This window comes from Methanocalculus alkaliphilus, from assembly GCF_024170505.1.
GTDB classification, from domain to species: domain Archaea; phylum Halobacteriota; class Methanomicrobia; order Methanomicrobiales; family Methanocorpusculaceae; genus Methanocalculus; species Methanocalculus alkaliphilus.
Map to the genome: position 1 here is coordinate 165,869 of NZ_JALJYG010000001.1, position 56,667 is coordinate 222,535.

A 56,667-nucleotide genomic window follows, 5' to 3' on the forward strand; every position below is an offset into this window, starting at 1 on the left:
ATGGATATATTGCAGATACAGCAGTCTCCATCGATCTTGGAGACCATGGGAATCTTATCGAGGCATCGCGCGCCGCCCTCGATACCGCAATCTCCCTTGCCCGGCCAGGGACATCTGCCGGGGAGATAGGAGCGGCCGTCCAGGAGACGATCACCATGCGGGGATACCGCCCGGTCGCCAACCTGACCGGCCATGGTCTTGCCCGGTTCTCCCTCCATGCCGCCCCGTCAATTCCAAATATCGGATCATCCGGGGGACCTCTCCTCAAGGAAGGAATGGTCATCGCAATCGAGCCGTTTGCATCCACCGGCTCAGGGCGGGTGAGTGAGGGGAACAGGTGCGAGATCTTTTCGCAGATAGCGGTAAAGCCGGTCCGCCCTCCGGCTGCACGGCGCATCCTTGAAGAGATCAGGGATCGCCGCGGTCTGCCGTTTGCCAGGCGATGGCTGACAACCAGCCGGGCTGATCTCGCCCTCACCACCCTTATCCGGCAGGGCATCATCAGGCCATACCCTGTTCTCCAGGATATTCCCGGCTCCCTTGTATCCCAGGCTGAACATACGATCATCGTGACCGAAGACGGGTGTATCGTCACTACCCGGTGAGATACCCTTATTCGACAGCAGAGAGAATATGTAAGGTTAATATATGGAGATGGCAGACCACACCACCCTCCGGCTCATGGAGCTTCTCCTCACTGCGGAGATTGTCAACCATGAGATATCACTTGGCATCCCTGATCTCACCCCTCAGCACCGGGAGGCATTCGGAGTTGGTAAAAATGGTTCTGAACTGAACCGGCCCTTTATCATCAGTAACAGTACCGCCAGGCGGGTTCTGGGAGTCGAAGATGCAGATCAGCTCGTGCGTACAAATCCATTCGTCGGATTCGACGACTTTGGAAAGCGCCTCTCGATCACCACTCTCGACGGTGCGGCCCGGTGGTTCCTTGACAAGGGTGGAAGACCCATGGCAGAAGTCAATCCGGCCCTCGCCTATTATTACGAGAAGGCAGGTATCAGCGGTATCACCTATGATGCTGCACGGGAGAAGAACCCGCTGTATGAGGACAGCCGGGCTTTCCTTGAGAAGAGAATCGAGCCCATCGCTGCGGAATCTGAAGAGATGAAAGAGGCGCTTGGGCTGGTGACATTCCGCGCGCCCGAGGAGATTGAGGAGTCGCTTGAGGTATTTGTCGCAACATCCGAACAGCTTGAAGTGATCGAAAAGATCAAGGTTGCTCTCAAAAACAGGGAGTACCTCAGAAAACATCAGATCTACCAGATCGGGCGGCTTCTCTTCCTTGGACCACCAGGTACCGGGAAGACCTCGTTTGCCCTCTCGCTTGCCAAAGTTCTCCACATGCCGATCCTGGAGGTCAGGCTCTCCATGATCACCTCACAGTACCTGGGAGAGACCTCAAAGAATATCGACCGCATCTTTGAGATCGCAAGGAAGCTCTCCCCCTGTATCCTCTTCATTGACGAGTTCGATTACGTGGCACGAACCAGGGACTCGGATGATCATGGGGCGATGAAGCGTGCAGTCAATACCCTTCTGATGAGTATCGATCATGTCAGCCTTATCCGATCAGGAGTGCTTTTTATCGGAGCAACAAACCATCCGGGAATTCTTGATGAGGCGGTATGGAGACGATTTGACGAGGTGCTCCCATTCTCCCTCCCGGATGCGGGAATGAGAGAGAAGATTCTTGGGGCGATCACACGGGATATTGATATCTCCATGGATCTCACAACCCTGGCACTCAGAACGGAGGGATTTTCTGGTGCGGATCTCAGGCTGATGGTAAAAGAAGCCGTAATGGTCGGTCTGATCGATGGAAGGGAGGAGATCACCGGGGTGGATATCGAGCAGGGGATGCTCCTTGTTGACCGGAGAAATGCATTGCGGAAAGGCGGACTGGTCGTTTCATGAAGATCACCCTCCTTGGAACAGGGGATGCAATCGGGACTCCGAAGATTGGGTGTTCCTGCGAAAACTGCAGTACAGCATGGAGTGAGGGGAGAGAGCGGCTCAGGACATCCGTCCTCATCGAAAATGAGGGGAAACACCTGATCATCGATACGTCGCCGGATATGCGGGTGCAGCTCCTCAGAACCGGATCACCCCATATCGATGCAGGCATCTGGACGCATGGACACTATGATCACTTCATGGGATTTGGAGACTTCTACCGGATCCAGCACCCTCCTCCGATGTATGCTGCCCCGGAAGTCCTTGAGTATTGCGGCGGTATCTTCTCTTTCCTCCCCTCTCCCCGACATCCGGTTATGCCATACACCCCGTTCTCCCTCTTTGGCCTTGCAATAACGCTCTTCCCGGTCTCCCACCCCGGTGCTCCGACCTATGGAGTCAGGGTAGAGTCAGAGGGCGGGATCTTTGTTCATTCATCTGATACGAACAGGGATATCCCTGCAGAGAGCCTCGCCTGCATGGAGGGGGCCGACCTGCTCCTTCTTGACGCACTCGCCCCGCCGGGCATCAGTATCGGGAAACATATGAATTTTGACGATGCCATAGAGCTCGCAGAAGAGCTAAAGCCAAAAACGTTCCGATGTGTCCATATGAGCCATATGATCTCCTGGGATATGCCACACAGCGGATCGGATATGGAGACCTTCACCTTTTGAGCCCACCAATATCTAATATAGTTTCCATGCCAAATGATCTATACCATGCACCTGAAAATCCTGGAGCTTGAAAAAAATAAAGTCAGAATGGTGCTCGTCAGAGAGAATCACACCTTCATGAACCTTCTTGCCGATGAGATCCTCAGGGATCCGGCAGTCAATGTTGCCAAATATGTAATTGAGTATCAGTTCTCTGACCCCGAGCTTCTGGTGACCACCGATGGAAGCAAGGATCCAATCACTGCCATCAGAGAGGCATGCGATCGGATCAGCAGATCATGTAATGAGCTGATCACCCAGGTAGGATCTGCCTGATATCAGACATTATGGCCCAGTCTTTTTTTTCCTCCCCTGTTACATTCTTTTGTCAAGACACGGACAATGATTATTTCTGAATCATTCCCAACTCTACAATGAATATCATTACACATATCAATATAATAAAATAAATATTTTTTAACAATTGGAAAATTTTATAAGGATATATGGAAAAGGAAGGGTTATGCCATTAGAAGGGAAAAAGAAGAACTTTCTGTATGCAGCCATTGCAATCATCCTGATCATGACCTTCCTGATCGGATCAACAGGATTTGTTCTTGGAATTGTTATAGCTGCTATTGGCTATATCTTTGTAATGAAGGGATCCGGATCCTCCGGAGCTGGAGAGATTCAGGATGATCGGTTCTGGGAGAATACCGGGCCTGTCTATGCCGAACAGGATAATAGTCCACAAGAGACTGTTGAAATGGAAAGTGATGAAAGAGAAGACGACTGACCTTCTCCATGCACCGCGTGGAGAACACAAAAAATCAGGTTATCCAGAACATCGGATACCATGACGCTCTTTTTTCCTGCTGAAACATATATAAACACCATGATATTCCATTATATCTGAAGATGGGCGATCGTGAAAGATTCTAAAAAAAGAGATGTTTCAGAGCCGCTGGGTGAATGCGACCTGCCCTGATATCTTGGTTATCTTGACCTTCAGCTTCTGTCCTGGTTTTCCACCGGTCACATAGAGGATATATTTTCCATGTTTGGCAACTCCGTCTCCACGGCGGCTGACCGACTCGATATCCACATCAAGCTCCATCCCCTCTTCAAGGCTCGTCCCCTTCACCTCGGTCCGTGCCCTGCGCTTCCTCACCGGACGATGGCTTCCGCAGGCATCACACCTGAGCATCATGATCCGATCATCCTTGACGAGCCGGGTGTCCGGCCTGCCGCATTCTGTACAGATGACGAAGTCATCGATGTAGTTCTTCACGATTGCAGTGAGTACATCGGTCTCAAATTTTCCATTGAAGATTGCCCGGCTGCCATCGATCTTCCCGGCAGTCCCGAGTTCACCGAGCATGAACTTCATCAGATGATCGGGATCCCTGCTGAGTGTCCCAACTATCTCTGAAAAGTTCTCAAGAACAGTTGTTTTCCCCTCAAGGTACGACTTCACCTGCGGCACGACGAAACGCTCCCCCGTCTCCGTCGGTTCGGTGATGTCGGTGTACGCCCTCTTTAATAATTCCTCGTACGAATCGACCATGCTCACTATATGGGAGGCAGGCTGTAAAAAGGATGGTATCGGATCGGGTGTGAGATGCTTTTTCTCCTTCCGGGTTGACCTCTCTTGGTAATGCTATCCTCCGAAGACCACATGGCCATCTGCTCACAACTCGGCAGGGATATAACACCTCTTGAGGCTGCTGCCTTTGAGAATCTCTGGAGTGAACACTGCAGCTACCGATCCACAAAAGCCCTCCTCAGAACCCTCCCGACCGATGGGAAGAATGTCATCATCGGACCGGGAGATGATGCGGCGATCGTCTCCTTCTCAGAGAAGGTCGCGCTTGCAATCGGGATGGAGAGCCATAATCATCCAAGCTACGTCGATCCATACGATGGTGCTGCCACCGGTGTCGGCGGGATCGTCCGCGATATCATCTCAATGGGCGCAAAGCCGATCGCCCTGATGGATCCCCTATGTTTTGGCACCCTCGATTCAGAGAAGACGAAGAGTCTTTTTGAGCATGTTGTATCCGGCATCGGAGATTACGGCAACTGTATCGGTGTTCCGGTTGTCAGGGGAGATCTCATCTTTGACGAGAGTTACCGGGGCAATCCCCTCGTCAACGTCGTCGCCGTGGGAATGCTTGATCCAGAGAACGTGATAACCGGCCGCGTCAAGACCCCGGGGAACCGTCTGATCCTCTATGGAGCCAGAACAGGCAGAGACGGGCTTGGCGGCGCATCCTTTGCATCCCGTGATCTCTCAGAGGATGCCGAGGCGGAAGACCGCCCCAGCGTCCAGGTCGGCGACCCCTATATCGAGAAACTCCTCATCGATGCGACCATGGCGATGTGCAGCACCGGAAAGATCCGTGCATGCAGGGATCTTGGGGCTGCCGGATTCGCCGGTGCATCAAGTGAGATGTCCAGCACCCTGGGTGCACGAATTATTGCTGACAATGTTCCACTTCGGGAATCCGGGATGAACGAGGTGGAGATCATGCTCGCAGAATCACAGGAGCGGATGCTTGCAGAGGTCGCCCCCGAGGATGTCGAACTGATCGGTTCGATCGCTGAAAAGTACGATCTCGCCTGGGCGGATGTCGGAGAGGTGATAGCCGAGCCCAGATATATCGTCGAGTTCAAGGGTGCGGTCGTCTGCGATCTCCCGATCGATCTCCTCGTCGGGGGTGCTCCGGCATGCGACCGCGGGATGCAGCCATATTCACTCGAGAAGCCATTCACCCGTCCGGATGAGGATATCAGAACCCTCTGCCTGAAGGTACTCGCTCACCCCGAGTGTGCTGCAAAGGACTGGGTATTCTCCCAGTATGATCATGATGTCCAGCTCAGAACCGTCTCTCTCGGCCCGGATGCAGCATGTATCCGGCTTGATGGAGACGGGCTCTACCTCACCTGCGGATGCAATCCACGCCATATCCACCTCCGTCCCCGTGACGGAACAGCAAATGCGGTGCTTGAGAATGTCTCTAACCTTGCCTGTTATGGGGCAGAGCCGATCTGCACCGTTGACTGCCTCAATTTCGCAAGCCCTGTCCACCCTGAGATTAACTGGCAGATTGCAGAGTCGATTGCGGGAATGGGGGAGATGTGCCGGCTTCTTGATGCTCCGATCGTCGGGGGCAATGTCTCATTGTATAATGAGAGTGATGAGTTTGACACCCAGATCAAGCCAACCCCGATGCTTGGGATGATCGGAAAAGGTGAGGTGATCAGACGAACACCTCCAAAAGATGGAACGATCCTTGCCCTCATCGGGACGACAAAGCCGGAGTTTGGCGGCTCGATCCTCGACTGCATCACCGGATGCGGCGGCGATGCCCCGGAGGCCGGCGATCCCGCAATCGTCGTCTCAATCCGGAATATGGTCCGGTCGGGCGGGTTTGCGGCAGTGACCGATCTCTCCAGGGGCGGCCTCCTCACCGCACTGGCAAAGATCGCACCGCGTTGCAGCGTTGAGATCAGGGGAGATCCGATCGGGGCCCTCTTCTCCGAATCCTATGCACGTTTCCTTGTCGCCGTCAATGACAGAACAATCCTCAGGGATCTCCCCCATACCATCCTTGGAACGGTTGGTGGAGACGCCCTCACAATCCTCGCAGGGGATGAAACGATACGGCTGACAGATGAGGATCTGGCCAGGTCCGCCTCGACGATTGGGGATCTGATGAGGATCGATTAGGATCGTGCAATATCCCAGAGGAGTTCTTTGAGGGCGTTCTGCTCCTCATCATCCCTCCCCCCCTGCATTGAGTGGGCGATATGGAACCTCCCGAGAACCTCCATGCCAAGAGACCGGGCACGCTCATCCATTATCTTCAGGGTATAACCGGGAGAGCCGCCGGATGTACAGACAAGAACCACTTTTTTGCCGGATGCATGCTTTAGCGAAGAGAATATCGCATTGACCACCGGAGTCGGCCGGGATGCCCAGACGGGTGACCCGATGATGACAAGATCATATCCATCCAGATCGAACGACGAGGGCTCAATCCTGGCATGAGCACCGAGAAGTGCACGCGGAGCGCCGAGAAGAAACATCGTCGCTTTAGAATACCCTGCCAGATCCCGGACCCTGAGAGATTCGGAAGCGATGGACCGGACAACCTCGTTCATCACCGCATGCGTAGTACCCGTCTCGCTGTGATAGATACAAATGGAGCGCATAGCGCCGTATATCTCTCTTATTGGCAATAAGGTTTTTTAAAAAGTGTGAAGAATTATTTATAAATTCTTAAATTGTGGCATATCTTTCCGGAGTTCGGCACCAACAGCCTCAATCTCGTGCTCTTCGTCGGCACGGGTGAGCGCGTTAAAGACGGGGCGGTTGACCATGTTCTCGAGGATCCACTCCTTGGCAAAGGTTCCATTCTGGATCTCGCAGAGGATCTCCTCCATCGCCATCCTGCTCTCAGGACCGATGACACGGGGGCCACGGGTCAGGTCGCCATACTGGGCGGTGTTGCTGATATACCGGCGCATCTTCGTGAAGCCGCCTTCGTAGATGAGGTCAACGATGAGTTTTGTTTCATGGAGCACCTCAAGATATGCCATCTCAGGGCTGTAGCCTGCATCAACGAGGGTTTCATACCCTTCCCTGATGAGCGAGGTGATACCGCCGCAGAGAACGGCCTGCTCTCCGAAGAGGTCGGTCTCGGTCTCTTCGCGGAAGGTCGTCTCAAGTATCATCGCGCGGGCTGATCCGATCCCCTTTGCATATGCCAGGGCAAGATTCCGGGCATTGCCTGAGACATCCTGATAGACAGCGATGAGGGCCGGAACACCATTGCCCTCGGTATAGGTTCGTCTGACCATGAAACCGGGCCCTTTTGGAGCGACCATGAAGACGTCCACACCCTCGGGCGGAACAATCTGGCCGTAGTGGATGTTGAACCCATGGGAAAAGACAAGGGATGCACCATCACGGAGGAACGGACCGATCTCCGAGCGGAAGACGGGACCCTGCGCCTCATCAGGGAGGAGAATCTGGACAAGGTCGGCGATCTTCACGGCATCTGAAACCGAAAATACCTCGAAATTATCCTTTTTTGCTTCATCCCAGCTCTTTCCGGGGCGGAGCCCGATGATGACATCAAGCCCGCTGTCGCGGAGGTTCAATGCCTGGCCCCGGCCCTGTGAGCCGTAGCCGATGACGGCGATCTTCTTCCCTTTGAGGTACGAGAGATCGGCGTCTGCGTCATAGTACTTCTGAACCATAGGTATTCCAGAGTATATGCGGCTTGAGCCTACATAAATATATTATACTCCGGCTCATACCTGACTGTACTTTTATCATCTGAGTCTTCTCTCAAGAAGATACGACATAGAGGTCTTTTCGCATGGAACTGTCAGATATTCAGTCCACTATCCCCGATATCCGGATCAATCTGAGCCGGGTGGGCGTACGTAATGTAAGAAAACTGATTGAAGTTGCACGGGCTGGAAAGCGGCCGGCAATCTTTATATCAAATTTTGATATCTTCGTCGATCTCCCGGGCTCCCTTAAAGGTGCAAACCTTTCGAGGAACTTCGAGGTCATCGATGATGTCATGGATAAGGCAATCGGTGGAGAAGTTAAGGAGATCGAGGAGGTCTGCAGCACTGTTGCACGGAAACTCCTCGACCGGCATGAGTATGCCGAGCGAACCGAGGTCCGGATGAAGAGCGAGTTCATGGTGAAGAGGGAGACTCCGGTTACCGGAACCCAGTGCCATGAAGTCGTGACGGTCCATGCCAGGGCTATCGCCCAGCGGACGAGCAGGGAGCCGATCATCAGAAAGAGCATCGGTGCAGAGGTAACCGGTATGACTGCCTGCCCATGTGCCCAGAATATCATGAAGGATCATGCCATGATCGTCCTTGAGAGCCTGGGTGTTGATGCAGAGAAGATGGGCAGATTCTTCGATGAAGTACCCATGGCAACCCATAACCAGCGTGGAAAAGGGTTCCTCTGCATCGAGACAGACGATGATCAGCACGTCCCTCTGGAGGATGTCATTAACGTCCTCAAGGAGTCGATGAGTGGGAAGATTTATGAGCTCCTCAAGCGGGGTGACGAGAGTTACGTTGTAATGGAAGCACATAAAAACCCACGATTCGTCGAGGACTGTGTCAGGGAGATGGCAAAGAAGGTCGTATCAACATTCGGCCACCTCCCTGGGGATGCCTACGTGACGATTAAACAGACGAATGAAGAGAGTATTCATCAGCATGATGCCTATGCAGAACGTCATGCCACCCTTGCCGAGCTCTATTCAGAGCTGAATGGCGAGTAAAGAACCACATCATCCCTCCGGAGTGCTGCTCACGGCAACACTCTTTTTTTGGGGCTGATGCTCCTTTTCCAGATCCGGAGGAAACAAACTCGAATAATATTTTAATTTTTTTATAATTTAAAATTGTCGTAAAAGAGAGCGCACACCCCTTTTTTCATCCAATACGAGAAAATATATGGATAAATTGCAAAATAAGCGTGTTTTTGAACAACCCGTATTTTTTGTAATACCAAGTATTACTTTTTTATATATAATGTCGATCAGGCCCTGTCTGACATCAAAAACTATAATTAACGATATCGATCCAATTCTTTTCAGCGTACCTTGGTACGTGTCATAACCGCACAGGAATATATAATGTACAGCAAATCGATCACCACATTTTGGATGAGGCGATAACATTGTCGAAAGTAGTAGAAGTTTCCCCAACCACAAGGCATGAAGGCCACTCCAAGCTCGTGTTGAAAGTCAATGATGACGGCATCATCGAGCGCGGAGACTGGATCTCCATTACCCCTGTCAGGGGTGTTGAAAAGCTTGCCATCGGCAAGACGATGGAGCAGGTCCCAAAGATCGCATCCCGTGTCTGTGGTATCTGTCCGATTGCCCACACCCTCGCTGCAATAGAGTCGATGGAGGCATCAATCGGATGTGAGATCCCAGAGGATGCATATCTTCTCAGGCTGATTCTCCAGTGTGCAAACAGGCTCCACAGCCATGCACTGCATGAAATCCTGGCATTACCTGATATGTATCTTCCAGGAACAGACACAAAGATCAACCCCTTCTCCCCAGAGGAGCCGGTCAGAAGCGTTGCAAAGCGTATCCAGACCCTCCGAATGGTCGGCCAGACGGTCGGTGAGATCGTCGGAGGCGAAGCGGTTCACCCATCAAACCCCCGTGTCGGCGGTATGTACACTAACATCACCCCACGGGCAAGGGCAAAGATCAATGATCTTGCAAAGATGGCGCTACCGCTTGCACGCGAGCAGATGGAGTTCATGATTGCAATCTACCGGAACTTCCAGAAGCGCGACTGGACAGAGGTCGGTGGAAAAGAGATCCCGATACCAAAGGATCTTGGATACCACAACCAGGGATACATGGCAGTAGACCCTGTCTACGGTAGCAGCTCACTTGATGAGAACCCGACCTGGTTCCCTGAGCGCTGGACTGAAGTCCGGCCATGGGACTGGTACATGGGTGAGCAAGAGATCACCCTCGAAGACCCATCATACCCGGTCGGCGGCACCACAAAGGCAGGTACAAAGGCCTGGCCGCAGATGGAGGCCTGCACCGGTGTTCCACTCTATGACGGCCAGCCCGTCGAGGTCGGTCCCCGTGCACGTCTGGTTCAGTACAAGAACTATGACGAGAAGGGAACAATAGGCCAGCATATTGCACGTGAGATGGAACTCATGGATGCTGTCTACAAGATGATTGAGGCAGCAGACGCACTGAACTGCTCAGGTGCGGTCGTTCCGGACGTAATCCCACAGGGTGACGGATCAATCGGATGGGCTGCAAACGAAGCCCCACGAGGCTGTGACACGCACCTGGCAAAGGTCAGGAACGGCAAGGTTGAATGGTTCTCGATGCTCGTTCCGACGACCTGGAACTTCCCGACCTGCAGCCGGGCTCTTGAAGGAGCACCCTGGCAGCTAGGCGAGATGATCGTCCGTGGCTACGACCCCTGTGTCTCCTGTGCGACCCATATGATCGTCATAGATGAGGACAATAGGCTCGTAGCAGAGAAGCTCCTCGAGTGAGTGCGTTCATGGATGAGCTGTACCCCGAGATAGTCATCGCCGGCTGTGGCAACATGCTCTTTGGCGATGACGGCTTCGGTCCTGAGGTTGTGGAGCGGTTGAAGGCATATGAACTGCCCGACAATGTAAAAGCAGTCGATGTCGGCCTTGGCGGCCCTCACTTCTGCTTTACGATGCTCGACAACGGAGTCACAAAGAAGCTGATAATCATCGATATCGTCGACTTCGGCGCAGAACCCGGAACGCTCACAAAGCTCCGGGCTGAGGACCTGCCACCCGGCAGTTACCGTGATGCCCATTCATGGGATCTCACTGAACCACTCACACGCCTGAAGGATACCATTGATATCATGGTCATCGGGTGCCAGCCAAAGAATGTACCTTCAGCCGACTTTGAACTCAGTATTTCAAAGGAGGTCGAGGAAGCTATACCCCGGACGATTCAGGTTGTATTGAAGGAGATAGGGGTGGAAAATGGGAATTCTTGAATCCCTCAAGGCCCTGTTATTCGGTAAACACGACGTCAGTGAGGGGAAGAAGGATGAAAAGCCTGAACCTGCTGTCCAGAAGGCAGAGCCTGTTAAGACAGAGTCTGTGCCTGCGACAGAGAAGCCGGCTGACGTAATTGTCGAAAAAAAGGCGTCAATTATACAAGAACCTAAGGAGGAGAAGCCAGTGGCTGAGAAGATTACTGTAGGACACGTACACATGAGTGGATGCACCGGGTGTCTGGTGTCCTTTGCAGATAACTATGAAGGATTGTTAACAATTCTTGACAAATATGCGGACCTCGTCTATTGTCTCACATTAGCAGATGTCCGGCATATCCCTGAGATGGATGTCGCCCTTGTGGAGGGGTCGGTCTGTATTAATGACCACCTTTCAGTCGAGGAGATCATCGAGACAAGAAAGAATTCAAAGATCGTCGTAGCACTCGGCGGATGCGCCTGCTATGGCAACATCACACGATTCTGCCGTGGCGGTCAGATGAACCAGCCCCAGCATGAGGGCTTCCTGCCGATCGGCGATCTCATCGATGTCGATGTCTACATCCCCGGATGTGCACCGACACCGCAGCAGATCAGAAACGTCTGTGTCATGGCGTACCTGCTGCTGAAAGGAAACGACGAGCAGAAAGCACTTGCAGGAGCATACCTGACACCGTTCATGAACCTTGCAAAAGCAGGCACCGAAGCCTGTGGATGCGACATCATGACCCAGGTCATCAACCAGGGTCTCTGCATGGGCTGTGGCTCATGTGCAGCAGCCTGCCCGGTTCGTGCAATCAGCATGGAATACGGCAAGCCCCAGATCGAGCGCGACCTCTGCATCAAGTGCGGTGCATGCTATGCCCAGTGCCCGCGGAGCTTCTTCAGCTTCGACGTGGTCAACCAGTATGAGGCGATCATGGACGCAATAGACGCTGCTATGCAGCCCTGAGGAGGGAGAAGAAATGGTACTTGGTAACTACAAACAGGTCGTTGCAGCACGCAGCACAGACCCCGAGATCCTTCGTGGAGCACAGGACGGCGGTATTGTCACCCAGCTCTTTGCATACGCGCTTGATGCGGGTATCATCGACGGCGCAATCGTTGCAGGTCCAAGCGACGAACCGTTCAAGCCCGAGCCGATGGTCGCAACCACCCGTGAGGAGCTTATGGCATCCCGCGGTACCCGCTACTCGATCTCGCCGAACATGTCCCTTATCAAAGAGGTAACCCGGAGCTACGGACTCGACAAGGTCGGTGTCGTCGGAACTCCCTGCCAGATGCAGGCACTCCGGAAGGGCCAGCTCTACCCGGTCGGTCTTCGTGATGTCCCTGACAAGATCGCACTCGCAGTTGGTATCTTCTGCATGGAGAACTTCCCCTACCAGGGAATCATCCAGCTCGTCGAAGACCATGGTGCAACCAAGCTCGACAATGTCAGGAAGCTCGACATCGGAAAGGGCAAGTTCTGGATCTACACCGAGCGCGGCGCAACCGTCGATCTCCCGCTGAAGGTCACCCACAAATACGAGCAGCCAGGCTGCCACGTCTGCCTCGACTATGTCGCTAACCTTGCCGACATCTCGACGGGATCGGTCGGAGCGCCTGACGGATGGTCAACCATCTTCGTTCGATCCGCAAAGGGTGACGACATCTGGGCAAAAGCGATCGCAGCTGGTGCATTTGAGACAAAGCCGATCGAGTCCGTCAAACCCGGAATCGACCTTGTCACAAAGCTTGCAACCGACAAGATCACAAAGAACCAGAAGTACCTTGAATCCCGTGCAACCGAGTACGGTGTTGGAAAGGCACTTCGGAACCCATACATCTAATCTTTTTTTTCTGCATCTTTTGAGAACCCCGTCAGGCCTGATCGCGGGAACAGACGAAAAGGGGTATAAACTTACTCCATCCACATATCAAGGATGGCAGATGATATAATCGAAGAAGAGCCTCTTCTCACCGGGGAGCCCCATATCGATATCCCGCCGGCGCCTGAGGCAGGCGAAGATACTGATACAGATGATTCTGTCGGGAACGAGGAGGCATCCGAAGAGAGCAGACAGCCGACGGTGCCCGATGCCTTCGTCCGCGATCTCAAGGCATTCGGAGAGACGATACGAAAGAATCCGGCAATTTTTGACCAGATTCGCGATGTCCTTGAGTATCATCTCGTCGATCAGACTGATCGCCGGATGTTCTCACGGATCGTCAATGCCATGACGATGGTGCTTGGCCACAGCTCGACGATGGTCGTTGCAACGGCCTGCCACATTAATGCCGCACCATTCTTTGAGGATATCCTCAAGCATACCGGAGACGATGAGGATAAGCGGGCAGCCGTCTCAGTCCTTCAACACCTGACCGCCCTCTATGGAAACCGGGTACAGGAGGCATATGCCCTCTCTGTCGGCACCCTTGATGAGGACTGGTTTACCGCAGATATCAATACCTACCGGCGGGAGGGAGAGCAGTACTGGATGATCGATCTCTTTCTCAGCCAGTACAACGGAAAAACAGCACATCTCAAGATGACCCCGGAGTCACTCTTTCAGCTGACGATGATCCTGGTGAGTGAAGCAAGAAAGCTCCCGGCAGATGCGCTCGACCCTAACCTCATCGCACGGTACGCCGATGAAGTGGCCGCCTTTGAAAACCGCTTTTCTATGAAAAGAGATGATGGCGCCCCACCCGGATATGCGTAAAGAGGGGGAAGCCCCCTTCACCATTTCCGGCAGATTTCTATACATTTTTTGTAATTGTTACTGGATTAATGGTGGCATCGATGAGAAGCTCAAAGGTAACCTGATCGAGCCATCCTGACTTCTCAAACATGCTCATGAAGCAGACACCGGCAGCAGGCACACCATGCCGGGATATAACGGCTGCCGCCTCTTCTGCAGTCACCGGAACACCGGGCATGGCAAGGCCCCCCATCATGACGATGATAGCGGGATCGACCTCTATCTTCTCTCCAACCTGCATCCCAATGCCGGATACCGCGTGAAGACTGTGAGCTTCTGCCTCATCGAGGAGCGGAACAAAGACATTTTTCATCCCGAGATCCCGCGTGGCATATGAGAGAAGTTCAATAAACGGCGTGCATGTCCCAGAACACCCATAATAGACAATCTGAGAGCCTTCCGGTAGCTTTTTTCCTGTAAGATACTCCTTAAAGGGACGGAGCATCCCCGGAACTCCGGTCAATGTGGAAACTGTACTCATGGTAATCTCCAGATGATACTCTGGAGACACAGATTTATAAATGACACTCTCCAATTTAGAGGAAAGGAGATACCGGAGGGGTCAAAATAACAACAGATACGGGAAGACCATCACGAGCAGGACAGGCCCTGACATTTGTAATACTGATGATCTTCTGGCTCATCCTGTCAGGATACCTGGATCTCTTCCATATCACGGCAGGAATCATCTGCTGTGGAATCGTAACGCTCATCTCAGGAGATCTCCTCTTCAGATCCGACGTCAAAATGGCTGCATCTGCCAGGAAGTTTCTCCGATTTATCCTCTATATTCCCCGGCTGATGGTCGCAATCCTCTATGCCAATATCGATGTCGCATACCGGATCCTCCACCCCGCGATGCCGATCGATCCGGGGTTCATCACCGTGGAGACACCATTTACAGGTGACGTAACCAGAACCACATTCGCCAATTCACTGACCCTCACACCCGGAACCGTCACCATAGATGTCACGGGAGGAACATTTCTGGTACATGCCATCGTTAGGGATGTATCAGAGAAGGAGCTGCTCGAAGAGCGCGATATCCAGAAGAATCTGGCGAGGATATTTGGTGAGGGCTCATGATTGACATCTTTCATGCAAGTGCGATCATCCTCATCCTGACGATCTTTCTCTGCCTCTACCGTGTCATTGCAGGGCCAGGGGTGGAGAACCGGCTGATAGCAGTCAATACCGTCGGAACCAAGACGATCATCCTCCTTGTGATCATCGGTTTCATCTATGGACGCCCATTATTCATTGATATCTCAATCATCTACGCAATGATCAACTTCATCGCAGCACTTGCCATTGCAAAGTACCTCAGGAGAGGATGCCTGTGTTGAATACGATAGCCCTTATCTTCATCTTCATCGGCCTCTTCTTCATGGTCGTTGGTGCCGTGGGCCTGATCAGGCTCCCTGACTTCTATACCCGCGCCCATGCGAGCGGTAAATGTGATACACTCGGAGAAGGGATGATGCTGATCGGGTTCATCCTATACGAAGGGATGACGCTGATCGCGGTGAAGCTCCTGCTTCTCGCAATCTTCATCTTCATATCCTCACCAACAGCGGTGCATGCACTTGTCAATGCCGCACATGCACGCGGGATCAGACCATGGGTGAAGGGGGAGGAGCGGCGATGATCTGGGAACTTGACTTTGCCCTCCTCCTCTTTATGATCTGCTGCGCCATTGCGGCGATCACCGTCCGGGATCTCCTCCATGCAGCGATCATCCTCGCGGCATACTCACTGATCATGACCGCACTCTGGGCGGAGATGAATGCGGTCGATGTTGCATTCACCGAAGCAGCAGTTGGGGCAGGAATAACGACTGTCCTCTTCATCGCGGCAATATCACGGACCAGAAGGAGGTCATCAGATTGAAGATAAAAGCTCTTGTCGCAGTCATCTTCATCGGCATCATCCTCTTCTGGGCGGTCGAGGATATGCCGGCATTTGGAGATCCCACCTCCCCGGCAACCAGCTATACCGGGGAGATGTACATCCAGGAGACGCAGAAAGATACCGGCATTGCCAATATCGTCACTGCGATTCTTGTCAGCTATCGTGGGTTTGATACCCTTGGAGAAGTGGTGGTCATCTTCACAGCCGGCATCTCTGTCGCCCTCCTCCTCCGTCGTGGAGGGAGATTATGAGGGAGAATGTCGTCATCAGGACGGTGAGCCGGCTTGCCGTCCCGTTCATCCAGCTCTTCGGCCTCTATGTCATCGCCCATGGTGCATCAGGACCGGGCGGCGGGTTTCAGGGCGGAGTCGCCTTTGCCGCAGCCTTCATCCTGATGATCATCGCATTCGGTGCTGCCGATGTGAGAAAGAGGATCAATAACAGGGGAATCATGATCTTCTCGATCTTTGGAATTGCACTCTATGCTGCCGTGGGGCTTCTCTCCATCCTCTATGCAGGCAACTTCCTCCAGCTGAATGTGATCGAGGCGGCACTTGGGATACCCCACCTGCATGGAATCCTGATCGATATTGCAGAGGCAGGAATCGGAATCACCGTCATGGCGATCATGATCTCGATCATTTATGATATGGCAGATACAGGAGGTGGTTCGGCGTGATCGAAGTCGCCTATGACCTCTTCACCTCACGGTACAACTACTGGATGGCAATTATCCTGATGCTCATCGGGCTCTATGCGCTGATAGCAAAGCAGAACCTGGTCAAGAAGATCATCGGGCTGAATATCTTTCAGACGGCAATATTCCTCTTCTACATCTCTTTTGCAGAGGTGACCGGAGGAACTGCGCCGATCTATCTGCCTGAGGGGCCGGACGCACTCTATGTCAACCCGCTCCCCCATGTCCTTATCCTGACCGCCATCGTCGTCGGAGTGAGCATCACCGCCGTTGCCCTCTCCCTGATTGTACGAATTTATGAAGAGTATGGTGTCATCGATGAGGATGAGCTGATGAAGGCGGTGAGGGAGCGATGAGTATCATCCACCATCTCCCGATCCTTCTGATCATCGGCCCGATTCTTGCATCACTCCTCATCCTTGCAGCAGGATGGTATGACCGGAAGCTCTGCTATCCGATCATGCTCCTCTCGATCACCGGCCAGTTCGTTGCCTCGCTTGTCATGCTCCGACAGGTGATAGAGGACGGAACCATCCGCTATTATCTCGGGGGCTGGGCTCCGCCGCTTGGTATTGAGCTTGTCATCGACAGCTTCAGCGGATTTGTCCTCTCCACCATTATGCTGCTTGCACTCCTCGCGATCGTCTATGCACGAAGGAGTGTCGAGGCAGAGATCCCGGCAGATAAAACGGTATCATTCTATGTGCTGCTCCAGCTCCTCCTCATCGGTCTCGTCGGAATGACGATCACCGGGGATGTCTTTAACCTCTATGTCTTCCTTGAGATCTCCTCGATTGCGGCATATACCCTGATCGCAGGGACACGCAGCAGCCGGTCATATGTCGCAGGCTTCAACTACCTCGTCATGGGATCGATCGCGGCAGGGTTCATCCTCCTCGGCATCGGCTATCTCTATGTCGCCACCGGGACGCTGAACATGGGAGAGATTGCGATGCTCCTCCCGGCAGTCTATGAGCTCTCAACGGTCCATGCGGCATTTCTCTTCCTGATGATAGGATTCTCCATCAAGGCAGCCTTCTTCCCGCTCCACCTCTGGCTCCCTGATGCATATACCGAGTCACCATCCGCAGTGACGGTGATCATCTCAACCGTGATGGCGAAGGTGAGTGTCTATGCGATGATCAGGATCCTCTTTACGATCTTTACAACAGCCTATATCATCGAGAGCTTCCCGGTGACGGGGTTCATCCTCCTGATTGCAACAATTGCAATCGTCGCCGGGGCCATCCTTGCAATTGCACAGAATGATCTCAAACGGATGCTCGCATACTCAAGCATCAGCCAGATCGGGTATATTATGTTCGCCGTCGGTGTCGCCAACCAGATCGCGCTCGAGGGGGGTCTCCTCCATATTCTCGGCCATGCTATGATGAAGGGATGCCTCTTCATGGTCGCCGGGCTGATCATCTACCGGATGGGGACATCGAATATGCTCGAATTGCGAGGGGTTGCCCAGACGATGCCGATCTCCTGTGCGGCGTTTGCCCTTGCAGGTGCCTCGATGATCGGGATTCCCCCAACGATTGGGTTCATGAGTAAATACTACCTTGTCCTTGGTGCTTTTGAGGCAGGCCACTGGCTCTATGCTGCAGTCCTGTTGATCGGGAGCCTCCTTGCTGTCGGGTATATCTGGCGGTTCATCGAGATAGCCTACTTTGGAGACCATCATCATCACAAAGGAGAAGAGACGGCAGGATCTGAAGGACCTGCTTCGATGATAGCCCCGATGGTCTGTCTTGCCCTCCTATGCCTCCTCCTCGGCATCTTTGTCGAGATACCAATGGAGATCATCGGCCCTGCCGCTGCGATCCTCCTTGGAGGTGCCTGAGATGGAGGATATCACCAGCATCCTGCCGGCGGTGGCGATCTTAATTCCGCTGCTCGCCTCGATTCTGATCCTGATAACCGGACGGTACGAGAATCTCAGGGAGAGCGTCACGATCGTGGCCGCTGTCGCTATGCTCGGATCGGTCCTTGCGATGCTCCCCACCGTCCTTCAGGGGAACCGGATCACCCTCCTGATCATACCGATGGTTCCGGGCGGGGACTTCGCCCTGAAAGTTGATGCCTTCGGAATGGTCTTTGCCCTTGTTGCGGCAGTCCTCTGGCTCATAAATTCGTTGTATGCCATCGGGTATATGAGAGGGCTGAAAGAGCATGCACAGACGAGATTCTTCTTCTGCATGGCAGTTGCAATCGCTGCCGCCATCGGGATTGCATTCTCCGCAAACCTCCTGACCCTCTTCATATTCTATGAGATCCTGACGATCATCACCTATCCGCTCGTCGTCCATATCGAGACACCCGAGGCGATGAAGGCAGGCAGAAAATACCTTGCATATCTCCTTGTCGGAGGGATATTCCTCCTTGCAGCAGTCGTTCTGACGTATATGCTCACCGGAGCAACGGCATTTGTCCCTGGTGGATTCCTCGAGGGGACCGGATCTCCACTCGTCCTTCAGGTTCTCTTCCTCCTCTTCATGGTCGGGTTTGTAAAGGCAGCATGGATGCCACTCCATGCATGGCTCCCGGCGGCGATGATCGCCCCGACGCCTGTTTCAGCATTTCTCCATGCCGTCGCGGTCGTGACGGCGGGTGTCTTTGGGATTGTCAGAATCGCCGGCTGGGTCTATGGGATGGATCTGATGGCGGCACTCGGGCTTGGGACACTGCTTGCCGTGATCGCCTCCTTTACCATCATCGTCGCATCGCTCTTTGCCCTCACCGAGGATAACCTCAAACGGAGGCTTGCCTACTCGACGGTGAGCCAGCTCTCCTACATCCTCCTCGGTGTATCGATGCTCTCCATCGCCGGGATGACCGGAGCGATGGCGCATATCCCGATCCATGCGTTCCTGAAGATCACCCTCTTCTTTGTCGCAGGTGCGATCATCGTCTCTGCCGGGAGAGAGTCGATATCGGATATGAAGGGGCTTTACCAGAAGATGCCGGTGACGGTGGTTATGTTTTCTGCTGCCGCCATCGGGATCTGCGGCCTCCCCCCGCTCGCCGGGATCATCAGTAAGATCTACCTCGCCATCGGGGCGGTCGAAGGCGGAGTGCCGATCCTGCTCATCGTGATCATCGCCAGTGCGGTCTTAAATGCCGCCTACTTCCTGCCGATCATCTACACAATGATCATGGAGAAGCCGGAGAGGGAGGATGCACTCAACGGTGTATCAGAACCTCCACTGACGATGCTCGTTCCAATAGTTCTCACCGCGACGATATCCCTGCTCATCTTCTTCTTCCCGACGATGCCGTTCCTTGATCTTATCGAGATCGCCATCGGTGAGATCAGCGGGGGAATGGTGCCATGATCGAGATTCCCCCTGCACTCATCTATCTTGGGGGGCTCCTTCTCATCCCGTTCCTGAAGGGGAGGGCCGGGAGCCTCTGGGCTCTCACCATCGGATCTCTTGGCCTTCTGGCTGCTCTTCTTCTTCCGGAGAGTTCGGGGGGGATCACCCTCCAGATCCTGCCGGGAATTGAGACGGTCATCCTGACGGTCGATCCGGCCCGCCATCTTGCCGGAGTTATATTCTCGCTGGCAGGGCTGATGGCGATCATCTACGCCTCATACCGGGAACCCGGCGGGATTCAGATGGCAGGAATCCTTGCATCCATTGCAGCAGCAACCGGGATCGTCTATGCCGGCGACTTCATTACTATCTTCATCTTCTGGGAACTCCTCGCCCTTGCCTCGCTCTGCATCATCTGGGCTTCGGATGATATCCGTTCCGGAGGTGCAGGGTACCGCTACCTCCTCTTCCATATCTTCGGGGGGGCATGCCTCCTCGGCGGCATTGTCCATACGATCATCACCACAGGAACCGCTGCCATCGGCCCGGTCGGTGATGGGGCGGGACTTATCCTGATGCTGATCGGGATTGGTGTCAACGCCGCCGCCATCCCGGTTCATACCTGGCTTCCTGATGCATATCCGGCGGCATCGATCGAGGGGTCCGTTGCTCTCTGTATCTTTACGACAAAGGCGGCGGTCTTCCTCCTCGCAATGATCGGTGGATGGGGGGTTACGGTTGCATACATTGGAGCTGCGATGGCACTCTATGGTGCCATCTTCGCACTTCTTCAGGATGATATCAGGCGTCTCCTCTCGTATTCGGTCATCAGCCAGGGCGGCTATATGATTGCAGCCATCGGAGCGGGGACGGTTGCGGGACTGGATGCAGGTATCGCCCATATGGCAGGTGATATCATCTTTAAATCGCTCCTCTTCATGGCTGCAGGAGCGGTTATCTATCGCACAGGACGGGGTCGTCTCTCTGAGCTTGGCGGGATGGCAAAGGCGATGCCACTGACCGCACTCTTTGCCATCATCGGAGGGCTTGGCCTGGCAGGTGTGCCGGGATTCTCCGGAGGGGCGACAAAAGGGATGATCCTCGAAGCCGCTACAGCAGTACCGTTCCTCACCCCTCTCCTCCTTGTAACGGCTGTGATAACAGCCATCTACGTCTTCCGGTTCCTCTATCTTATCTTCTTCCGGGCTGCACCCAAAGAGAGTCCATCCGGTGATGCACCAGTGCCGATGCTTTGTGCTATGGGGGGTGCGGCCCTTCTCACCGTCGTCATCGGAGTCTTCCCGACAATTCTGACGGATCACCTCCCCGGTGGAACCATGGCCCACCCGTTTGCTCTTTCGCACCTTGGTGCCTCACTCGGCATCCTCGCAACAGCCGGCCTCCTCATCCTCCTTATCCGGCCACTCCGGATGCCGGGGCAGGGATGGGAAGGAGACATCGACCGTCTCTATATGGCAATGGGACGGGGGATAACATGGCTATCTGCTGAGCCGCTCACCCATGGGGCAGAAGGGATCGGGAGGGGAGCCGGATCGCTGATCACGGTGGTACAAAAAGCATCTGCCAATCCGCCTGTTGCATGCCGGATAGCATGGAAGACCTCAGCCCTCCCATATGTCAGGGCATTCTCAGATCCTCAGGCAATACAGCAATATGAAGAATCATTGAAAGAATTGCGGAGGAACTACCAGGATGAACAGACGATCATCCAGGGCGGCGGATATGGTATCATCCTCATCGCCATCGTCGCGTTCCTGTACTTCCTCTTCGATCTCATCAGATAAAATAATCACCGGGAGATGATCTTCTGAACCAGGGAAAGAACACCGGGTTTCACTTTCTTCTTTCGGAACCGGGAACTCCGTCCTGACATTGGGTTCTCCTCGTACATCTCCCTGTTCAGCCGATCATTGATCTCATCAAAGATCCGGGTATATGCCGGGCAATGGGGATCAACCCCTTCAATCCTTCCACCAGTCTGTGCAATTGCATTGTAGGGGCAGCCTCCCCGGCAGTAGCTGATATGGGAGCAGTCACCACACGCGGTATCGACATAGGATCGGTACTCCTCCATCAGTCTCCATCCCTTCGATTCTGCAAGCTCTTCCATGGTCGGGGTATCACTGACATATCCCATCACGAACTTTGGCATCCCCACAAACCGGTAACATGGATAGATCCCTCCGTCAGGCCCGATTGCATAGGTGCTTCCCATGCAATCGACATAGGTGCAGACGGTTCCATGCCGGGTGAAGACACACCGGACGAGATCGTTGATATTCATGACCTCCGACCGATCAAGGTTCTCAAGGTACCGGTCAAGGAGATAGACGAGGAGCTCACCATACTCTTCCGGAGGGAGGGCCCATTCTTCGGGGCTGTCATCCCGGAGTGATGGAAGGGCCGGATGAAGCTTCATCGGGAATCCCTGTTCCATAAAGTAGTCGAAGATCTCTTCCCGGTGCTGTACAGACCTGTTTGTAAAGGTGCAGATGAAACGGACCGTAAGACCATGGGAACGGGCGATCTCATACCCTCTCATCGTCTTCTCATAGTATCCGGTCCCACGCTGGGGATCATTCACCTCCCTGGGACCGTCGATACTGCTTCCAATCGGAACATGATACGGAGCCAGCGCTTCAGCAATATCATCGGTCATCTTCCAGAGATTGGACTGGAGGGCAAATTCCGGCGTGAGATGGGCAAGCCCCTCCGAGAGGAGGGGGAGGGCCTGCCGATAGAAGTCAGCACCGGCGAGAAGAGGTTCTCCCCCATGAAACGTGATGGTGACGGGATCGTTTTGGTACTCCTTCAGCCAGGCGACCGTATCATGAACGGTCTGTATGCTCATGATGGGGGAATCCTCTTCCGAACTCCAGCAGTATGCACAGTCTGAACAGCAGCCAAGCGTCGGGATGATCATGATATGGAAGGGATTCTTCATGTTACAACAAATCTTCCATACATCTCCTTAATTCTATTCTTCTGCGCCACAGGAAGATCCTTCTTGGAAAGCTTCCGTACACATCTCAGAGGAGAAGAGTTCTTCCACAAAACCATGGTTTTAACGAGAGCCGGTGCATAAAAACGAGCGAAGAAATGAGGGCTGACGAAAAAACAGAACCTCCATCTCCCAGGTGATGCATTCTCGTAGGAGCACCAAAATTTGCTTGAGCATCTTCGTTATTTTGCCAATAACGCTTATATTCTCAGAGGGATATGTAGTAGTATGATTCTCATACTGGCAGATTATAGCGCCGGAAGAGACCGATATCTCTCATCATACCACCCTCTGTTTTCAGATAGATAGTGCCGGGTGTCTCAGGGCGGCACCACGGCAGAGATCCATACCCATCCTTTTCCCAATAGACTGAAGAGAAGGTGATTTGGGAAGAGATCTGATCGATAACCACGAATAGGGCAGTCCACAGGCTCAAAACGGTGAGAAGCCAGCTTCGGCCAGGAGAATACCCATACAACGAGACCCGATTCATGATAGCATTCCCACCATTCCTCATTTATATTATCGGGGCATTGATCCTTCCCCTCCTGCCGGCAAGGGTCAGGCATGAGTGGATGCTCTTCCTCTCAATCATCGGACTGGCAAGCATCTCACTCCTTGACCAGGAGATAAATGGCTGGATTCTCCCGTTCATCCCCGGAACGGAACTCGTCCTCCTCTCCGTCGATCACCTCTCCCAGGTCGTCGGATACATCTTTGCAGGAATCAGCGTGCTTGCGATCATCTATGCAAGCTATGAGGAACGGCCCGGCCATCAGATGGCGATACTCTTCCAGATCGGAGCGGGCATCGGAATAGTCTTTGCAGGCGACTTCATCACCCTCTTCATATTCTGGGAGCTGCTGGCACTCTCATCACTTGCCCTCATCTGGTATGGCGGCGCTGAGGCACGCGGGCCCGGATACCGGTACGCACTGATGCATATCCTTGGCGGTGTCTTCCTCCTTGCAGCAATCTCAATGCAGTATGCAGAGACGGGATCCCTCCTCGTCGATCTGGCTGCACCAGGCATCACAACGATCCTCTTCATCATCGGGGTCGGGTTTAACGCAGGGATGATCCCAGTCCATGCATGGCTGCCCGACTCCTACCCGAAGGCGACCATTACGGGATCGGTCTTCCTCTGCGTCTTCACGACAAAAGGGGCGATATACCTCATGGCACGGACACTCCCGGGATCCGAGGTGATGATGTACCTGGGTGGGATCATGGTCGTCTTTGGACTGGTATTTGCTATCCTCCAGGACGATATGCGCAAGCTCCTCTCCTATCATGTCATCAGCCAGGTCGGCTATATGGTGGCCGCAATGGGGATCGGGACCTCACTCGCGGTGAACGGCGGACTCGCCCATCTCTTCAATAACGTCCTGTATAAAGCCCTCCTCTTCATGGTCGTTGGTGCAATCATCTACCAGACAGGAAAGCACCGCCTCTCCGAGCTAGGGGGGCTCGGGAGACAGATGCCGATCACATTTGGAGCATGCCTCATCGCATCTGCGGCCATCTCCGGCGTGCCGGGGCTCAACGGGTACATCAGCAAGGAGATGATCATTGCCGCTACAGCAGAGAGCGGGCTTTTCACCCTTGAGGTGCTTCTGCTGATCGGGTCCGTCGGTACCTTCCTCTCCTTCATCAAGCTCAACTACTATGCCTTCATTAAAGAAAAACCCGGAATTGTAGCGACTGATCCCCCCACCCCGATGCTGATTGCTATGGTGATGGCTGCAGCTGCCTGCCTCATCTACGGCGTCTATCCATGGATCCTCTTCTCTATCCTCCCCTATCCGGTGACCCATGATGTCTTCGCTCCGGTCCACATCATCGAGATGTTCATCATCTTTGCAGCGGTTCTGCTGAACCTCTGGGTGGTGAGGAGCATGATCAAAAAGCCGACATACATTCCCCCGGATATGATGGATCTCTACAGGGCAGGAGGCCAGCGGATCATCAGGTTTTCATCGGGGACACTCCCGGCAGTCTCCCATGGTATTGGAAGTCTGATAGAGCATCTTGGATCCGGCGTATCCTGGTACCTGAAGAATCCGGTGATGGCAAGCGAGATACTGACCCGGATGGTGATGATCCACACTGCCGGAAGCGTCATGGGTGCATCAGCGCAGGAGAGCCAGAAGAGAGCCCTCACAGATCTTACAAGCAGCTACCCCGACTCAGGGGGAGCCATAAACCGGACCCCCGGGTATGGCATCTTCATCATCGGGATCGTCCTCTTCGCCTACTTCCTCATGGTCTTCATCATCTGAGGCCGGAGTATCCTTTATTTTATCATGGTGGATGATAGAGGTACGGACAATTCATGCCAGACCGATGATCCACGTCGTGCCCTCCTCAAGGTAAACGGCACGACTATCGAAGAGAAATGTGCAGAGCTGGGCGTCATCCAAGGGGGAACAACCCGGCCGGGGATGCTCAAAGAGATCACGAAGAAATATGGGATCGATGTCAATCTCTTCCATGATGAACAGATTGTCCGACATTCGATGATGAAGGATAGATTCCTGAATGAGGTGATTCCTCCCCGGCATGAATGCCGGGATCTCCTCGCCAATGGAGACGAACAAATCCATCGGAGAGGAGTGGGAGTTTCTGACGATAGGAATCAACGCCGGCAGGAAGAGTTTCTCCTCCTGTTATTATTAAGCCGTTAATTCAGAATTTCTCAGATAGTCGTTGACTATCGTTAATAATACTTATCTGCTCAGAAAGAGAAAAATATATATGATTAATCATACGGGTGGATCATAACGCCGAAAGGGACGTATATCTATCATCACAGCATCCTCTCTTTTCAGATAGATAGTGCCGGGTGCATCGGGCGGCACCACGGCACAAATCCATACTATTATTCCTCGGTATGAAGGGGAGAGAAAGACGTTCATGAAGAGGCACGATCGATAGCAATGAATATGACAACCTATAGAACCGGGACGGTGGGAAACCTGCATCTGCCAGGCCAAACATCTTCCACAAAGACGAGACCGGAACCATGATAGCATTCCCACCATTCCTCATCTATATCATCGGGGCACTGATCCTCCCCCTCCTGCCCGCCAGGGTCAGGCATGAGTGGATGCTCTTCCTCTCCATCATCGGGCTTGCGAGCATCTCACTCCTTGACCAGCAGGTGAATGGCTGGCTACTCCCGTTCATCCCAGGAACCGAACTCATCCTCCTCTCCGTCGATAACCTCTCCCAGGTCGTCGGATACATCTTTGCAGGAATCAGTGTGCTTGCTATCATTTATGCAAGCTATGAGGGGCGCCTCGGCCATCAGATTGCAATCCTCTTCCAGATTGGTGCCGGTATTGGCATTGTATTTGCCGGGGACTTCATCACCCTCTTCATATTCTGGGAGCTGCTGGCACTCTCATCACTTGCCCTCATCTGGTATGGCGGCGCTGAGGCACGCGGGCCCGGATACCGGTACGCACTGATGCATATCCTTGGCGGTGTCTTCCTCCTTGCAGCAATCTCAATGCAGTATGCAGAGACGGGATCCCTCCTCGTCGATCTGGCTGCACCAGGCATCACAACGATCCTCTTCATCATCGGGGTCGGGTTTAACGCAGGGATGATCCCAATCCATGCATGGCTGCCCGACTCCTACCCGAAGGCGACCATTACGGGATCGGTCTTCCTCTGCGTCTTCACGACAAAAGGGGCGATATACCTCATGGCACGGACACTCCCGGGATCCGAGGTAATGATGTACCTGGGCGGGATCATGGTCGTCTTTGGACTGGTATTTGCTATCCTCCAGGATGATATGCGCAAGCTCCTCTCCTATCATGTCATCAGCCAGGTCGGCTATATGGTGGCCGCAATGGGGATCGGGACCTCCCTCGCGGTGAACGGCGGGATCGCCCATCTCTTCAACCATATTCTGTATAAAGCCCTCCTCTTCATGGTCGTCGGCGCCATCATCTACCAGACAGGAAAAAACCGCCTCTCCGAGCTTGGGGGGCTTGGGAGACAGATGCCGATCACATTTGCAGCCTGCCTCATCGCGTCTGCGGCCATCTCCGGTGTGCCGGGGCTCAACGGATACATCAGTAAGGAGATGATCGTGGCAGCCGCGGCAGAGAGCGGGCTTTTTACCCTTGAGGTGCTTCTGCTGATCGGGTCCGTCGGTACCTTCCTCTCCTTCATCAAACTCAACTACTATGCCTTCATTAAAGAAAAACCCGGAATTGTGACGACTGACCCCCCCACCCCGATGCTGATTGCGATGGTGATGGCCGCAGCAGCCTGCCTCATCTATGGTGTCTATCCCTGGATCCTCTTCTCGATCCTCCCCTACCCGGTGACACACGATGTCTTCGCCCCGGTTCACATCATTGAGATGTTCATCATCTTTGCAGCCGTTCTGCTGAACCTCTGGGTGGTACGGAGCATGATCAGAAAGCCGAAATACATCCCCCCGGATCTGATGGAACTCTACCGGGCAGGGGGCAGCCGGATCATCAGGTTCTCATCGGTGACTCTCCCGGCAGTCTCCCAGGGTATTGGCAATATGATTGAGCATCTTGGAGCAGGAGTATCATGGTTCCTGAAGAATCCGGTGATGGCGGGTGAGATACTCACCCGGACAGTGATGATCCGGACTGCAGGAGGCGTTATGGGAGCATCGGTACAGGAGAGCCAGAGAAGGGCACTCACAACCCTGACAAACAGCTACCCCGACACGGGAGGAACCCTCAACCGGGCTCCCGGGTATGGCATCTTCTTCATCGGGATCGTGATCTTCGCCTACTTCCTCATGGTCTTCATCATCTGAGGCCGGAAGTATCCTTTATTTCATTCAGACGCATGATAGAGGTATGGAGAATAGTTGCCAGACTGATGATCCACGGCGTGCCCTCCTCAAAGTAAGCGGCACGACCATCCAGGAGAAGTGTGCAGAGCTGGGCATCATCCCCGGAGGGAGACACCCATTGGGAATGCTCAACGAGATCGCTCTGAAGTATGGGATCGATATCTATCTCTTCCTGGATGAACGGATTGCCCGCCACTCGACGATGAAAGATGATCTCGAGGACTTCAGGGTCGTTCCACCCCAGGCACGACCATATCTTGAGGTCAGAGACTTTTTCCGGATGGTCAGGGACCAGCAGCTTCCAGTCTCCGACCCGGAGAATCTATCAGCTGAGATCATCGCCATCGGGGAGACAGAGTGTGTCTCCTGCGGGGGTGCAAGCTATAAACCCTATATACGTTCATACCTCCCTCCACCGTAAAGATCATTATGATGGAGAGGACTCCAGGGGGAAGAGGGTGATTATCCTTCCATCCGGGCTTCCCCGGCAGGAAGAAGCCTTTTTATAGCATCATTCCAATTCTATGGTATGTCACTTCCCTTCATCGAAACAGTGAAAGGTATGATCACCGATCCCGGAGAGACGATCAGAAGAAGCAGATCGGCCTCCCTTGGGGATGCGATCATCTATTACCTGATCATCCTCGGTATCTTCTCTCTCCTCTCGGCGGCGGTCACCAGGCTCCTTGGAGATGCCCATCCGATGCCGCTCTCGCCTGCCGGAGATATCGCCCTTGCCGCAACCTATCTTGTAGGTATTATCATCGGAGGGACCATCGCCCTTCTCATCATCGGTGCCATCCTGCATATCTGTATTAAAATATTCGGGGGATCAGGAGACTATACAGACACCGTTCGCGCATTCTCACTCGCCGAGACACCTGCTGCGGCAATCGGATGGATACCGCTCATTGGTCTCTTTGCCGGCATCTGGGGATTCATCCTGATGGTGATGGGGGTGAGTGAATATCATGGGATATCAACGCTGCGGGCTGTTATTGCAATACTTCTCCCGTTCATCCTGCTGATCATTCTTGCAGTCCTTGCCTTTATGTTCTTCATGGTCGTCCCCGGACCCGTGACGGTGACAGAAGTTTTCTGACCACTCCTCTTTTTGATAAGATATCCTGAATGACAAGGAAGGAGAGCGATGCAGCGCATTGAGGATCTCCTTGGACCCCTTCATGAAGGGGTCTGGGAGGTGGTGATCCCAAAAGATTCGGTCCAAAGGCTCCCGGATACCCGGTGGACCAGATCCAGGATTAATGTACCGACACCCGGCACCATCGCCAGTTATCGGAGCGGCCAGTACCATCTGCATGAGACGGCGACTGAGTACCGGGTTCACCTCGACAGGTACGATCCAAAGAAGCATCCGTTCCTGCATCTGATCGATGATGCTCCACTCGTCCTGATGATCGTTGATACCGTCGCAGCTCTTGTAACAGATTCGAGAAATGCGCTTGGAAATACCGGATCGATCCTTGAAGAGCAGAAGAAGGCGTGGAAGCTGATGATCCTGACCGGGCTCTTCCTGATCCTCCTTGGCGGATGGATGGCATCTGAGCCCTCCAGCACATTCGATTCGATAACCCGGTATATCGTTCCACTCATCCTCATCGGGATATCCATCCCGTTCCTCAGATCAGGAATCGATATTCATCCATTCAGAATACAGTCTGTAGGGAGGCTTATTCTCGGGACCGGTATAGCGTTTATCGGGTTTTCAGCATTCTTTGAAGAACCGGAATGGACAGCCGGAGTGCTCCTCCTCGTCGTCACCGTCTGGACATTTGCCAGTGCATGGGTCTCCTTTGGCCATACATTTCGTGTACGAAGAGGGGGTCTCCAGGAGGTGGCCCCGAGGTTTCTTGTCGGGGCCCTCTCCCTTCTGGTTGCGATTGCAGCCCTCTTCGCACCTGATACAATAATTATCGCCCTTGTCTTCATCCTCGCCGGGATCGCCATTCTCTTCGGCTGCTACCTCATCCTCGAAGGAGTCGCATTCCGGAGAAGGATGAAGAAACCACGCTTAAAAATCTGAAGGGGGGATCAGATCGGCTTATACGATCCCCACTTCTCAAGTGCCCGGCCAAGCTCTCGCGCCTTCGTTGCCTTCTCCTCAAGGGTGATGCCATCCTGCCATGCCTCAATCGCCTGCATCGCTGCTGTAGCACCCGCCCGGGTACCATCAGGATGGCCATGGATACCGCCGGAGACGAGGAGGACGAGGTCCTCGCCATAGATATCAAGGACATCAGGGACGAGCCCGGGATGCAGTCCACCGGATGAGACCGGGAAAGCGCTCTTAATCCCATGCCAGTCCTGATCAAGCGACATATGCCCGACCCCGGTGACCTTCTTCTCCCGCAGAATATCCGCAAGAACCTTCGCATCATCAGCCGTCCCGACAAGTTTTCCGACCGCCGTGCCGGTGTGAATCTGTGAGATGCCGATGAGACGCATGGTTTTTGCGAGGAACTGCATCGAGATGCCATGCCTCGGATCGCGATCGAATGCGGCATGCATTGCCCTGTGTGCATGGATCGCAAGCCCGAGGTCCGAGCAGTAGTCGCGGAGGGTCATCACCGCGGCGGTACCGACTACAACAACATCGATCATTGCGTAGTTCCATCCGTTCTCTACAAGGAAGTCCGCACGCTGTTTCATCGTCTCGGTATCTGCTGTGATATTGAGGAACGCCGACTTCTCCTCTCCCGTCTCGCGCTCAGCCTTCTCCCGCATATCTGCAAGGGCGACGACCCGGTCTTCAAACCGGTTGAAGGTTGTCGAGGTGAGGTTTTCATCATCCTTGACACAGTCAAATCCGCCCATCCAGGTCTCATACCCGATCTCGGCATGTTCGGCTGAGGAGAAACCGATCTTCGGCTTTGGAACGGCTCCTGTCATCGGTCTGCCCTGGATTCCCATCATATCCCGTATTCCATCCATCCCGAAGTGGGGCCCCTTGAAATGGCGGAGGTATGCCTCCGGGAGGGTCGCATCGATGAGACGGAGATGATCAACCGCCTTCATCCCGAAGATGTTTCCGGCGATGCCACTTAAGAGCTGGACGAGGTTCCCCTCCTCCCAGAGGCCGGCCGGATAGGCGATTTTGAGGTAATGACCATCAATATCAAATGCCGTTGCCTGAAGATCCCGCATCCTGGGGGGGAGGGAGTGCAGGGTCGTCCATGTCCCGGTTGAGCTCTCTGAGGCGATCCGGCCTGCCGCCTCCTTCTCACTGATTCCCTCTGCCGGATCAAATGAGAAGAGACAGACGATATCGTCTCTGGCGGGTGTGTAGGTGAGGTCAACAAACTCATTGTACCAGTCGATTGCCATACCTTCTCCTTGGTGCACCCTGTTGATAAATCCGTCTGCTACCACCAGTGATGCCGATCCGGTGGGGTGATGAGAGAGGGATCATCCAGAGCATCCGGATGGTTGATCGCTATTCCGACCCTGATGATCTGAAGGGGTGGGTCGATTCGGACGGGATCTCCACCACTGAGGAATGTGATCCCGGCATCAATCGGGAGGAGGAGGGGCATCCTTTGATGGATGGCTTGCACGGGAGGAACAGCAGGGCAGGTGATGATCAGAAAAAAGTCCCCGGTGGTGAGCCCGGCGGCATACAGGAGAGGCGTATCCGGAGATGAGATATACCAGGGCTCTCTCACTGAGCCGACAGGCGTCCATTCGTAAAACCCACTCATGGGAACGAGGCAGCGTCTTCTCCGGCTGTACGATCTCTCAAAAATGCGTTCAATGCGTGCATTTATCTGTCTTCCCCCATCCTGCCGTGGGAGCCCGAAGACGGCCTTGTGGATCGTCAGATCAGTGGTCACGACCGGGAGGCGCTGGCCAGGTGCACAGTTATAGCGTGGTGGCAGGACAGGACCCCCAAATTGTTCGGCAAGGAGTCGTGTCCCGATGATCGTATAGCGGGAGCACATCCCCTGACCTCACCCCGCCGGAAGAGAGACAGCCCCACTGCTCATAAAAAAATAGTTAGATGGTTTTAAAGCAGAGATACCAGTCTTTACACTCGTATCCTTCTTTATCCCGGATCTCGGACTGCTCAACCGTCTTGGGCGGGGGAACCACAACCTTGTCTCCAGGCTGCCAGTTTGCAGGTGTTGCAACACTGTGCGTGTCGCTCGTCTGGAACGCCTTTAAGAGGCGGACGAGCTCGGGGATATTTCTCCCGTTTGAGAGCGGGTAATAGAGGATACCCCTGATGATCATCGAGGGATCAATGAAGAAGACTGCACGGACCGCAGCAGTGCTGCTCTGGTTTGGATGAATCATGCCAAAGAGTGATGCGACATGCATATCCAGGTCAGCTATCACCGGGAATGGGATCTTCACCCCCATCTTCTCTTTGATGTTTCGCACCCATGCAAGGTGTGAATGGATGCTGTCAATCGAGAGGCCGACAAGCTGGGCATTCAGTGCCTGGAACTCATCATCCGCTGCTGCAAGCGCCATGAATTCGGTCGTGCAGACCGGGGTGAAGTCTGCGGGATGTGAGAAGAGGACGACCCACTTCTTATCCTTGTAATCGGATAATTTCATGACACCATGTGTCGTCACAGCCTCAAAATCCGGGGCTTCCTCTCCGATCCTCGGCATCACCGGGGGGCATTCACAGCAGATATCCATATCATCGCACATCAATTGAATCACTCCTTCATAATCTCTTCCATGGCACTCTTGCCATGAACATAGGCAGGCATCCCGGAGAGCATGAAGGTGACCCGAAGACCCTCCTCGATCTCCTCCTTAGTCACCCCAAGTTTCTTTGCACCGGCAAGCTGGGCTCGAACAGCATGTTCATCCCGGAGAGCAGCGGCGATTGAGATGGCAAGCACCTTCTTGGTCTTTCGATCAAGTGCTCCGTCAGCCCAGATATGCTGGTCAAATTTCATGACCATCTCAAACATATCCGGCTCCTTCTCCATCAGTCCACGGAAGAAGACCGGGACTTTTCCGATCTTCTCCTCAAGCGACTGGAGATCCTTCGCTTTCTGATCCATAGTACCGTTCACTCCCTCAGTGCCATTGGCTGGCCGCAGCAGATCAGCTCTCCTCCGCCAACCTCTTTCACTTCGACGACGTTTTCACAGATCTCACAGACGAAGATCTGCCCTTCTTCAGATACATTGACCATTTTCAACACCTCTTTCGATTATTCTCCTGCCTGACGGTGCATTGCTGCACAAAGCACTAAAAAGACGTTAGATGTTAGATCCACCGCGTTTTGGAGGTTGGTTTACATCCTCGGCAGTCTTGATGTCAGGCCTGATATGGGTCATCGGGAAGCACTGGTACTCAGCGCACTCGCAGGTCGGACATTTTCTGAGATCCTCCTCGACTTTGCTCAGGACCATCTCAGCACCGCAGTCGATGCAGACATACTTGCCCGGGTTTGCCTTCGTTCCAGCCTTTGCAATTTCACAACGTTCTTCTGGATTTCCCATTGGTTTTTCACCAGAACGTGGATAGAACCTAAGAATATATAACTATTTTCAATGAGGAACTGAATAAAAGAGAATACCTGCATGAGACATCACTGGACCCGTCAATCGGCTGAAAGGCTTATCTTTGCACAGGTAGAGAAAGGGGGCATGGGATGCAATCTTGTCGCACTCCTTGGAAGCCCCCGCCAGGAGGGAAATACCGCAAAGCTCCTCCAGGAAGCTGTCCGGGGAGCAGAGGAGGCCGGCTGTTCAGTTGAGGTGATCCATGTTCCAAGACTTCAGATCAGGCCCTGCATGGAGATCTTTGCATGCAAAACCAAGGCTGAATGCGCAATAAAAGACGATATGGAGACCTATTACACGAAGATACGGGATGCTGACGGCCTGATCGTCGCCACCCCCGTCATGACGATGGGGGTGCCGGGTGCGCTCAAGTCCTTCCTTGATCGGTTCCAGGTCTTCTACATGGCAAAGTATGAGAGGGGCGAACCCCTTGTAACACCAAAAGAGCGAAAGATCCGTAAAATGCTCCTCCTCTCTATTGCGGGGATGAATATACCAAATCTCTTCGCCGGGCTCCTGCAGACGATGCATGCCTTCGGTGAGATCACCGACTGTCCACTCTGGAAGAAGGTTCTTCTGCCGGATATGGACAATGTCAGGGATATCACAACCCGGCCAGAGGTGCTGAAAGAGGCTTATGAGAAGGGATATGCCCTTGGTGAGGAGATTGAAAAAGCAAAATCAGAAGTAGCCCTCTCCATGGAGTGAACAGAACCCCTTCTCAGAGACGATGATGTGATCGATGAGGCGGATTCCAAGGACCTCCCCGGCCTCGGCGAGCTTCTTTGTGACCGCAATATCATCACTGCTTGGTGTCAGGCTCCCGGAGGGATGGTTATGCATCAGGATGATCGAGGCGGCACGGTCAGTGATCGCATCCGCATAGACCTCCCGTGGATGGATCTGGCTCTGATTGAGGATCCCCTTTGTGATGGTCCTGTACCCGATCAGCTCATGGGCTCCATTGAGGGTGATACAGATGACATGCTCCTGCCGCTCACGCCTGATCGACTCGGCATAGGGGAGGGCATCCTCAGGCTGTGTTATTTTTGGTCGGAATGTCGTATCAAGAAATCGCCGCGTCAGCTCGATTGCAGCAAGTATCTGGCAGGCCTTCGCTTCCCCGACGCCCTGAATCTTCAGAAGGTCTTCGCATGTGACCGCGTCCCGTTTCTCCCGGAGACAGGCACTTATCTTCGCTGAGAGGGTGGTGACGTCATGTCCCCGGATCCCCCTGCCGATGATCGCCGCCACCAGTTCATCATCCGAGAGGGTACAGGCCCCCCGTGAGAGAATCCTCTCTCTGGGGCGATCGATCACCGGGGTCTCCCTGATATGGCGTACTTCCGGCCGGAGCTTCATTCTATCTTTGTTTCTTGCCTGCTCCGGTTAAGGATGTCGTTCGGCATCACCAAAACATTTTTCCTGTACCAGGGCTATTGAAGAGGTATGGCAACAGAACAGGATATTATGGAGGCATTTGCCGGCGAATCACAGGCAAACAGGAAGTACGCAATCTTTGCCGAGAAGGCAAAGGAAGACGGGTATGCAAATGTGGCACGCCTCTTCCGTGCAGCCTCCCAGGCCGAGGAGATTCATGCAAGGCGCCTCCTCAGGGTCGCAGGGCTGATCAGAACAACGGCAGAGAACCTGAGTGGGGGTATCGAGGGTGAGACGCATGAGTTCATGACGATGTACCCTGAGTTCATCAAGCGTGCCGGGGAAGAGGGACGGAAGGATGCCGAGATCACCTTCACCCATGCGATGAAGGCTGAGGAAGTGCATGCCGGATTGTATAAGGATGCCCTTGCGGCGGTCACAAAGGGTGATGATATCGTCGTCAAAGATGTCAGACTCTGCCCGGTCTGTGGAAATATTGCCCTTCAGGATCTGCCTGAGAAGTGCCCGATCTGCGGTGTTCCCGGGACAAGCTTCCAAAACGTTGAGTAGAAGCCTGCTCTCACTTTTTTCTCAGCAGATTTTTGCAAACATTCATCTACTATTATACCTACAATTCATTCTGTGACATTCAGGTGGAACTCTGTTGATCGCCTCTCGTTAGGGATCGTCGGGCTGATTGCGTTAATCACCTTCATTGCTTTTTTTCCATTGATGCGTGTCATTGTCCTTGCTCTCTCACTCGCAATTGTCCTCATCCCATACCAGGAGCGGCTTGCGAGGAGAATTTCCCCGGCCCTCTCTGCAATGCTGATAACCTTCGGGGTTGTCTTCACCCTGCTTGTGACGGTGATTCTCACCGGAACCGTCCTCTATCAGAATATGGAGTACCTGATCTCCCTCATCTCAAGTATGATCGATGGCTTTAAGGGAGCTTTTGAGACCGAGTTCTTCCTCTCCATACCGGATCTCGGATTTGAGGATATGATAAATACACTCCTCATAACGGTGCGGGATACAATTTTTGCATATCTCATGGCGGTTCCAAGGATTGGGGTTGAGCTGATCCTCTTCATCGTCTCCCTCTACCTCTTTATTTACAAGGGGCAGGGGATCGGGGATGACATCAGCAAAGGCCTGTATGGACGCTCCCGCGAAAATATCAGCATCATCTGGAAGAGGGTGAGCGACACACTCTACTCGATATATGTTGTTCATTTCTCAATAGCGGTGATAACCTTCTTCCTGGCTCTCCCCTTCTTCTGGCTCCTTGGATATGAGCATATCATCTTCTATTCAGTCCTCTGTGCACTCTTTGCCCTTGTACCATTCCTTGGCCCGTTTATCATCCTTGCATTCCTTGCTCTGTATGCCCTCTCCATCGGGGATATCCGGGCACTTCTTCTCATCCTCTTCATCGGCTACCCGGTGCTCAGCGTGGCAACCGATCTCTATCTGAGGCCGGTACTGATGGGCAAAAGGGTGGAAATAAACCCGGTCGTCATCTTCATCGGCTTCTTCGGAGGGATGTCGGTGATGGGTATTGTCGGGTTCATCCTCGGTCCCCTCCTCCTCTCGCTGATCATCGGGGGATACCAGATCGTCATCAGGGAGCTCCAGACCGCGGCAGGCCAGGCCGAAGCTCCCAAAGCATAATATGATCTCATATCCATTTTGAGGTATGAGCGACATAATCGTCTATTCTACCGAGCGTTGTCCATATTGCGCGATGGTGAAGGCGTACCTCAACAAGAAGAATATCTCCTACAGCGTTATTGATGTCGGGAGACCGGAGAATATCAACGATGCAAAGGAGATGATCCGGATCTCCGGCCAGCGGGGAGTACCCGTGACGGTCATTGACGGGGAGGTGATCATCGGTTTTGATACTGCACGTTTCAATGAGATCTTCGGGATTGAGGATGCCGGGGGAGCATATGATCTGGTCATCATCGGTGCAGGACCGGCCGGGCTGACCGCAGCGGTCTACGCAGCCCGGAAGCTCCTCTCAACACTGGTGATCTCGGAGAATATCGGTGGTCAGTCGAATGAGAGCTGGGCGATTGAGAACTATATGGGGTACCTGATGATCACCGGATCGGATCTGATGGCAAAGTTCGAAGAGCAGGTGCATACCCAGAGTGTCAATCTGGAACTTGATCGTGTCTCCCGCATAGAAGCGATGGGTGATGGACGCTTTCATATCAGAACCGAATCAGATCAGGCCTTCATCGCCCGGAGTGTCATCATCGCCTCCGGGAAGCATCCCCGGATGCTCGGGGTTGAAGGGGAAGAGAAGTTCCTTGGAAAAGGTCTCTCAATCTGCTCGACCTGTGACGGGCCCCTGTACCGGAATAAGACGGTTGTGATCGTCGGTGGTGGAAACTCTGCCGTCCAGACCACCATCGAGATGGCAAAGATTGCAATGGACGTTCATCTCATCGTCAGGAGCAGTATCCGCGCCGATGAGGTCTTTGAGCGGCAGCTTGAGGATCTGGAGAATCTCAGTATCCATACCGGGTATGATGTCGCCAGAATCGGTGGTGACAAATTCGTCCGTTCGGTTGTGATCAGAAACAGGGAGAGCGGAGAGGAGAAGACACTTCCTGCGGACGGGGTCTTCATCGAGATCGGTCTGATTCCCAATACAGGATTTTTAAACGGATTCCTCGAGATGAATGACCAGGGTGAGATCGTCGTCGATCCAAACTGCCATACGACGGTTCCCGGGATCTTTGCAGCAGGAGATGTGACCGCGATCAAAGGGAAGCAGATCATCATCGCAGCGGGGGAGGGGGCAAAAGCGGCTCTCGAAGCGCATGAATACCTGATGACAAAGGAGTAGCCCCGCCCCATCAATAAAGTGAATACTATATACATAGAATTGTATACAATAAGATTATGCCAGGAGACGGAGAGAGACAGAGAGGAGATGCAATTGCCTATGATAGTGTACACCTCAATGGGCAGGGTGTCATCCTCCAGACCGGTGCTCTCCTCACCCGTCTGCTGGATATACCGGAGAAGGAACTGCAGGGGAGAGCCCTCGCAGAGTTCATCACCCCTGATGATCGTGATCGCTGCCGGTATGCAATCAATATGGCATTTCTCGGGATGCCGGGGAGGGTCGGTTGTACCATCGAGAACGCTGAGGGAAAGCGGTATCATATCCGATGCCTCTTCCAGCAGGTTGCCGGAGGGGTCGAAGGGGAGCTTCTCGTCGTTGATGGCAACCCGATGGCAACCCCTGACAGGGTCAGCCAGCGGTATAGCGCGCTCATCCATGCCCTTCCAGGATACATCTTCGTCCTCGATGCAAAAGGAAGGTTCTCCGAGATGCATCCCCCTGAATCCGGAGAGCTGGTCTTCCCCCCGGATTTTGCCCTCCGCAAGCATATCCATGATCTCTTTCCACCACCGATCGCTGAAGCAACGATGGCGGCGATTGGCGCAGCACGGCGGGGAGAGATTGCAGAATTCTCATACACCCTTATGATTAACGGCGAGGAGAGGTTTTTCGAAGCGCAGGGGGCTGCATCAGGAGAGGATGAGGTCGTCTTCATCGTCATCGACCGGACCACTGAACGCCAGCTTGAGCAGCATCTCCGCCAGCATCTCCGGGCAGAGAGGATCCTGACAACGATAACCGACCGGATTATGCGATCCGGATCATTCTCACCGGTTGCCGATGACGTCCTCTCCCTCATCGGAACCATGATGGAAGCGGAGCGTGTCAGCCTCGTCATCATCACAGATGAGGGGGTGATGCGACGCCTCCATGGCTGGGATGCACCCGATATATCTCCGCTCCCGCAACATGAGGATAATCTTCCGCTTACCGCCTTCCCCTGGTGGACAAGCCAGATCTCTATCGGAAAAGTTGTAACGATCCCGGATCCCGATCTCCTCCCTGAGAGTGCTTCGGCTGAACGGATGCATCTTGAAAAGGTCGGGGCACGATCGCTCATCGCTTTCCCGATCAGTTCACCCTCCGGAATCTGCGGGTTTATCGAAGTTTACAATCCGGCAGATCCCTTATTATGGAAGGGGGAGGAGAGCAGGCTGCTCAGAATTGCCGGAGAGATCATCGGATTGACACTCGCACGGGAAAAAAGATTCATACAGTAAAAAAGATCAATCCCCGCCCTTCTTCTGATCCTTCTTTCTATACCCCTCAAGCATCAGGGATGCGAGGTTCTTCACCGGTGTATCGGTCTGCTCCTGGATATGGAACTCACAGAACGGACAGATTGTAACGACGATATCCGCCCCCGTCGCTTCAATCGCCTCACCCCTGAGTTTGCCAAGAGCTGCCGCCTCTTCAGGCTGGCCGGAACGGACGCCGCCGCCGGCACCGCAGCACTGGGCTGGCATCGGGATATACCGCTCCACCACCTGCTCAAGGATTGTTCGTGGCGGGTCAGCGATCCCCTGCCCCCTCAGGAGATGGCAGGGATCATGGTAGGTCGCTGTGATCGGAAGCTTCGCCGGGGGCTCAAAGCCCGCCTTCACCAGGATCTCGGTGATATCCATCACGGTAAACGGGGTATCATAATCATTCTTCAGGGTCGAACCACAGCCGGCACAGATCGTCATGACGGTCTCAATCCCCCGTGAGGTGAATGCCTCGATATTCTTCCTCTTCAGCTCCGAAACAAACGTCGTCTGACCCGTCCGGATGAGCGGGGAGCCGCAGCAGACCTGTTCATGCGGGATGACGACACGGATGCCGTTTCTCTTCATCACCTCCATCGCATCGAGGGCCGGCTTTGTGACCCTGCCATTGAACATGCAGCCGACAAAAAAGCCGATCGTCATCTTCACCGGGCCGTCCGGCTCGATCACCTCAGGCACCTGCTCAAGGAAGGTCGCGGCAGATCGCTCCACACTCCTCCCGGTCCGCTCGATAAGATCCGCAACCGCACGATGGCGGGGGAGGGTGAGCCCGGCACGGTTTGCCCGCTCCCGGAGTTTCTCGATTGCCTTTCCGGGGATCTCGATCTCCTTTGGGCAGACCTCGACACAGCGGTGGCAGGTTGTGCAGGCAAAGAGACCTCGTTCTATCGATTCGGGGATCCGATCCCGGGTATCCCTCGGATCCAGGGCACACCGCATCTCCTGGCGCATGGCTGTCGGACCGGCAAAGTCGGTGACCTTCAATGCCGGGCAGACAGAGACACAGCTGAGACATTCGATACATTCACGAAGCGGCTTGATCAGCTCGACCTCTTCCCGCGAAAGACCGTCCCCCACCTCTGAAGGGAGGATGGTTGCCAGCCGCTCCAGAACCGGGGCGATATCGGTGACGAGATCCCGGATAAGCGGGAGGTCAAGGGGTTCGATGATCATGCCATCTGCCGCCTCCTCCATGCAGGCGAGGACCGGGCTCCCGTTCATCCGGACGGCACAGGAGCCGCACTGGCCTGCCCGGCAGCATGACCGGATCGCAAGCGAGGGGTCATGGTCGCGCCGGACCGCCTCAAGTGCATCAAGGACCCGGGCACCGTCATTAACCCTGACCATATAGCTCTCACAATGTGGTCCCGATTCCGTTTCGGGATCGAACCTCTGGATTGTAAACGTCATCTCTTTCATGGGAACCTCCGGAGCAGCTCAATACCCCGATGGGATTTTGAGATGAAGGTATGGCCGTACGGGGAAGCCAATGCCTCCCAGCGGACCGCACAATCCCTCCTGACATGCGCACCCCTCGACTCCTCACGCATCAGTGCACCGTCGAGGATCATCCCGGCAACAAGCATCATGTTTCCTGCTGTCCATGCATCCAGGATCTCCGGCCCGGATGCGGCAAAGAGGGGTGTGGAGATGAGATCAAGGACCGCTTCACGGGTTTGTGTCAGGGAGGCGGCATCCCGGTAGATACCGGCACCGTCCCACATCGCCCGTTTCAGCCTCGCCACCGCATCAGATGGGCGGAGACTGCCCTCTCCGTACGCTGCAATCCCCGCCTCAACGGCTGCGATCTGGTCGAGATCGATCCGCCGCCCCTGCTCCTTCGACCGGCCTGCCGCCTCCCCTGCACGCCGCCCGAAGACCTGCGTCTCGGCGAGGGCATTTCCTCCAAGCCGGTTGGCCCCATGCACCCCGCCGGCAACCTCACCGCATGCGAAGAGTCCCGGGAGCGTCGTCTGGCAGTCGGGTCTGATCCGAAGGCCCCCCATCATGTGGTGGGCGGTTGGTGCAACCTCCATCGGCCCGGTCCGGATATCAACCCCGAACCTGAGGAACTGTTCAAGCATGAGGGGGAGACGCTCTTCAATCTGCTTCGCCGGAAGATGTGTCACATCAAGCCAGACACCACCCCGCTCAGTCCCCCTCCCTTCCAGGACCTCGGTTGCGATGGATCGGGCAACGACATCCCGTGTCGAGAGCTCCATCCTGTCGGGATCATACCGTGCCATGAACCGCTCTCCGAGGGCATTTTTCAGGATGCCGCCTTCCCCCCTCACCGCCTCGGTGATGAGCCTGCCGCGTGCATCATAGGGATGGACCGCACCGGTCGGATGAAACTGGACCATCTCCATATCGATCAGTTCGGCACCGGCACGGTAGCCGAGTGCATATCCGTCCCCGGTCCCGGCGGTCGAGTTTGTGGAGATATCATATATCTGTCCTGCACCGCCGGTTGCAAGGATGACCGCATCGGCTGCGATGGCACCGATAGCACCATCCCTTGTGGATGTGATCGCACCGGATACATGATCGCCATCCTTTGCAAGCTCAAGGGCAGCAACCTCATTTCGTACCACGACATCGGATGAACGGAGCCGTTCGAGGAGGGTCATGACAATCTCATGGCCGGTCCGGTCACCTGCATAACAGGTTCTCGGGTATCGCTGGCCACCAAACGGGCGCTGAGCGATTGTACAGGTGGGATCGGCATCAAAGACGGCACCGAAGCGGAGGAGATCATTGATCCGATCCGGTGCTTCATTGACAAGGATCTCAGCCAAAGCAGGATCATTGAGGTACCCTCCGCCTTTGAGGGTATCGTCAAGATGGCCGCTGAGGGTATCATCGGTCCTGAGCACTGCATTATAGCCACCTTCTGCCATGACCGTGCAGCCGCCCTTCCCGGCGATCGTCTTCCCTATCAGGATCGTCTCCCCATACTCCGCGGCCTCAAGTGCGGCCCTGATCCCTGCACCACCGCTCCCGATGACGAGAACGTGGCAATCCTCTCTCTCTATCGCACCCATCGTATTATAACGATCTGCCGTGCAATAACATAAAATACATCGTGGAGTATGGTGAGCCAGGAAATGAGGCTTGTAATGAAATTTGGCGGCACATCGGTAGGGGATGAGACCTGCATCGCCCGCGTGGTGGATATCCTTGCAGCACACCGTCAGAATGGTGATGAGCTCGCCGTCGTCGTCTCGGCGATGACCGGGGTGACCGATCAGCTTGTTGCGACGGCACAGGAGGTTGTCACCGCGTCAGAACATCCCCCGATTGATGCGCTGATCCGTGCGCTTCGAACCCGGCATATGAAGACGCTGGAAGCGGTTGCACCCGGCTCCCTTGAGGAGGTCGGAGAGTACATCGATGACCGGCTCGGACAACTGAAACATATTCTCAGCGCTGTGCACACCCTCAGAGAGCTGACCCCGAGATCAAAGGATTATATCCTCTCCTTTGGGGAGCGGCTCTCTGCATCGATCGTCTCAGCCGCACTCAGGGAGGCCGGCATCCCATCGACCGTCCTTGACGGGTGTGAGGCAGGGATCATCACAAATTCGTGCCATGGCGGAGCGGTGGCCCTTCCGGAGAGTTATAACCGGATTGCAGGGAGGGTCGGCCCCCTTCTCACCGAATGTGTCCCGGTCATCATGGGGTACATGGGGTGCAGCCAGGAGGGATATGTGACCACCCTTGGGAGGAGTGGATCCGACTACACCGGGTCGATCATCGGTGCAGGGATCAATGCCGACGAGATCTGGATCTGGACCGATGTCGATGGCGTCCTGACGACAGATCCGAGAATGATCAGGGAGGCACGGGTGATCCCGATGATCTCATACCTTGAGATGATGGAGTTGTCGTACTTCGGTGCAAAGGTGCTCCATCCAAAGTCGGTTGAGCCTGCGATGGCGAAGGGCATTATGGTCCGGGTGAAGAATACCTTCAACCCATCCTCCCCCGGCACCTCCATCGTCCGGACGGCAAGACAGGAGAAGCGGGTCGTCAAGGCGATCTCGATCATCAGGAATGTCGCACTCCTTACCATCGGCGGAGCCCAGATGGCAGGCCGGCCCGGTGTCGCAAAAGCGATCTTCTCGGGGCTCGCCGACCGCGAGGTGAATGTGATGCTCATCTCACAGGGATCATCTGAAGCAAATATCACCCTCGTCATCGACGAGGATCATCTGATCCCGGCAATTGAATCGCTCAATGAGATCAAGAACCGGGGATATGTCCGCGAGATCAACGCCGATAAGGATATCGTTGTAATCGCCGTCGTCGGTGCAGGAATGGCAGGAGCACCCGGGACCAGTGGCAGGATCTTCTCGGCACTCGGGAGAGCCGGTGTGAACGTGATGATGATCTCCCAGGGGTCATCTGAGGTGAATATATCATTTGTCGTCAGGGAGACTGACGGGCCGCGGGCGGTCCAGGTGCTCCATGATGAGTACCGCCTCTCGGAGGTCGATGATGAGTAACACAACCTACCGTGATGCCGGGGTCGATATCGATCTCGAGGCAGATGCCGTCAAAGCATTGATCGGATCATTAACATACCGCCGTACCGGGGAGTTCGGCATGGTCGGGGATCTCGGTCATTTTGCAGGACTGATCGATTTTGGACCCTATGTCCTTGCGATGGCGACCGATGGCGTCGGTACAAAGATGCTTGTTGCAGACGCCCTCATGGACTGGACGACGGTCGGGATCGACTGTATCGCCATGAATGTCAATGATCTCTATGTGATGAACCTTGAACCTGTGGCATTCGTCGATTATATCGCGACCGACTCCCTCGATCCGGAGAAGATGAGGGCTCTTGGCAAGGGGCTTAACGAGGGGGCACGGCAGGCGAATATGAATATCGTCGGCGGCGAGACGGCCACCCTCAAAGGGCTTGTCAACGGGCTTGATCTCGCAGGCACATGCCTGGGTGTCCAGAAACGTGAGAAGGTGATCACCGGATCCGCCGTTGCACCCGGTGATATCATCGTTGGCGTACCATCCAGCGGGGTGCATTCAAACGGCCTCACCCTCGCCCGGACGATTGCCCTCGGACATGGAGGATACGACACCCTCCTCCCGGATGGGAGGACCGTTGGTGAAACCCTCCTCACCCCGACCAGGATCTATGCAGAGGTACTCTCCGTCTGTGAAGCCTGCGAGGTTCATGGGATGTGCCATGTCACCGGCGGGGGACTCCTGAACTTCCTGAGAGTCGGCCCGTACGGATTTTCCTTTGACGATCCGATGCCCGTTCCCGGTATCTTCTCCTGGCTTGCAGAGAAGGGCAATGTGGATGAGGATGAGATGTACCGGACCTTCAATATGGGGATGGGCTATGCCTTCATCGTCCCGGCCTCCAGTGTACCGGTCATCACGGAGATGATCCCGGGTGCCCAGGTCGTCGGCCGGGTTATTCCTGAGAAAGGTATCCGGCTGAAGGGAAGAGAGATCAGATAGCTCCTCTCATCGATCATTCCACACGATACAACCAGAAACCAACCCCTTTTTCTCTTCTCCCGCGAGAGTATCAGATAGCCGATACTACCCATCCGGGGCTGAAAACACTATGGAAAATACACGATTTGAAGAGCGGAAGGAACTCTTCTGTGCCATCTATCTCGATTATGAGAACCTTGCCATCTCAGCGGGGCAGTCCTACCCGACACTTGAAGGGCCCCTCTCCCTTGGCCCGATCATCGACTATGCCGCATCCCTTGGGGAGATCTGTATCCGGAAGGCATTTGCAGACTGGTCAGCCGGCGAGTGTGCAGCAGATGTGAAGAAACTGGTCAAGTACGGCTTTGAGATGCGCCATCTCCCGCAGACGAGTTCACGGGGCAAGAACGGAGCAGACATGGATATGGCACTTGATGTGCTTGAGGATATGATCCACCTCTCCCATATAGAGATCTTCATCATCGGATCAGGGGACACCGATTTCATCCCATTGATCAGAAGGCTCCGGGCACGGGGGAAGCGGGTGTATCTCCTCGGGTTTGACAGCTCTGTCGGGAGCGCCATCAAGGAGAACTGCACCAAATTCCAGTCACTGGATGAGCTCCTTGGCCTCATCGAGATGGCCCGTGACGGGCCGGAGTCAGAGGAGGATCCGGCGATCATCGAAGAGGATCGGATCGCCGCACGCGATCTCATTATCAGGTTTGTCAGGACACGGACCGAAGAGGGGCCGGTCTTCCTCTCGGATCTCAAGAACCAGCTGATCCGGATCAACCCCTCCTTCTCTGAGAAGAGGCTCGGTTTCTCATCCTTCAAGAAGTTCATCTCGTCCCTGAAAGGGGATCTCGTCAGTGAGATCATCACCGACAGGCGGACAGGGCATCCCCTCGTCACCTTCCGGGATATCGATGAGATCGATCCCGTCCGGATCGACGCAGATGACTGCCTTGCCACCTGCCTCAACTCACGCCTCAGGTTCATCGGGGATCGTGGGGTTCGTAACCGGATTTTCGAGCAGATCCTTGAGACCTTCCGGGACAGGCGGCCCCGCTCAATCCATGAGATCGCATCTGCCATCCATCCGAAGATCGAGGGGTCAGTCTCGAGGGCAACCTTAAACCGGCTCCTCTTCGGCCTGGGAGGGGAGGAGCGGGTATTCCGGTATTACCGGAAGGATCCGATGGTCCCGCCGATCGATTCCCCGCAGATTCTCAATGATACGATCAGGACGGCAGATGATATCGAGGCGATCTACCTTGCATCTGTCCGGGAGTCGCTGAAACGGATCTTCCCTGATATGGATGATGCCATGGTCGAACGGGTTGTGAAGTGAAGGCTCATCAAAAATGGATCGATACAATAATCAGAAATTAAATCCAGTCTGATATAGATGCAGGTTTCAACTCTTGAGGAGAGGTTGCAAGTGATGGCCCTCCTCACCTCACTTTTTCTTGCGCTTGCCTACATCGGGTTTCTTACCATCACGACGTCCCTTCACTGATCCCTGTTTCTTCTTCTGTTTTTCTTCAGAGACCTGTATCTGATCCGCCTCCTTCAGAGTACCATCTATGAGGGTTATGGTTGAGTCTTTCGTCAGAAGAAGATGGAATGCATCGTATTTTTTGTGATACCGGACAAGAATCTGGTCGAACCTGAGAACGGATCCATACCCGGCAGAGCGGAGAGCAAGATTCCTCTCGCTCTGATGATAGATCGGGAGAGCTGCATAGACCTCACGTTTCCCGGTTCCATCACAGATACGGTAGAGGAAGGTCTCCTTATCCCCGATATTGCCCGAGATCTTCGAGGCGATGAGATTGATCCGCTTCCCTTCATGGAGCTGGAGGCGGGAGAGACGCTCGGCCTTCACACCCGGCGCCACCCGGTACGAACTCTTCTTCTTTCCATCCTTCCGATGGATGGCATAGGAGACCTTGATATCGGTATTGAGGTACCGGTACTTCTCCGGCGTCTTTGCCACCGCCACCATCAGCCGGTTTGACCGGATCTCAGGGAAGGTGGTGAAGGTCCAGCACCGCTCAACCATGCAGGGGACGCCCCGGATATCATTGCAGGGGGAGTAGATGGAGAGACCGCGGCCTTTAAGGCGGCGGGAGAGGTTTCGGAGCGCAGTTGCATTGGCCAGATCCGCAGGTTCACAGATGAGAAGGGTGCCGTCCTCCCGGAGCCGTTCTGCAAGCCTCATCACCGCCTCTTCACGGGCAGTCGCATCAGAGATCTCATTGAGGACATTTGCGCAGACGATGAGGTCATACGGTCCGTCCGGAAGGGGGGATGCAGGATCACTGATATCGGCGGCATACGGGGCTGGTGCGGTGACTGACCCGGATCTCTCTGTATAACTCCGGGTGATGGCGTTGTATGCCTCGATGAACTCCCCTGACTGTTCGATGGCATGGATTGTTGCCCGGCACTCTGGCATACCGGAGAGGAGATCGGTGAGCGCCAGGGTGACCGTCCCCGGCCCCGCTCCGACATCCAGGACTGCCATCCTGCCGGGAAGGAGGCGATCCACAAGGAGTTCGGAGAGGAGATGGCGCATCTGGATGAAATAGACCGGAAGATGGTAGGCGAGGTAGGCAAAGACACTGTAGCCGCTTCCGTACCGGATCGCCCGATCATCACCCTCCTGCCAGTAGGTCTCTTTCTGGCTCTTCACCGCCTCACGTATCCGTTCAAGGGTGACCGGATCATCCCAGGGTTTCCCGGTTTTTCTGCTGATATACTCCAGAATACGATCCTCAATATCCTCAGGGAGGCGCTCAAACCCCGATTCCGGATAGTGAGGCAGGCAGGCAGGGGATTTTAGCCACTGGATGGCATAATCATCCCCGCATCTGAGCGCCTCACATCCGCAGCCGGGGAGGAGGGGGATGATCATCTCCTTCAGCTCATCGAATCCGGTTAAACCCCCTGTTTGAGCATGGAACTCTGAGAGGAGAAAGAATGGCCGCTCATCGGTCCACCGTCGGAACTTCTGTTGTATCGTCTCGTCCATCATCCTTTGTACAGATCGGCTCCGAACGATGATGAATCCCCCCCATCGATCAGAGGAGGAGGAGTGCCAGGAGGAGGGTGGCAAGACCGGCTCCGGCAAGCGGGAGGGTGAAGGTGATGAACGTCCCCCTGACAGAGTCGTTTGTGGTTCTGTTGATGAGCCAGAAGAAGGGATCACTTGCAAAACTGATGACCATCGTCCCGGCGGCGATCATCAGGAGGAGCGGCACCGCAGGGATCATCTCCGGAAGCGTTGTTACCGAGAGGAGATCTGCGGTGATGACTGCGGTGACGACCCGTGACCCCTGTGCGGTCTGGATGATGGCGGCGAGGAGAAATGGCAGGATGACGAGAGGGAGTGCCATCCCAAGGAGCGCGATGGCATCCCCGGGGAGACTGCTCGCGGCGATCACACCGCCGAAGGCACCTGCACCGCAGAGATCGAAGATGATCACCCCGGCATGTTTCGTCCCTTTGCTCACCGTCTCCCGCCGGAGATCCGGTGCTATCAGCATGAGGGAGACCCCTGCACCCGCAATGAAGGCGATGGGGAGAGACCCGAGGATACCAGTTCCCGGTATGATGAGACCTGCGAGAATGATGATGACCGGGGTGGCAATCGGAGCCCATGCAGGAATCCGCCTTCCCGGGGTGCCGGTATCAGGGGAATCTCCGGATATCCCCCTCCAAAGAACGAGGATGACTGCCGCAAGAAGAAGAAGCGAGAAGGGGAGGGTGATCCGGTTGATGCCGGGATCAGCGCCGGGTGTCAGCGTCTGAATGAGGGTCGCCATCACGGGTGCAGGGGCGATGAGGACGAACGAGAAGATGGAACCGATGGCGATGATCGAGAGGAGACGCGCAGAGAACGCCGGATCGGTTGTTATCCTCTGAAAGAGGGGGGCGAGGACGAGGAACGGAGTTATCGCACACATGAACGGGACGGCAAGGAGCCACCCGGCAAGCCCTGCCTGGAGGCCGGGCCGTCCGGATATGGTGCGGAGATCAGCAAGGAGACGGGCGATCCCACCCCCCGATGCAAGGGATGCGGCGATGATCGATCCCCCCCAGACGGCAACACCAAGAATAGCAAAGACACGGCCTGCTCCGGCACTTGCCGAATGAATAACCGTGTCGGGATCGAGTCCGCTCAGGCCGCCGAAGAGGAGTGCGGCTGAAAAGAGAACCGGAAACGGCGGAAGACGAAAATAGGCGGTTGCTACGGTGATAGCAATGATACAGATGAGGAATGCGGGGAGGGCATCCACCCCGGTTCACTCCTCAGAGACAGGAAGCGGGCTTCTGCATGCCTTCTCAGAGATGATGGCACTGTTTCCGGAGGGGTCCTCGATGATCAGGGTGAAGGGGATCCTCCCCTCCTTCGCATCTGCGAGACGCTCAAGCCCCTCGATGGCAGAACGCCTCTCATCATCGTCGGCAGAGAGGAGAACGGTCCTGATGGCACCCTCAACGCGCACAAGAACACCCTCCACATTCGAGACGAACCCCTGGCATGCAGGGCCGGGATCGACTGAGACACCAAGCTCCGGGATCTCGATCCTCCCCGATGTCGAACGGATGACCCGGGCAGAGAGGTCATCTGCCTCTTCTATCGGAAGCTCAAACCGAACCGGTTCCCTCTCGGTGAGGATCATCGTATCTGTCAGCCGGAATCCGCAGTCCTCACAGAGGCCGCAGATGAGAAGAATATCAGAGAAGAACGGGATATTCTCGGTCTGATAGACATAGTCAATCTCGGTTCCACAGAGGGGGCAGGGTCCGGAGAGGGCCTGCTTCACCTAGTTGCCTCCGCCAACCTTCTCCCGTGAGATCTTCACCGATGTCGGAGTTATAACAACGTACCGCTGGTCGCCGATGCCGATTATATCACCATTAACGTCCTTGGCCACATCCTTCAGATCCTTCATCACCCGCTCAAATGTGATCTTATCGAGTTTGAGCTTCTGGATATCGATGATCACGATGTTGTTATTGTAGACCTCGTCTTTGACCCGGGGGGTATCCTTGAGGTCATTGATCGTTGCTATCTTCACATACATCAGAGCAGGCTCTTCACCCGCAGCCTCTTCGTAGGCCGCAAGGTCAAGATCCATATAATCATCTTCCTTGGGGGTGGCTCCCTTTCCGCCAATGATGGAATCAAGAAATCCCATGTAGAATCCTTTCTATTGGTAGTTATTAATTGTATCCTTATATCTCAAGGTTCCAGATCTCATCGCCGATATGATGAATATTCTTTGCAACCTTTCCCTTCTCCATCGCGAGGATATCTGCCGCATCATAGAGGGCGATGACGACGGCCAGAGGCTTTCCATGCCGTTCATCGACGACGAGGGCGGGACCCCCGGCAACAACATCCCTGCTCACCGAGACGATCCCCGGGCGCATCACATCGGCCCCGTTGACCATGAATGAGACCGCACCGGAATCTACGGCGATTCTTCGGGCTTGAAAAGGCCGGAGAACGGCACCACGCAGGGTTGGAAACGCCCATGAGTCGCGTGAGATCAGAAGGGGCTTCTTATCGATGAGATAGAGTGAGACAGCTGCATCCGTCTCGGCACGCTCGATGAGGCTGCTTTCAAAGAGAGCCGCCTCAGCACCGATCGAGGCGGTGAGCATCTTTTTGATCTCCGCGACCTGACTCTTCTTGATTGCATGCCGTTTGCGAATAGAGATCTCTGCCATGGTTCTCATACACTATGGCACCGGGATACTTAATGGATCCCAGATGGTACGCTACCTTTAAGTCCGTCGCACGCGCAATTATTGTAACTCTCCAGGGAGATGCGAAGGGATTTTTCATGACAAGACGACCGCTTGATATTCTGGAACAGGTCTTAAACCGTCAACCGGTGTTCATCTCGCTGAAAGGCGGCCGTGAGATTCGCGGGATACTTCAGGGCTATGATGTTCACATGAACCTGGTCCTTGACGGTGCGGAAGAGGAGACAGATGGCGGAGTTGTGAAGCTCGGCACACTGATTGTACGTGGGGACAATGTGATCTATATATCCCCATCGATCGAATAAAGTAGGTGATTTTTCATGTCGAAAGGTACGCCATCAATGGGTCTGCGCAACAAGCATTCCCACATTGTATGCAGGCGCTGTGGTCGGAATTCCTACCACGCACGCCATAAAGTTTGTTCCGCATGTGGATTCGGACGGAGTGCCCGGATGCGCTCCAACAACTGGACCAGCAAGAAATCTTTGAGGCCAACACATTAGAGCTGGATCATGTGCGGCATCGTCGGCATTGCAGACGCAGAGGGTGTTTCATTCCCCCTGTACTATGCCCTCTTTGCCCTCCAGCATCGTGGGCAGGAGAGTGCGGGCATCTCAACATTTGATGCCGGCAAACTCCATAATCATAAGGCACAGGGCCTCATTGCTGAGGTATTCAACCGTGATATCCTCAGCAGATTAACCGGATCTGTTGGAATCGGGCATGTCCGGTATCCGACAACCGGAGAGAACAGGCCGGAGAATAACCAGCCATTGAACTTCTCGTTCAAGGGGCATCTCTTTTCTATTGTTCATAACGGAAACCTCGTCAACAGCAGTCTCCTCTCATCTGAGTACGAAGATGAAGGGCATATCTTTGCAACAACCACCGATACCGAGGTTATCGCTGCGATCATCGCACGGGAACTGACCCGATCGGGATCGATGGAGGAGGCGATCAACCTCTGCATGCAGAAGCTGAAGGGATCCTACTCCGTCATCGCGATGCTTGACGGGACCATCTATGCATTCCGGGATCCGCTTGGTATCAAGCCCCTCTGCATCGGAAGGACAGAGAACGGGTACATCGTCGCATCCGAGAGTGTTGCGATGGATGCGCTCGGTGCAGAGTTTCTGCGCGATCTGAAACCGGGAGAGCTGGTCAGGATCGATTCTGAGGGGATTTCGTGCCGGCAGATAACCCGGTCGAACCATAACGGCCACTGCCTCTTTGAGTATGTCTATTTCGCGCGTTCGGACTCGGTCATCGATGGCGTCCTCGTCTATGATGTCAGAAAGAAGATCGGTGAGATGCTTCATCGTGAGGCCCCGGTCCAGGCCGAGATCATCTCGCCGGTCCCCGACTCCGGCACGGCATTTGCAACAGGATACTCGGAGGCATCAGGCATCCCCTTCAAGGAAGGACTGATCAAGAACAGGTACATCGGGAGGACCTTCATCATGCCGACCCAGCGACTGAGGGAGAGTGCCGTGCGCATGAAGCTCAACCCCGTCAGGGGACATATCGCCGGGAAGTCCGTCGTCCTCGTCGATGACTCGATCGTCCGTGGAACAACGTCACGGAGGATCATCGATCTCGTCCGGGAGTTTGGTGCCCGCGAGGTGCATTTCCGTGTCGGATCCCCCCCGATCATCGCCCCATGCTATCTTGGCGTCGATCTCCCGACCAGAAAGGAGCTGATCGCCCATAACCGGCCACCGGAGGAGGTTCGCTCCTGCATCTCAGCAGACTCACTCCACCACATATCCCTTGAATCACTGATCAGGGCCACAGGCCATGCACCCGAGGATCTCTGCTGCGGCTGCCTCACCGGCTGCTACCCCCTTGAGATAGAGGGCGAGCGATCAAGCTGCCGTTCGATCGACTTCGTGGATGGAACATATCAGACGAAACTGGACGTCTGACCCTTTTTTATCAGTGAGATGGATAGGAATACCCATCATTTTCTCATTCTACGTGCCCCAGGAGGCATCATGACTGTTGTAGCGGATCATACCCGGAGCAGGCTGCTCCATGAAAATTCAGAAAATCGATAGCGAGGGATGGATTTGAACCATCGATCTACGGGTTATGAGCCCGTCGGGATCTCCTGACTACCCTACCTCGCTTCGGAGTAAGTATATTGTCGCCGTTTACTTATAAAGATTTCCCATTGTCAGGATGGTCCGTGCTGGTGGTGGCCAGACTCACCGGTTTACCATAGTATATGGGTTTTTTTCGCTATACGACTATTTTTGAATTGAAAAAAGGATAAAAAAACTTATAATCATTGATTGAACATTAGATATTATGGATGATGAACTCGAATATCTCCGGGAGAAGCGCGCCCGTGACCGGCTCGCAGAGATCGAGAAGAAGAGATCATTTCAGGGCGTGGTCCCGATCAGTGAGAAGAGCTTTTCCGGCTTCATTGCAGAGAACCGCTTTGCAGTCGTTGACTTCTGGGCTGAATGGTGCGGACCATGCCGGAGGGTTGCACCGGTCGTTGAGGCGCTGGCTCATGAGATGGCAGGGCTGGTTGCATTTGCCAAATGCAATACCGATGAATCCCCGGCAATCGCACGGAAGTTTGGCATCACTGCGATTCCGACGATCATCCTCTATGCAAACGGCACAATGATCGACAGGGTCACAGGTGCTGTTCCAAAAGAGACGCTCCGATCCGTCATCATCAGGGCATTCGGGCTCCCCCCACCTGATGCCGGCCAGATCTGATCTCCTCCGTCAGGTATCTATGCCCGGCATACATACCCCTCTTCTGTGACAGACGTCTTCTCCCGGCTTCATCCCACCCTCCGTGAAGCCCTCATCTCCACCCTTCGCTGGGATGCATTCCGTGCGGTTCAGGAGGAGGCGATCAGGGCATTCTCTGCGGGATCGGATCTCGTCATCCTTGCACCGACCGCAGGGGGGAAGACCGAATCCGGCTTCTTCCCTGCACTTGACGATCTCCTCAGGAGCGGGGGGGAGGGAGTCTCCATCCTGTACATCTCCCCGCTCAAGGCACTCATCAACGATCAGCTCGAACGGATCAGCAGGATCACCCGGCCGATGGGGGTTGAGACGGCTGCCTGGCATGGGGACATCAGCCGGACTGAACGGCTCTGGCAGGAGGGGGAGGCACCCGGAATCCTCCTCACCACCCCCGAGTCGCTGGAGGTCCTCCTCGCCGATCCCATCCGTTCTTCTGATCTGGCAGGCCTCAGGACGGTGATCATCGATGAGATCCATGCCTTCATCGGGACTGATCGCGGGGTGCACCTCCGCTGCCTCCTCGACCGGCTCGAACTCCGGACCGGGGAGAGGATCCGGAGGATCGGCCTCTCTGCAACCATCGGGAACCCGGATCACCTCCTTGAATGGCTCTCTGAACCCACGCGGCCGCGTCAGCTGGTCCGGGTCCCCTCCCCCCCTGCGAAGAAGAGGTTCTCGTTCTCCATTGAGGAAGAGGAGGAGAGACGTTTTCTGGCTGTTGCAAGGGCGATCAGGGGGAAGAAGGCACTCGTCTTCGTTCAGAGCCGTTCCGCTGCCGAGAGGCTGCATGCGGGTCTTGCAACCCTTGCCGGGCCGGTGGATGTCCACCATTCTGCGATCTCACCGGATCTGCGGCATGCGGCAGAGGCCCGAATGGCCGGAGAGGGGAGTGCCTGTATCATCTGTACCGGAACACTTGAGCTTGGGATCGATATCGGAGGGCTGGATGTCGTTGTGCAGTACGGCCCTCCTGACTCGGTTGCATCCTTCCTCCAGCGGCTCGGCAGGGCCGGGCGGAGGGGGAGGCCGGCAGAGATGGCATGTATCCTCTCCAGCGGGGAGGAGGCGCTCATTGCGGTTGCTGCCATCGAGGCGGCACGCCATCATGAGGCGGAGCCATTGATCGAGCCGCAGTTCCCCTGCCATGTCTTTGTCCAGCAGCTTCTCCTCCTGCTGAAGGGAGGGAAGGGGATGGGGGAGGCAGCCATCAGGAGAAGGCTCCTCTCGTTCCCTGCATTTGCAGGTATCAGCCATTCTGATGCCGGTGTGATCATCAGCCATCTCCTTGCCACAGACTACCTTCAGAAGGACGGCGATCTTATCGCTATCGGACCTGCTGCTGAGGCCCGGCTCTCCCGATCTCACTGGATCGCCCTCTGTTCGGTGATATCAGCGAGAGGGGGATACCGGGCAGTCACCCCGGATGGCGAGGTGATCGGGACCCTCGATCCGGCCTTCGTCGGGATTGCACTCTCTGAAGGGTTCACCCTTGCAGGGCGAAGCTGGCGGATCATCTCCTCTGATGATGAGCGGCGGGGGCTTCTCGTCATCCCGTCAGAAAGAAGAGGTCCCCGGCCTTTCTGGATGGGGGGAGGCACCCGGGGCATCTCACCCCTCCTTGCCCAATCGGTTGCGAGGATAGCACAGCGGAGGAGATCGGATCTCCCGCTCGATGATGCCGTCAGGGAGGCGATCCATGATGCCATCTTCTCATGGCCGGATGGTATCGGGCCCGGCCGGATGATGATCAGCGGAGAGCCCCTGCCGGAGGGAAGCCTTCTCTCGATATGGACGTTTCTGGGCGAGCAGCAGAACGCAACACTCGCCCATCTTCTTCGGCATCACCTGCCTTCAGGCCGGCAGATCGAGACCGGGCCGTATGCCGTTGCCATCACCATACCGCCGGAAGAGGACGGGAAGAAGGCGGCCGTCCGGGCACTTCACCAGATCACCGCCCTCACCCCTGATGGGGCAGCGGCCCTGCTCTCGCTCCCCCCTCCCGGAACATGGGCATTTGACACCCTCCTTCCGGATGATATACGTCGCCGGATGGCCGCCAGTGATATCTATCACGTCCCGGATCTGATCGCCTGGATCAGGGCATCTCTTCCTCTTGAGGAAACCTGACCTTCCAGCATGTCCCGCCCCCATCGCGCCCTGACCACGAGAAGACCCCCCCGATCTGCCGGGAGAGCCGCCTGACAAGTTCGATCCCGAGCCCCCCTTTATTGCCAGACTGGAAATCCGGAGGGAGGCCGATGCCGTCGTCCTCAAGGATCAGGGAGAGGAGGCCGTCATCTTCCTTCCAAAGCGAGAGGATGATCGCTCCCCCGGAGCGGCCGGCAAAGGCATGTTTTAAGGCATTTGAGAGGAGCTCGTTGATGATCAGGCCGCAGGGGACGGCGATATCGATATCAAGGGAGATCTCCTCTATCCGGCAGGTGAGGGTGATCCCTTCAGGTGAGCCATAGGACTGCATCACCTCCTCAGCAAGGCGTCCGATATAATCCCGGAGATCTATCCGGGAGAGCGCCTCCGAACGGTAGAGCGTCTCATGGACGAGTGCCATGGAGGTGATCCGGTTCTCGCTCTCCCGGAAGATCCCGGCATGCTGGTCATCCCCAAGGGCAAGAGCCTGAAGGTGCAGGAGTGAGGTGACGATCTGCATATTATTCTTGACACGGTGATGAACCTCCTTGAGAAGTGTCTCCTTCTCCTCAAGGCCTTCGGAAAGGCGCTGGATCATCTTCTGCTCCTCGGTGATATCGATCAAAGTGACGATCACCTGCCTGCTCTTTGGGAGCGGGGCAAATCTTCCAATGAGGATCCGCTCTCCTCCATTCTCCCGGATGATCGATGCCCTGATCTGCGGGTTCGCACGATCATCCCTGGCACTGCATGAGGAGAGTATCGCCGCAATCTCCTCACGGTATGATTCCGGGAAGAGGAGGGGGAAGAGGCGGCCTTTCAACATATCAGGCAGAATCAGAGTGAGCCGGAAGAAGCCATCATTCACAAGGGTTATTGTTCCGTCTGCCTCAAGGAGGGCTGTCGGAGTGCTGACGCCATAGAAGAGGGTCCGGTAGAGCTCCTCAGAATGGCGGAGGTCCTCCTCCATCCTGATCTGATCGGTGATATCCCGCATAATCCCGGATATCGCGATGATGGATCCATCTTCATCGAGGACCGGGGCGATGGAGAGGGCAAGCTGGATCTTCTGCCCCGAACGATGAAGCCGGTTTATCTCCCTCCGCTGCGGCTTTTTTCTCGCAACCACCTCAAAGAAGTATGATCTGAAGATGGCACGGTCTTCAAGTGGGATGATCCGCTGATAGTCGGTGCCGATCATCTCCTCCGCACTCCACCCAAAGATCTTCTCAGCCCCTGCATTCCAGCTGAGGACCTTTGCATCGGTGCTGAGACTGATGATTGCGTCATCTGAGTATTCAACGATCGAAGCAAGGAGACGCCGGGTCTCGTCTGCCATCTTCCGGGCGGTGATATCGCGGCCTATCCCCTCGATGGCGATGAGAATTCCTTCTTTGTTATAGATCGGAGTGTTCTTCTGTTCAACCCAGATGACGGAGCCATCCTTTCTGATCCAGCGGAGGATGATCGGTTTGTTCAATCCTCCATCCCTTTTTACATTCATGAGGGTGTGGCGATCATCAGGGTGGACTATCTGAAGACCAAGCTTTGGATTTTCGTAATGTTCTTCGGGGGTGTACCCGGTGATCCAGGTTGC

At 54.8% G+C, this 56,667-nt stretch carries 61 protein-coding genes and 1 tRNA gene (2 of these 62 only partly in view); 41 read left to right on the forward strand and 21 right to left on the reverse strand.

All coding sequences use genetic code 11. From position 1 onward, the window contains the following. The 5 genes from map to J2T58_RS01000 all read left to right on the forward strand — a co-directional run. A protein-coding gene (gene map / locus J2T58_RS00980; RefSeq protein WP_253486724.1) for a type II methionyl aminopeptidase crosses the window boundary here: on the forward strand, positions 1–605 show its 3' portion. The gene continues 271 nt to the left of window position 1, outside the view; the window shows 605 of its 876 coding nt (coding positions 272–876); the start codon falls outside the window, past its left edge; the stop codon is at positions 603–605. Positions 606–654: 49 nt separating this feature from the next. Further along, positions 655–1,935, forward strand: a complete 1,281-nt coding sequence (locus J2T58_RS00985; RefSeq protein ID WP_253486725.1) for an ATP-binding protein — start codon at positions 655–657, stop codon at positions 1,933–1,935. After that, positions 1,932–2,651 (forward strand): MBL fold metallo-hydrolase, encoded by a 720-nt coding sequence (locus tag J2T58_RS00990; RefSeq protein ID WP_253486726.1) that lies wholly within the window; start codon positions 1,932–1,934, stop codon positions 2,649–2,651. Before J2T58_RS00985 ends, J2T58_RS00990 begins: the two co-directional genes overlap by 4 nt. Before the next feature lie 45 nt (positions 2,652–2,696). Then, positions 2,697–2,966, forward strand: coding sequence for a DNA-directed RNA polymerase subunit L (locus J2T58_RS00995; RefSeq protein ID WP_253486727.1), 270 nt, complete (start codon positions 2,697–2,699; stop codon positions 2,964–2,966). 187 nt (positions 2,967–3,153) lie between these two features. After that, positions 3,154–3,426 (forward strand): hypothetical protein, encoded by a 273-nt coding sequence (locus J2T58_RS01000; RefSeq protein ID WP_253486728.1) that lies wholly within the window; start codon positions 3,154–3,156, stop codon positions 3,424–3,426. Between the two features lie 159 nt (positions 3,427–3,585). On the opposite strand, the gene J2T58_RS01005 is transcribed toward J2T58_RS01000, so the two are convergent. Further along, positions 3,586–4,197, reverse strand: a complete 612-nt coding sequence (locus tag J2T58_RS01005) for a translation initiation factor IF-2 subunit beta (RefSeq protein WP_253486729.1) — start codon at positions 4,195–4,197, stop codon at positions 3,586–3,588. 90 nt (positions 4,198–4,287) lie between these two features. On the opposite strand from J2T58_RS01005, the gene purL reads away from it, so the two are divergent. Continuing rightward, complete coding sequence (gene purL / locus J2T58_RS01010; protein ID WP_253486730.1) at positions 4,288–6,363, forward strand: phosphoribosylformylglycinamidine synthase subunit PurL; 2,076 nt, start codon at positions 4,288–4,290, stop codon at positions 6,361–6,363. Here purL and J2T58_RS01015 read toward each other — a convergent pair. Together J2T58_RS01015 and ilvC are read right to left on the reverse strand one after the other, a co-directional pair. Next, entirely contained in the window at positions 6,360–6,848 is a 489-nt protein-coding gene (locus tag J2T58_RS01015; RefSeq protein WP_253486732.1) for a flavodoxin family protein, read from the reverse strand. The two genes, purL and J2T58_RS01015, sit on opposite strands and share 4 nt — an antisense overlap. Positions 6,849–6,905: 57 nt before the next feature. Beyond that, positions 6,906–7,898: a ketol-acid reductoisomerase gene (gene ilvC / locus J2T58_RS01020; protein ID WP_253486734.1), complete on the reverse strand. Its 993-nt coding sequence runs from the start codon at positions 7,896–7,898 to the stop codon at positions 6,906–6,908. A gap of 122 nt (positions 7,899–8,020) precedes the next feature. On the opposite strand from ilvC, the gene mptA reads away from it, so the two are divergent. From mptA to J2T58_RS01050, 6 genes are all read left to right on the forward strand, one after another. Continuing rightward, on the forward strand, positions 8,021–8,956 hold the full coding sequence (mptA, locus tag J2T58_RS01025; protein WP_253486737.1) for a GTP cyclohydrolase MptA: 936 nt from the start codon (positions 8,021–8,023) through the stop codon (positions 8,954–8,956). A 401-nt stretch (positions 8,957–9,357) separates the two neighbouring features. Next, the gene (gene frhA / locus J2T58_RS01030; RefSeq protein WP_253486739.1) at positions 9,358–10,725 is read left to right on the forward strand and encodes a coenzyme F420 hydrogenase subunit alpha; all 1,368 of its coding nucleotides are present in this window, start codon (positions 9,358–9,360) and stop codon (positions 10,723–10,725) included. 8 nt (positions 10,726–10,733) lie between these two features. Next, complete coding sequence (frhD, locus tag J2T58_RS01035) at positions 10,734–11,213, forward strand: coenzyme F420-reducing hydrogenase, FrhD protein (RefSeq protein ID WP_253486741.1); 480 nt, start codon at positions 10,734–10,736, stop codon at positions 11,211–11,213. Beyond that, the gene (gene frhG, locus J2T58_RS01040; protein WP_253486743.1) at positions 11,200–12,165 is read left to right on the forward strand and encodes a coenzyme F420 hydrogenase subunit gamma; all 966 of its coding nucleotides are present in this window, start codon (positions 11,200–11,202) and stop codon (positions 12,163–12,165) included. Before frhD ends, frhG begins: the two co-directional genes overlap by 14 nt. Before the next feature lie 13 nt (positions 12,166–12,178). After that, positions 12,179–13,045 (forward strand): coenzyme F420 hydrogenase subunit beta, encoded by an 867-nt coding sequence (gene frhB / locus J2T58_RS01045; RefSeq protein ID WP_253486745.1) that lies wholly within the window; start codon positions 12,179–12,181, stop codon positions 13,043–13,045. A gap of 93 nt (positions 13,046–13,138) precedes the next feature. Beyond that, positions 13,139–13,918 (forward strand): hypothetical protein, encoded by a 780-nt coding sequence (locus J2T58_RS01050; protein WP_253486747.1) that lies wholly within the window; start codon positions 13,139–13,141, stop codon positions 13,916–13,918. 37 nt (positions 13,919–13,955) lie between these two features. Here the strand turns inward: J2T58_RS01050 and J2T58_RS01055 are convergent, their stop codons facing one another. Further along, positions 13,956–14,438 (reverse strand): DUF2124 family protein, encoded by a 483-nt coding sequence (locus tag J2T58_RS01055; protein ID WP_253486749.1) that lies wholly within the window; start codon positions 14,436–14,438, stop codon positions 13,956–13,958. A 146-nt stretch (positions 14,439–14,584) separates the two neighbouring features. Here J2T58_RS01055 and J2T58_RS01060 point away from each other — a divergent pair, with 146 nt between their 5' ends. From J2T58_RS01060 to J2T58_RS01105, 10 genes are read left to right on the forward strand one after another with little or no spacing between them, the layout of a single operon-like run. Then, positions 14,585–15,043, forward strand: coding sequence for a Na+/H+ antiporter subunit E (locus tag J2T58_RS01060; protein ID WP_253486750.1), 459 nt, complete (start codon positions 14,585–14,587; stop codon positions 15,041–15,043). Then, the gene (locus J2T58_RS01065) at positions 15,040–15,303 is read left to right on the forward strand and encodes a monovalent cation/H+ antiporter complex subunit F (protein WP_253486751.1); all 264 of its coding nucleotides are present in this window, start codon (positions 15,040–15,042) and stop codon (positions 15,301–15,303) included. The genes J2T58_RS01060 and J2T58_RS01065 overlap by 4 nt, the downstream gene beginning before the upstream one ends. Beyond that, on the forward strand, positions 15,291–15,605 hold the full coding sequence (gene mnhG / locus J2T58_RS01070; protein WP_253486752.1) for a monovalent cation/H(+) antiporter subunit G: 315 nt from the start codon (positions 15,291–15,293) through the stop codon (positions 15,603–15,605). The genes J2T58_RS01065 and mnhG overlap by 13 nt, the downstream gene beginning before the upstream one ends. Beyond that, positions 15,602–15,847 carry a hydrogenase subunit MbhD domain-containing protein gene (locus tag J2T58_RS01075; RefSeq protein ID WP_253486753.1) on the forward strand — a complete coding sequence of 82 codons (246 nt, stop codon included), beginning with the start codon at positions 15,602–15,604 and terminating at the stop codon, positions 15,845–15,847. The genes mnhG and J2T58_RS01075 overlap by 4 nt, the downstream gene beginning before the upstream one ends. Further along, a complete protein-coding gene (gene mbhE / locus J2T58_RS01080) occupies positions 15,844–16,119 on the forward strand; it encodes a hydrogen gas-evolving membrane-bound hydrogenase subunit E (protein ID WP_253486754.1) in 276 nt (91 codons plus the stop codon). The genes J2T58_RS01075 and mbhE overlap by 4 nt, the downstream gene beginning before the upstream one ends. Next, positions 16,116–16,547, forward strand: a complete 432-nt coding sequence (locus J2T58_RS01085) for an MnhB domain-containing protein (RefSeq protein WP_253486755.1) — start codon at positions 16,116–16,118, stop codon at positions 16,545–16,547. Before mbhE ends, J2T58_RS01085 begins: the two co-directional genes overlap by 4 nt. Further along, on the forward strand, positions 16,544–16,921 hold the full coding sequence (locus J2T58_RS01090) for a cation:proton antiporter subunit C (protein WP_253486757.1): 378 nt from the start codon (positions 16,544–16,546) through the stop codon (positions 16,919–16,921). The genes J2T58_RS01085 and J2T58_RS01090 overlap by 4 nt, the downstream gene beginning before the upstream one ends. Continuing rightward, the gene (locus tag J2T58_RS01095) at positions 16,918–18,414 is read left to right on the forward strand and encodes a monovalent cation/H+ antiporter subunit D family protein (protein ID WP_253486759.1); all 1,497 of its coding nucleotides are present in this window, start codon (positions 16,918–16,920) and stop codon (positions 18,412–18,414) included. Before J2T58_RS01090 ends, J2T58_RS01095 begins: the two co-directional genes overlap by 4 nt. Before the next feature lies 1 nt (position 18,415). Continuing rightward, positions 18,416–19,906 (forward strand): proton-conducting transporter transmembrane domain-containing protein, encoded by a 1,491-nt coding sequence (locus J2T58_RS01100; protein WP_253486761.1) that lies wholly within the window; start codon positions 18,416–18,418, stop codon positions 19,904–19,906. Continuing rightward, entirely contained in the window at positions 19,903–21,693 is a 1,791-nt protein-coding gene (locus J2T58_RS01105) for a proton-conducting transporter transmembrane domain-containing protein (protein ID WP_253486763.1), read from the forward strand. The genes J2T58_RS01100 and J2T58_RS01105 overlap by 4 nt, the downstream gene beginning before the upstream one ends. A gap of 5 nt (positions 21,694–21,698) precedes the next feature. Here the strand turns inward: J2T58_RS01105 and J2T58_RS01110 are convergent, their stop codons facing one another. Next, positions 21,699–22,853, reverse strand: coding sequence for a TIGR04083 family peptide-modifying radical SAM enzyme (locus tag J2T58_RS01110; protein WP_253486765.1), 1,155 nt, complete (start codon positions 22,851–22,853; stop codon positions 21,699–21,701). Between the two features lie 548 nt (positions 22,854–23,401). On the opposite strand from J2T58_RS01110, the gene J2T58_RS01115 reads away from it, so the two are divergent. The 6 genes from J2T58_RS01115 to J2T58_RS01140 all read left to right on the forward strand — a co-directional run bounded on the left by J2T58_RS01115 (position 23,402) and on the right by J2T58_RS01140 (position 29,809). Continuing rightward, positions 23,402–25,192 (forward strand): Na(+)/H(+) antiporter subunit D, encoded by a 1,791-nt coding sequence (locus J2T58_RS01115; RefSeq protein ID WP_253486767.1) that lies wholly within the window; start codon positions 23,402–23,404, stop codon positions 25,190–25,192. 24 nt (positions 25,193–25,216) lie between these two features. Next, the gene (locus J2T58_RS01120; protein WP_253486769.1) at positions 25,217–25,597 is read left to right on the forward strand and encodes a hypothetical protein; all 381 of its coding nucleotides are present in this window, start codon (positions 25,217–25,219) and stop codon (positions 25,595–25,597) included. Positions 25,598–25,935: 338 nt separating this feature from the next. After that, on the forward strand, positions 25,936–27,726 hold the full coding sequence (locus tag J2T58_RS01125) for a Na(+)/H(+) antiporter subunit D (RefSeq protein WP_253486771.1): 1,791 nt from the start codon (positions 25,936–25,938) through the stop codon (positions 27,724–27,726). Between the two features lie 43 nt (positions 27,727–27,769). After that, complete coding sequence (locus J2T58_RS01130) at positions 27,770–28,186, forward strand: hypothetical protein (RefSeq protein ID WP_253486774.1); 417 nt, start codon at positions 27,770–27,772, stop codon at positions 28,184–28,186. Positions 28,187–28,294: 108 nt separating this feature from the next. Next, positions 28,295–28,867, forward strand: a complete 573-nt coding sequence (locus J2T58_RS01135) for a YIP1 family protein (protein ID WP_253486776.1) — start codon at positions 28,295–28,297, stop codon at positions 28,865–28,867. Positions 28,868–28,915: 48 nt separating this feature from the next. Then, positions 28,916–29,809, forward strand: coding sequence for an HdeD family acid-resistance protein (locus J2T58_RS01140; protein WP_253486778.1), 894 nt, complete (start codon positions 28,916–28,918; stop codon positions 29,807–29,809). 8 nt (positions 29,810–29,817) lie between these two features. Here the strand turns inward: J2T58_RS01140 and rbcL are convergent, their stop codons facing one another. The 6 genes from rbcL to J2T58_RS01170 all read right to left on the reverse strand — a co-directional run bounded on the left by rbcL (position 29,818) and on the right by J2T58_RS01170 (position 33,251). Continuing rightward, positions 29,818–31,110 carry a type III ribulose-bisphosphate carboxylase gene (rbcL, locus tag J2T58_RS01145; protein ID WP_253486780.1) on the reverse strand — a complete coding sequence of 431 codons (1,293 nt, stop codon included), beginning with the start codon at positions 31,108–31,110 and terminating at the stop codon, positions 29,818–29,820. Positions 31,111–31,148: 38 nt separating this feature from the next. After that, positions 31,149–31,724, reverse strand: a complete 576-nt coding sequence (locus tag J2T58_RS01150; protein WP_253486781.1) for an SOS response-associated peptidase — start codon at positions 31,722–31,724, stop codon at positions 31,149–31,151. A 55-nt stretch (positions 31,725–31,779) separates the two neighbouring features. Beyond that, positions 31,780–32,445, reverse strand: coding sequence for a peroxiredoxin (locus J2T58_RS01155; RefSeq protein ID WP_253486782.1), 666 nt, complete (start codon positions 32,443–32,445; stop codon positions 31,780–31,782). Positions 32,446–32,453: 8 nt separating this feature from the next. After that, the gene (locus tag J2T58_RS01160; RefSeq protein WP_253486783.1) at positions 32,454–32,807 is read right to left on the reverse strand and encodes a carboxymuconolactone decarboxylase family protein; all 354 of its coding nucleotides are present in this window, start codon (positions 32,805–32,807) and stop codon (positions 32,454–32,456) included. 8 nt (positions 32,808–32,815) lie between these two features. Beyond that, positions 32,816–32,941: a desulfoferrodoxin FeS4 iron-binding domain-containing protein gene (locus J2T58_RS01165; RefSeq protein ID WP_211530703.1), complete on the reverse strand. Its 126-nt coding sequence runs from the start codon at positions 32,939–32,941 to the stop codon at positions 32,816–32,818. 67 nt (positions 32,942–33,008) lie between these two features. Continuing rightward, positions 33,009–33,251 carry a zinc ribbon-containing protein gene (locus J2T58_RS01170; RefSeq protein WP_253486784.1) on the reverse strand — a complete coding sequence of 81 codons (243 nt, stop codon included), beginning with the start codon at positions 33,249–33,251 and terminating at the stop codon, positions 33,009–33,011. A 147-nt stretch (positions 33,252–33,398) separates the two neighbouring features. On the opposite strand from J2T58_RS01170, the gene J2T58_RS01175 reads away from it, so the two are divergent. Continuing rightward, positions 33,399–34,022 (forward strand): flavodoxin family protein, encoded by a 624-nt coding sequence (locus J2T58_RS01175; protein ID WP_253486785.1) that lies wholly within the window; start codon positions 33,399–33,401, stop codon positions 34,020–34,022. Here the strand turns inward: J2T58_RS01175 and radC are convergent. Next, complete coding sequence (gene radC / locus J2T58_RS01180; RefSeq protein ID WP_253486786.1) at positions 33,996–34,676, reverse strand: RadC family protein; 681 nt, start codon at positions 34,674–34,676, stop codon at positions 33,996–33,998. The two genes, J2T58_RS01175 and radC, sit on opposite strands and share 27 nt — an antisense overlap. A gap of 87 nt (positions 34,677–34,763) precedes the next feature. Between radC and J2T58_RS01185 the strand changes: the two genes are divergently transcribed. The 4 genes from J2T58_RS01185 (at position 34,764) to J2T58_RS01200 (ending at position 38,840) form a co-directional block, all read left to right on the forward strand. Beyond that, entirely contained in the window at positions 34,764–35,264 is a 501-nt protein-coding gene (locus tag J2T58_RS01185; RefSeq protein WP_253486788.1) for a rubrerythrin family protein, read from the forward strand. Positions 35,265–35,336: 72 nt separating this feature from the next. Continuing rightward, on the forward strand, positions 35,337–36,368 hold the full coding sequence (locus J2T58_RS01190; protein WP_253486790.1) for an AI-2E family transporter: 1,032 nt from the start codon (positions 35,337–35,339) through the stop codon (positions 36,366–36,368). A 25-nt stretch (positions 36,369–36,393) separates the two neighbouring features. After that, entirely contained in the window at positions 36,394–37,557 is a 1,164-nt protein-coding gene (locus J2T58_RS01195; protein ID WP_253486792.1) for an FAD-dependent oxidoreductase, read from the forward strand. A 56-nt stretch (positions 37,558–37,613) separates the two neighbouring features. Next, complete coding sequence (locus J2T58_RS01200; RefSeq protein WP_253486793.1) at positions 37,614–38,840, forward strand: GAF domain-containing protein; 1,227 nt, start codon at positions 37,614–37,616, stop codon at positions 38,838–38,840. Between the two features lie 6 nt (positions 38,841–38,846). Here J2T58_RS01200 and tfrB read toward each other — a convergent pair whose 3' ends face one another. Then, on the reverse strand, positions 38,847–40,307 hold the full coding sequence (gene tfrB / locus J2T58_RS01205; RefSeq protein ID WP_253486794.1) for a fumarate reductase (CoM/CoB) subunit TfrB: 1,461 nt from the start codon (positions 40,305–40,307) through the stop codon (positions 38,847–38,849). After that, positions 40,304–41,932, reverse strand: a complete 1,629-nt coding sequence (gene tfrA, locus J2T58_RS01210) for a fumarate reductase (CoM/CoB) subunit TfrA (protein ID WP_253486795.1) — start codon at positions 41,930–41,932, stop codon at positions 40,304–40,306. Before tfrA ends, tfrB begins: the two co-directional genes overlap by 4 nt. Before the next feature lie 63 nt (positions 41,933–41,995). Here tfrA and J2T58_RS01215 point away from each other — a divergent pair, with 63 nt between their 5' ends. The 3 genes from J2T58_RS01215 to J2T58_RS01225 all read left to right on the forward strand — a co-directional run bounded on the left by J2T58_RS01215 (position 41,996) and on the right by J2T58_RS01225 (position 45,714). Then, on the forward strand, positions 41,996–43,396 hold the full coding sequence (locus J2T58_RS01215; protein ID WP_253486796.1) for an aspartate kinase: 1,401 nt from the start codon (positions 41,996–41,998) through the stop codon (positions 43,394–43,396). Continuing rightward, positions 43,389–44,381 carry a phosphoribosylformylglycinamidine cyclo-ligase gene (gene purM, locus J2T58_RS01220; protein WP_253486921.1) on the forward strand — a complete coding sequence of 331 codons (993 nt, stop codon included), beginning with the start codon at positions 43,389–43,391 and terminating at the stop codon, positions 44,379–44,381. The genes J2T58_RS01215 and purM overlap by 8 nt, the downstream gene beginning before the upstream one ends. Positions 44,382–44,490: 109 nt before the next feature. Then, positions 44,491–45,714: an NYN domain-containing protein gene (locus J2T58_RS01225; RefSeq protein ID WP_253486797.1), complete on the forward strand. Its 1,224-nt coding sequence runs from the start codon at positions 44,491–44,493 to the stop codon at positions 45,712–45,714. Between the two features lie 108 nt (positions 45,715–45,822). On the opposite strand, the gene J2T58_RS01230 is transcribed toward J2T58_RS01225, so the two are convergent. From J2T58_RS01230 to J2T58_RS01250, 5 genes are read right to left on the reverse strand one after another with little or no spacing between them, the layout of a single operon-like run. After that, positions 45,823–47,403: a small ribosomal subunit Rsm22 family protein gene (locus tag J2T58_RS01230; protein ID WP_253486798.1), complete on the reverse strand. Its 1,581-nt coding sequence runs from the start codon at positions 47,401–47,403 to the stop codon at positions 45,823–45,825. Positions 47,404–47,449: 46 nt separating this feature from the next. Next, positions 47,450–48,667, reverse strand: coding sequence for a GntT/GntP/DsdX family permease (locus J2T58_RS11170; protein WP_253486799.1), 1,218 nt, complete (start codon positions 48,665–48,667; stop codon positions 47,450–47,452). Between the two features lie 6 nt (positions 48,668–48,673). Next, positions 48,674–49,198, reverse strand: a complete 525-nt coding sequence (locus J2T58_RS01240; RefSeq protein WP_253486801.1) for a ZPR1 zinc finger domain-containing protein — start codon at positions 49,196–49,198, stop codon at positions 48,674–48,676. Then, entirely contained in the window at positions 49,199–49,573 is a 375-nt protein-coding gene (locus J2T58_RS01245) for a cell division protein SepF (protein ID WP_253486803.1), read from the reverse strand. A gap of 37 nt (positions 49,574–49,610) precedes the next feature. Then, entirely contained in the window at positions 49,611–50,108 is a 498-nt protein-coding gene (locus J2T58_RS01250) for an RNA-binding protein (protein WP_253486805.1), read from the reverse strand. Positions 50,109–50,224: 116 nt separating this feature from the next. Here J2T58_RS01250 and J2T58_RS01255 point away from each other — a divergent pair, with 116 nt between their 5' ends. The 3 genes from J2T58_RS01255 to purF are packed head-to-tail and all read left to right on the forward strand — an operon-like array spanning position 50,225 to position 52,072. Next, positions 50,225–50,452 carry an LSM domain-containing protein gene (locus J2T58_RS01255; protein WP_253486807.1) on the forward strand — a complete coding sequence of 76 codons (228 nt, stop codon included), beginning with the start codon at positions 50,225–50,227 and terminating at the stop codon, positions 50,450–50,452. 15 nt (positions 50,453–50,467) lie between these two features. Next, positions 50,468–50,650, forward strand: coding sequence for a 50S ribosomal protein L37e (locus J2T58_RS01260; RefSeq protein ID WP_253486809.1), 183 nt, complete (start codon positions 50,468–50,470; stop codon positions 50,648–50,650). Between the two features lie 9 nt (positions 50,651–50,659). After that, the gene (gene purF, locus J2T58_RS01265) at positions 50,660–52,072 is read left to right on the forward strand and encodes an amidophosphoribosyltransferase (protein ID WP_253486811.1); all 1,413 of its coding nucleotides are present in this window, start codon (positions 50,660–50,662) and stop codon (positions 52,070–52,072) included. A gap of 129 nt (positions 52,073–52,201) precedes the next feature. Here the strand turns inward: purF and J2T58_RS01270 are convergent. Then, a tRNA-Met gene (locus tag J2T58_RS01270) sits at positions 52,202–52,276 on the reverse strand. Between the two features lie 181 nt (positions 52,277–52,457). On the opposite strand from J2T58_RS01270, the gene trxA reads away from it, so the two are divergent. Continuing rightward, positions 52,458–52,883: a thioredoxin gene (gene trxA, locus J2T58_RS01275; protein ID WP_253486812.1), complete on the forward strand. Its 426-nt coding sequence runs from the start codon at positions 52,458–52,460 to the stop codon at positions 52,881–52,883. Between the two features lie 45 nt (positions 52,884–52,928). Beyond that, positions 52,929–55,049, forward strand: coding sequence for a DEAD/DEAH box helicase (locus J2T58_RS01280; RefSeq protein ID WP_253486813.1), 2,121 nt, complete (start codon positions 52,929–52,931; stop codon positions 55,047–55,049). Here the strand turns inward: J2T58_RS01280 and J2T58_RS01285 are convergent. Continuing rightward, positions 55,018–56,667 carry the 3' portion of a PAS domain S-box protein gene (locus J2T58_RS01285; protein ID WP_253486814.1) on the reverse strand. It continues 465 nt past the right edge of the window, so the window shows 1,650 of its 2,115 coding nt (coding positions 466–2,115); the start codon falls outside the window, past its right edge; its stop codon occupies positions 55,018–55,020. The two genes, J2T58_RS01280 and J2T58_RS01285, sit on opposite strands and share 32 nt — an antisense overlap.

Bases quoted from the DNA above. Each gene is read 5' to 3' on its own strand.
- J2T58_RS00985 (WP_253486725.1), top strand. From the start codon at position 655: ATGGCAGACCACACCACCCTCCGGCTCATGGAGCTTCTCCTCACTGCG.
- J2T58_RS00990 (WP_253486726.1), top strand. From the start codon at position 1,932: ATGAAGATCACCCTCCTTGGAACAGGGGATGCAATCGGGACTCCGAAG.
- J2T58_RS00995 (WP_253486727.1), top strand. From the start codon at position 2,697: ATGCACCTGAAAATCCTGGAGCTTGAAAAAAATAAAGTCAGAATGGTG.
- J2T58_RS01000 (WP_253486728.1), top strand. From the start codon at position 3,154: ATGCCATTAGAAGGGAAAAAGAAGAACTTTCTGTATGCAGCCATTGCA.
- J2T58_RS01005 (WP_253486729.1), bottom strand. From the start codon at position 4,197: ATGGTCGATTCGTACGAGGAATTATTAAAGAGGGCGTACACCGACATC.
- purL (WP_253486730.1), top strand. From the start codon at position 4,288: ATGCTATCCTCCGAAGACCACATGGCCATCTGCTCACAACTCGGCAGG.
- J2T58_RS01015 (WP_253486732.1), bottom strand. From the start codon at position 6,848: ATGCGCTCCATTTGTATCTATCACAGCGAGACGGGTACTACGCATGCG.
- ilvC (WP_253486734.1), bottom strand. From the start codon at position 7,898: ATGGTTCAGAAGTACTATGACGCAGACGCCGATCTCTCGTACCTCAAA.
- mptA (WP_253486737.1), top strand. From the start codon at position 8,021: ATGGAACTGTCAGATATTCAGTCCACTATCCCCGATATCCGGATCAAT.
- frhD (WP_253486741.1), top strand. From the start codon at position 10,734: ATGGATGAGCTGTACCCCGAGATAGTCATCGCCGGCTGTGGCAACATG.
- frhG (WP_253486743.1), top strand. From the start codon at position 11,200: ATGGGAATTCTTGAATCCCTCAAGGCCCTGTTATTCGGTAAACACGAC.
- frhB (WP_253486745.1), top strand. From the start codon at position 12,179: ATGGTACTTGGTAACTACAAACAGGTCGTTGCAGCACGCAGCACAGAC.
- J2T58_RS01050 (WP_253486747.1), top strand. From the start codon at position 13,139: ATGGCAGATGATATAATCGAAGAAGAGCCTCTTCTCACCGGGGAGCCC.
- J2T58_RS01055 (WP_253486749.1), bottom strand. From the start codon at position 14,438: ATGAGTACAGTTTCCACATTGACCGGAGTTCCGGGGATGCTCCGTCCC.
- J2T58_RS01060 (WP_253486750.1), top strand. From the start codon at position 14,585: ATGATCTTCTGGCTCATCCTGTCAGGATACCTGGATCTCTTCCATATC.
- J2T58_RS01065 (WP_253486751.1), top strand. From the start codon at position 15,040: ATGATTGACATCTTTCATGCAAGTGCGATCATCCTCATCCTGACGATC.
- mnhG (WP_253486752.1), top strand. From the start codon at position 15,291: ATGCCTGTGTTGAATACGATAGCCCTTATCTTCATCTTCATCGGCCTC.
- J2T58_RS01075 (WP_253486753.1), top strand. From the start codon at position 15,602: ATGATCTGGGAACTTGACTTTGCCCTCCTCCTCTTTATGATCTGCTGC.
- J2T58_RS01085 (WP_253486755.1), top strand. From the start codon at position 16,116: ATGAGGGAGAATGTCGTCATCAGGACGGTGAGCCGGCTTGCCGTCCCG.
- J2T58_RS01095 (WP_253486759.1), top strand. From the start codon at position 16,918: ATGAGTATCATCCACCATCTCCCGATCCTTCTGATCATCGGCCCGATT.
- J2T58_RS01100 (WP_253486761.1), top strand. From the start codon at position 18,416: ATGGAGGATATCACCAGCATCCTGCCGGCGGTGGCGATCTTAATTCCG.
- J2T58_RS01105 (WP_253486763.1), top strand. From the start codon at position 19,903: ATGATCGAGATTCCCCCTGCACTCATCTATCTTGGGGGGCTCCTTCTC.
- J2T58_RS01110 (WP_253486765.1), bottom strand. From the start codon at position 22,853: ATGAAGAATCCCTTCCATATCATGATCATCCCGACGCTTGGCTGCTGT.
- J2T58_RS01115 (WP_253486767.1), top strand. From the start codon at position 23,402: ATGATAGCATTCCCACCATTCCTCATTTATATTATCGGGGCATTGATC.
- J2T58_RS01120 (WP_253486769.1), top strand. From the start codon at position 25,217: ATGGTGGATGATAGAGGTACGGACAATTCATGCCAGACCGATGATCCA.
- J2T58_RS01125 (WP_253486771.1), top strand. From the start codon at position 25,936: ATGATAGCATTCCCACCATTCCTCATCTATATCATCGGGGCACTGATC.
- J2T58_RS01130 (WP_253486774.1), top strand. From the start codon at position 27,770: ATGGAGAATAGTTGCCAGACTGATGATCCACGGCGTGCCCTCCTCAAA.
- J2T58_RS01135 (WP_253486776.1), top strand. From the start codon at position 28,295: ATGTCACTTCCCTTCATCGAAACAGTGAAAGGTATGATCACCGATCCC.
- J2T58_RS01140 (WP_253486778.1), top strand. From the start codon at position 28,916: ATGCAGCGCATTGAGGATCTCCTTGGACCCCTTCATGAAGGGGTCTGG.
- rbcL (WP_253486780.1), bottom strand. From the start codon at position 31,110: ATGGCAATCGACTGGTACAATGAGTTTGTTGACCTCACCTACACACCC.
- J2T58_RS01150 (WP_253486781.1), bottom strand. From the start codon at position 31,724: ATGTGCTCCCGCTATACGATCATCGGGACACGACTCCTTGCCGAACAA.
- J2T58_RS01155 (WP_253486782.1), bottom strand. From the start codon at position 32,445: ATGTGCGATGATATGGATATCTGCTGTGAATGCCCCCCGGTGATGCCG.
- J2T58_RS01160 (WP_253486783.1), bottom strand. From the start codon at position 32,807: ATGGATCAGAAAGCGAAGGATCTCCAGTCGCTTGAGGAGAAGATCGGA.
- J2T58_RS01165 (WP_211530703.1), bottom strand. From the start codon at position 32,941: ATGGTCAATGTATCTGAAGAAGGGCAGATCTTCGTCTGTGAGATCTGT.
- J2T58_RS01170 (WP_253486784.1), bottom strand. From the start codon at position 33,251: ATGGGAAATCCAGAAGAACGTTGTGAAATTGCAAAGGCTGGAACGAAG.
- J2T58_RS01175 (WP_253486785.1), top strand. From the start codon at position 33,399: ATGGGATGCAATCTTGTCGCACTCCTTGGAAGCCCCCGCCAGGAGGGA.
- radC (WP_253486786.1), bottom strand. From the start codon at position 34,676: ATGAAGCTCCGGCCGGAAGTACGCCATATCAGGGAGACCCCGGTGATC.
- J2T58_RS01185 (WP_253486788.1), top strand. From the start codon at position 34,764: ATGGCAACAGAACAGGATATTATGGAGGCATTTGCCGGCGAATCACAG.
- J2T58_RS01195 (WP_253486792.1), top strand. From the start codon at position 36,394: ATGAGCGACATAATCGTCTATTCTACCGAGCGTTGTCCATATTGCGCG.
- J2T58_RS01200 (WP_253486793.1), top strand. From the start codon at position 37,614: ATGCCAGGAGACGGAGAGAGACAGAGAGGAGATGCAATTGCCTATGAT.
- tfrB (WP_253486794.1), bottom strand. From the start codon at position 40,307: ATGAAAGAGATGACGTTTACAATCCAGAGGTTCGATCCCGAAACGGAA.
- tfrA (WP_253486795.1), bottom strand. From the start codon at position 41,932: ATGGGTGCGATAGAGAGAGAGGATTGCCACGTTCTCGTCATCGGGAGC.
- J2T58_RS01215 (WP_253486796.1), top strand. From the start codon at position 41,996: ATGAGGCTTGTAATGAAATTTGGCGGCACATCGGTAGGGGATGAGACC.
- purM (WP_253486921.1), top strand. From the start codon at position 43,389: ATGAGTAACACAACCTACCGTGATGCCGGGGTCGATATCGATCTCGAG.
- J2T58_RS01225 (WP_253486797.1), top strand. From the start codon at position 44,491: ATGGAAAATACACGATTTGAAGAGCGGAAGGAACTCTTCTGTGCCATC.
- J2T58_RS01230 (WP_253486798.1), bottom strand. From the start codon at position 47,403: ATGATGGACGAGACGATACAACAGAAGTTCCGACGGTGGACCGATGAG.
- J2T58_RS01245 (WP_253486803.1), bottom strand. From the start codon at position 49,573: ATGGGATTTCTTGATTCCATCATTGGCGGAAAGGGAGCCACCCCCAAG.
- J2T58_RS01250 (WP_253486805.1), bottom strand. From the start codon at position 50,108: ATGGCAGAGATCTCTATTCGCAAACGGCATGCAATCAAGAAGAGTCAG.
- J2T58_RS01255 (WP_253486807.1), top strand. From the start codon at position 50,225: ATGACAAGACGACCGCTTGATATTCTGGAACAGGTCTTAAACCGTCAA.
- J2T58_RS01260 (WP_253486809.1), top strand. From the start codon at position 50,468: ATGTCGAAAGGTACGCCATCAATGGGTCTGCGCAACAAGCATTCCCAC.
- purF (WP_253486811.1), top strand. From the start codon at position 50,660: ATGTGCGGCATCGTCGGCATTGCAGACGCAGAGGGTGTTTCATTCCCC.
- trxA (WP_253486812.1), top strand. From the start codon at position 52,458: ATGGATGATGAACTCGAATATCTCCGGGAGAAGCGCGCCCGTGACCGG.